This is a genomic window from Streptomyces sp. NPDC059443, assembly GCF_042750105.1.
Lineage (GTDB): Bacteria > Actinomycetota > Actinomycetes > Streptomycetales > Streptomycetaceae > Streptomyces.
Map to the genome: position 1 here is coordinate 13,041 of NZ_JBHYVM010000018.1, position 57,671 is coordinate 70,711.

Genomic DNA, 57,671 nt, shown 5'->3' on the forward strand with positions numbered 1-57,671 from the left:
CAGTATTACTCGCGCGGTTACCGCGTATGGTTGCCGTCGGGGTATACCGGCAACCCCGACCATTAAACCCGGGGGGCGCCGGCCGCCCCCCCCCCGCGCCCCCCGCTGGTCTGCAGGGTCAGCGCCAGGGAGCTCAGGGCGGCGGCCCCCATCGCCGTCAGCATCACGGGGGAGTTCATCTTCATCAATTCGGCATGGAAGGACAGCCGCATGTCCACCGGCACCTTCCAGAAGGTCGGTCCCAGATTGACGGCGCCGTAGCCGAATGCACCGGCGAGCAGTCCGGTGGCGGTGACTGCAATGGCCTTCGTTATGCGAACACGCATCAGTCTTTCCTTAGTTGAGTAATCCGGCTCTTGCTGTACAAGTCGCCATGAGGACGAGGAAGTCCAACGGTAGCGGGGGCCACGACCTGGAGGTCCCATGTCATCCGTAGTACAGACCGACACGAGCCCCGGGACGGCGGACCCGGCCGGGTTCAGCCGCCGTCCGGTCCTCGCCCTGCTGGTCATCGCCGCGGCGGAGCTGATGGTAGTGCTCGACGCCACCATCGTGAACATCGCCCTGCCGAGCATCCAGGACGCGCTGGGCATGTCCGACGGCACCCTGGCCTGGGTGGTCAACGCGTATGCGGTCACCTTCGGCGGACTGATGCTCCTCGGCGGCCGGGCCGGCGACCTCTTCGGCCGCCGCCGCATGTTCCGGCTCGGCATCGTGACCTTCGTGCTGGCCTCGGTGCTCGGTGGCCTGGCCCCCAACGAGGCACTGCTCATCTGTGCCCGCGTGCTCCAGGGCGTGGGCGCGGCCATCGCGGCGCCCACCGCGCTCGCGCTGATCGCGACGAACTTCCCCGAGGGCAAGCAGCGCAACCGGGCCATGGGCACGTACGCCGCCATGGCCGGCGTCGGTTCGGTCCTGGGCCTGATCCTCGGCGGACTCCTCACCGAGTACCTCGACTGGCGCTGGGTACTGCTGGTGAACATCCCCATCGGCATCGCCGTGTTGGCCGGAACATCGGTCCTCGAGGAGGCCGATCGCGACCAGGGCAAGCTCGATCTCGTGGGCGCGGTAGCGGGCACCGCCGGTCTGCTCTGCCTGATCTACGGGGTCACCCGCGGCGGCCAGACCCACTTCACCGGCGGCCTCACGGCGACCTACTTCGCGGCCGCAGCGGTGCTGCTCGTGCTGTTCATGGAGCGGCAGGCCCGCATGGAACATCCCATGCTGCCCCTGCACATCCTGAAGGACCGCAGCCGTGCCGGCACGTACGCGACGCTGTTCCTCACCGGCTTCGGCATGTTCTCGACCTTCTACTTCCTGACCCTCTACATGCAGCACGTTCTGGACTACGGAGCGGTCAAGACCGGCCTGGCCTACCTGCCGTTCAGCGCCGGCATCGGCATGACGGCCCCCATCGCCTCGAAGCTCGTGGCCAAGCTACCGCCCCGGCTGGTGGCAGGGCCCGGCCTGCTCGTCGCCGCCACCGGGCTGTTCTGGCTGAGCCGGCTCACCCCGCACTCCTCCTACGCGGGCACCCTGATGCCGGCCATGTTCATCACCGCCGCCGGACTCGGCCTCTCCTTCGTGCCCCTGACGCTCGGCGCGGTACGGGGTGTCGACGAGGCCGACTCGGGCAGCGCGTCGGGCCTGCTCAACACCGCGCAGCAGATCGGTGGCGCCCTCGGCGTCGCCAGCCTCGCCATGCTGGCGCACAACTTCGCCGACACCCGCCTGCCGAAAGCCGGCAAGGTGTACGCCGACGCTGTGGACCGGGGGGACACCGCCCTCGTCGTGAAGGCCCAGGCGGCCATGACGTACGGTTTCACGCACGCCTTGGCCGCCGGGGCCCTGGTGTTCGTCACGGGCGCGCTGATCATGACCTTCGTCGTCACGGCCGGCAAGCAGGACGCGGCCCCGCGCGCCCAGGCCTGACTGGAGTGATGCCCGTGACGCTAGTTTGGGCAACCCCTTCGGTCCCCCCAGTGCTCACGGGGCGGGCAGGCGCAGCGGTTCGAGGAACGGGCTCGGACGACCGTGCCAGAAGATGGCGAGGCTGTCCCGGGACCGCGTGGCTGCGACGAAGAGCAGAGATCGGGCCCGTTGGAGCTCACGCCGATAACGGACGGCATCGGTGCTCCGCAGGCGGGTGACCGCCTCCCGGGGCACGAGCCCGTCCCTAACCCCCGCGATGACCATGCGCTGGTACTCGAGCCCCTTGAAGCGGAACATCGTGCCGATGTGGACGCCTTCGTCTCCACGGGGGCCCTCTGGGCCGATCTCGACGGCCTTGATCCCCTTGTGGGCGAGCAGGGTGTAAGCCAGTTCGCTCGCCATGGCGTTGGTCGGAACACAGATGGCGATCTGCCCGGGCGGTGTCGGCAGGGCGATCCAGTCGGCGAGGAGAGCGGCGATCGATTCCTGCTCGGACTCCCAGTCCTCGCACCCGTGCAGCTCGGGCATGCCTCCGGTCAGGACGGAGCGGTACCCCGCCAGGTCCTCGGTGCTGCCGTCCAGGTCGTCGAAGCTCTCGCCGCTGAGCACGCCGAGAGCGGAACCGAGGATCTGGCGCGTTGTGCGGTAGCTCAAAGTCAGTTTCGCCGAGCGCCCGCGGATGTGGATGCCCAGGCTTCCGAGCGTGACCTGGTTGCCGTAGATGCGCTGGTGCGTGTCACCCACCAGGAAGATGTCGTTTCCGGTACGCGGTGCCATGGCTCGCAGCAGCTTCCAGTGAGCGGCCCGCAGGTCTTGTGCCTCGTCGACCACGATGTGCTGGAAGCGGTGGCGCAGCCAGCCGGCGGAGCCGGCCTGGAGATGAATGTTGTCGAGCCCGCCTGCCTCCTCCCGTTGACGCTCGATGGTGTGGATCCGCCGCTCGCGGTCCATTTCGAGCCGGGCGGCGCGCTCGGCGACCTGCTCCCAGGTCTGCCGGCCGAGGCGGTCGAGCCGCTGGGTGAACCGTTCCGCGAGCTGCCAGATCTCGGCGCGCTCGGCCCGCCCGATGTTCTTGCCCCTTCCGGCGCGGCGTGCGCGGAAGTACTCGGTGCGGGAGACGACGGCCTGTCCCAGGATGACCTGCGTCCACTCGTCGTGCAGAAACTGGGCGTCCCACCCGGTCTCACCCAGCTCGTCGAGCATGGCACGCCATTCGCGGAGCGTCTGACTCTCATCGAGGGTCTGCTTGGAGCTACCGGGTTCGGCTTCGCGCACGACGCGCAGGGCGAGCTGGTCGACGTGGCTGATCTCCACCCGCGCCAACAGCTCCTCACCGCCCAGCTGTAGAAGTCGGGACTTCAGGTCGGCGGCGAGGTTCTTGTTGTACGTGGTGAGGAGGACGGGTTTGTTGCGGCCTGGAGGCAGCCGGTCGACCAAGTGCTTGACCCGGTGGAGGGCCACGATGGTCTTGCCGGTACCCGGCCCGCCCCCGACGCGGGCGGGGCCCGAGTACTCGCGTTCGACGAGCTTGGCCTGGGTCGGGTGGAGGAAGACCTTCCAGCGGCCGAAGTCGCCGCCCTCCAGCGCTTCGCGCAGTGCCTCGTCCGTCGTGGTGACCATGGTGGCCGGCCGCTCGGCAGCGGCCCGGAAGTCGTCGGTGTCGACGTCCGGAGTGGACACCGGTTTGGTGATCTGTTCCAGCACCGCGTCGTACGACGCACCGTCGTGGAGTGCGAGGAGCACTTCCGCGGTGAGCTGGGGGGCGTACTCGGCCAGGCCGAGGAGCTGATCCTCCGTGGTGAGCGTGCGGACGACCGGTACGAGCGGTCCTGCCACGCCGAGGTCGGTGAGCTGCTCGTCGGAGAACGCGGCGAACAGCAGGACGGGGGCGGGAACGGGTTCCGGTGCCGGGGAGGGCACGGCCAGGGGGGCGGTGGGCAGAGGAGCGGCCGCCCGACGAAGGACGCTCTCCTCGACGATCTCGAGGTCGACGTACTCGATGCCGCCGGTGACCCGGTTGATGCCGTACGAGAGCCGGTCGAGCTTCTCGTACGCTTCCTTGCGGTGCTTGACGGAGACGATGAGCCAGTCGGTGTCCGCCAGGCGCAGCAGCAGCACCCTGTACTCGTCATTGATGCGTGCCGACCAGAGCCGGTCGTGGCCCTCCAGCTGCTTCAGCCGCAGGCCCCGCAGCTGAGGGTTCTCCTTGAACTTGTGCTGGAAGTCGTAGATCGCGCCCTTGACCGCACGGGGCAGTCGCAGGATCTCCTTGTCCGCCTTGTCGAGCAGACGCAGGGTCACGCCTGTGGTCGTCATCGCTTCTGGTCTCCGTGGTTCGTGTCCGTGTCCGTGTCCGTGTCTTCGTCCTCGGCCGAGGCGAGGAGGTCCGCGATGTCCCGGGCGGTACAGGCGGTGGCGGTACGGATCCACCAGCCTGCCGAGGCGAACGCCTGGTCCCGGTCCTCGGCGTCGTGGTCCCGCTCTCCGTCGACCGGGCGGTGGGCCGTCACCACGGCGATCCGGGCGGTGGGCCAGGCGAGTTCGGCCATCCATCCGTGCTCGTCCAGTTCGTAGCCGGCCTCCGGAGCTGCCACGCCGAGCGTCGCGAGTCCCTGGGTGAGGGGGAGCAGCCCGGGTTCCTCGGGGTCGAGGAATTCCAGTACCCGTTCCCAAGCGGAGTCGTGGGCCGCATCGGAGGCGCGGGCCGGTGCGGGCGCTGCCGGCTCGGCGGGAACCTCGGCGGGCTGCGGGGCGGGCCCGTCCGACTCCGGGGCAGGCTTCTCGGCACCTTGGGACGCGAGCCAGCCCGGCCCACCGGTGACCATGAGGCCGTCGGTGGCGAAACCCTCCAGCAGGCTGGTTGTCAACTGGACGCCGTCACCGCCGCCGTGGTCCAGGAACTGGATCACGTTGCTCCAGTAGAGCCAGGCATGCCAGCGCTTCTTGTGCCCGGCTTCGTCCGACAGCACGTGGTCGCTGTCGTCGAGCACGGTCAGCGCGGTCCACGCCGGCGGACGGTGGCGACCGTCCGCCACGGCCGTCACGGCGCAGCCGGAGATGTCGACTGCCGAGAGCAGCTGGACCGGCCCTCGGGGCCCCTGGGGGGCAGCGCCTCTCAGTACGGAGACGAGTTGCGAACCGACTGCCTGCGGCAGCAGTGCGGCGATTCGGGCTCCGGCTCCCAGCAGCCCCGCGACGGCGGCTTCGGCTCGGCGTTGCCACAGGGAAGCGTCCGGCGCGCGCAGGTGGGCGAGCAGAAGGTCCGCCGGATTCACCCACAGGGTCGCGGACAGCTCGCCCGGCAGGCCCCCGTGCACACCCGCGTAGTAGTCACGCGCACGCTTCTGGCCCTGCTCCCCGTACGGCACCCAGACCGGCTGTTCGGGTCCCGCGCTCGCATAGCCCGTATCGCGGACCCGGGTCCGCCAGTCCTTCACGTCGTAGTACGTGAGCTGGAAGACCCTTATTCCGTCGGCGCGCAGCCGGGTCCGCTTCACGGCGTCGTCGGCCAGCCTGTCCTTGTGCTTCGGGCCGGCATGGAACTCGTATCCGTCGAGGTAGAGCGCGATCCGCGGACCGGGTGCGTCGGTTCGTTCGAAGAGGACGTCCGGTCGGCTGCCGTCGAGTACCCGTTGCTGGGAGACCCGCCAGCTGACGGTGGCGCCGTCGGCGCCGGTCAGCCGCAGGTCCATGGAATACGTCCCGGCCGTGGTCGTGTACGCGTCCGCGCTGGCCTTGGCCGAGAGCTGCTGGGCCCATTCGCCCAAGGTCTCCAGGAACATGACCTCCAGATCGCTTTCGGCCTGCTGCTCCAGCGGGATCTGGTGGGTGGCCTGAATCGGTGAGGTGGCCCAGTCGTTGCCGTCGGCTCCCAGCAGCTCGTCGAGCATCTGCCGGACCTCGTTGCGGCTGACCTTGTCGTAGTCGGAGGCCGGGACGCGGCGCAGCAGGCAGCGGTGGCAGCCGTCGAGGCCCTTCTCGATGCACGGGCAGCTCTCGATCACCTCCCGGGCTTTGAGCAGTACTTCGCGGAAGCCGTCGGATGTGGCGAGGCGGTGCAGGTAGCCGGTGCCGCCCGGCAGCCGGTCGTAGGCGACGAGGAAGCGGCGGGGCCATTCGGGGTCGGTGCCGTCGGGCATGGACGCCGCCGTGATGTCGATGTGGTCCGGGTCACCGCCGTAGCGGGCGGCGATACCGACGAACAGGGCGGCGGTGAAGGAGGCGAGTCGTTCCTTGACGCGGGCGACCGATGCGGGAAGCAGGATCCTGACGGCCTCGGTGGTCAGTTCGTGGGCAAGGAGCAGAGGTACGTCCTCACCCTTCCCCTGGCCCTCCGGAGTGCTCGTACGGACCTTGCGGCGCGGGCACCAGAGCTGGTGGTGAGCGCTGGCCTTGGTCGAGGCGGCGAGGGATTCGGTGAGCGCGTCCTGGTGGTGGTCCACGACGGGGCGGCCATCGGAGGTGGCTCCGCCACAACTCGTGCACACGTAGAACGGGTTGATCCTCACATCCGCCCCGGCGACGGGCACGGTACTGCTGCCGTCCTGCCGGTCGAGGCCCAGGTTGAGCGTGCGCACCACTGCCTGGCGGGTGAAGTCGACACCGAATACGGCCGTGTCGTGGCGCCAGGAACCCGGTGCCAGGTGCACGGGGTCGATGTCCACGGTCGTGAGCACCGCGTACCGGCGGCTGTCCCGCTCGTCCTTGTCGTCGCGGACCCGGGCGTCGTCCCGCTTGTCGCGCGACATGACCCGCTTCGGCTGGAGCACGCGCTGGACACAGCCGGCATCGGCGATTTCCCGACCGCCGCAGCGCGGGCAGGGGGAGGCGTCGGCCTCGGCGTTCTCGGTGCGGGCGTAGCCGCACGCCGGACAAAGTCGCCACACCGACCAGGCACGGCGCTCGGGGCTGCCGATGTCCAGGGCACGGACCACGTGCTTGTAGCCGTTGACGTAGAAGCTGTTTCCGGGCGCCAGTTCGGAAAGCGCGGACCGGCGCGAACGCTCGTAGTCCCGTACCTCGCTGCGGTAGGTCTTCTTGGCCCCTTCGGTCTCCGGCTCCTCGGTCCAGTAGAGCGTGGCCTCCAGCTGGGTGGTGGTGTCCGAGAGGGTGTAGTTGGGCAGGAGCCCGAGCTCGACGAGGGCCCCGTGTGCACTGGTCTGGTTGAGGTCGCGCAGCAGGTTGCCCGTGGCGTAGCGCTCGGCGCGCAGTTCGCGCCATTCGCGTTCCTGTTCGGGATCGCTGCGGACGAGCTGGTCCATCGCCGTGTCGATGGCCCGGATGCGGCGCCGGAGCTCCTCACCGCGGCCGGTCCACTCCTCCTCGGCTTCCTGGAGCGCCCGTACGATGCCGCCGCACGCGTACTTCCGCAGTTCCGCGGCGGCCTGGTCGGAGATCCCGGTGTCCGCCCGGCCCGGCAACGAGGGGAAGAGATCCAGGAACGACTCGACGAGTACGGTGCCATGGGCGAGGGCGGCGTCCGCGAGCTCCTGGCACCATGCGGTGCTGCCGAACAGCGCGGACACCAGGCGCGGCGCCGGCTGGAGCAGCTCGCCGTCGCTCGTGGAGAGCTGGCCTCGGGCCGCGAGGTCCAGGAGGTGGGCCGTGTACTGGCGGCGCAGGATCTCCACGGCGGAGAGGTAGCAGCCGGGCGGCACGATGTCCCCGGCGATCATCTCCCGGGGCTCGTCGAGGTAGTACAGGTCACGAGCCCGGCGGCCGCCGAAGGCCACCACCAGGGCGTTGCCCGTTTTACGGCCCGCACGGCCCGCGCGCTGAACGTAGTTGGCCGGCCCCTTGGGAAGCGATCCCAGCAGTACGGCGGACAGGTCGCCGATGTCGATGCCGAGTTCCAGCGTGGGTGTGCACGACAGCACGTTCGGATCGGTGTAGTGGGTGCCGTCGCGGAAGGTCCGCTCCACCCGCTCACGCTGAGCTCGGGTCAGCATGCCGGTGTGCTCGGCCGTGACGACCCGGAAGGTGCCGCCCGTCCGGTAGAGATGCCGGTAGTAGTCGTCGCGGTAGTCCCGCGGCCGGGGGCCGCCGAAGCTCGTGGAACCGGACGGGGCAACGGTGGACAGGCCCGGTTGGGGTGCGGTGATCTGGCCGCGGCAGCGGTACCGGGGGCAGGGATGCCCGTACCAGCGCGTTCTCCGGGAGGGATGCACCACCTGCTGCCATCCGCATGCCTCGCAGGTCACGAATGCCTTGTTGACGATGTCGTCCTCAAGGAGCCGCACCTCGACGTGGCCGGGCTGCAGGCCGTAGACCTTTGTGGTCCGGTCCTGCGCCGTACGTACTGCGAGGAGTCCCTCGTCGACGAGTACGGGCAGCATCCGGCGGAGGTACTCGGCTGCCCCGGCGGCGTCGAGCCCCAGACAGCGGCGCGCCCAGTCCTGGTACCAGCCGGCGCGAGCCGTCATCGAGTCGAAGTCGGACCTTCCCTTCTCGCCGTCGAGCACGAAGCGCGGAGCGGCCACGCCGTCGGGGAAGGCGGGCATGCCGTCGGGACGGCCGCCCCAGATCTTGAACCGGGTCACTCCGGCGTCCTTCATCCAGGGCTCCAGCCACCGGTGCCGGACTCCGCCGCGCAGCCGGACCCGCTCCAGCAGCCCGCGCACGAAGGCCAGATAGCGCTCGGCCGTCGGCAGACCGGTGCCGAGGAGCTGGCCCGGCAGGGTCATGTGTATGTCGCGCGCGAGCATGGTGATGCGGTGCTGGTCCTCGATGACGACCTCGGCGGCCGCCGTCCGGGTCAGCTCCAGGGTGCGGCCCTGCCGGGAACGGAGCCCGAACTCCATCACGGTGGCGAAGGCGAGCCGTTCTCCGATGAGCTTCCAGGTCCGCAGGTCACCCGTGCCGCGCCCGGAGAGCAGCCGGTCCACGCCGGGCTCGTCGTACAGGTCGGGAGGGACGACGGCGGCAAGGGCCTGCGGGTCCTCGACGGAGTCGAGCACATTGCCGATCAGGTCGTTGAGAGCCAGCGGCTTGCCGGACTCGTCCAGGTTGCGCGCGAGGAGCGATCGCAGCGAGAAGGTGAACGACCGGTTCGCCACGTATCCCGCACGGTGGGCGGCGTCCTGGGTCGAGTCGTTGAACAGGAGGGTCTTGCGTTCCTCCGCTTCCAGTGCGACTTCCTGGCCGGTGAACAGCTGAGTCACCGTCGCGGCCGCAAGGGCGGCGAGCCGGGTACCGAGGAAGCGCATCGAGTTGTCGGTGTCGCATGCGGGGCAGCGCTGGTCGACAGAGGCTTTGTCGGCGGTCTTCTTGTCGGTGATCGCGAAGACGAAGCCGGCGTCCTGGAGGTTGCCGTCGTCCTGGGCCACAGGCAGGCGGTACGTACCCTGCGCACCATCCAGGATCAGCGCCGGAAGCTGTCCGCTTCCCGAAGCGGGCCGGGACTGTCCCACCACGGCGAGCGCATCCTGCTGCTCCGAAGGCGTGGCGGCGATGAAGTAGCGGACCCGCCGCTTCTCCCGGCCCACGCTCGCGCGCCAGATCTTGTCGTGAGCCATCACCAGCTGCTGCGGATCGGCTTCCGGGGAGATGGCTGCCCAGCCGGAGCGGCCGCAGTTCCGGCAGTACACGGCAGGCAGCCGTACGCTCGACTGCCGGACCGTGGTGTCGGCGCCGATCGCGGACTGTGCCCGGCGAGAGCGGGACACCATGCCGATCCGAGCGCTCTCGGGCTCCTCGTCTGCCTCCGGGGGTACCGCCCGCAGGGCGGAGCGCCGGCTGCGATCGTCCTCGTACCAGTGGAACTCGGGCTTACCGGGGCCGACTCCGCGCAGGATCCGTCCCACCGGTCGTACCCAGAGGTGGGTCTCCACGTGGAGCAGCGGCCGCGGGCGGCGTTCGTCCGATTCCGGATCGCGGGCGGCGGACAGCAGGGCCACGAACCGTGCGAGGGCGGCGAGGGCGAGGCGGGGGTTCTCCCGGGCGGTACGCCCCCAGGCGTAGCCGAACCGGCCGAGGCGGTCCCGCAACTCCCATTCGCTGAGCGGATCCCCGTCCAGGAGGGAGAGCACTCCCTGGGTGAAGTCGTGCTGCTTGAGCAGTCGCCCGATCTCGAACGCGGACAGGCCGTCCTGTCCCAGCATCCGTGCTGCCAGGGCATTGAGATCGAGCTTGTCCGGACGTGACACCACGTCCGGACCGCCGGAGCAGGCGATGACCTCCTCGGGCGAGGGCGGCTCGGGCAGGCCGTAGTTCACCGGGCCGGTGAACTGCTCGGGCGTCATGCGTTCCTCGCCCACCAGGGCGTCCGCGGGGAACGGCATCCCGAAGACCTGCGCCGCCACCTCCAGGATGCCGCCGGGTCCGGCTCCCGGCCCGGCCTCACCTAGGGTCGCCGAAGTCGCCACCGGGCAGATCGAACCGAGAGGCCGTCCCGGCTCGCTCTGGCCCGTGGTCATCGCCAGGCGGCGCAGCAGCATGGCGACGTCCGTGCCCTGTGCACCGTCGTACGTGTGGAACTCGTCCAGTACCACGTACTGGATCCGGGAGTCCTGCCACAGCGCGCGGTCCTCGCTCCGCTGGAGCAGCAGGTCGAGCATCTTGTAGTTCGTGATGAGCAGGTCGGGCGGTGACTGCCGCATCTCCTCGCGCCGCGTCATCACCCGGCGGAAGTCGGTGTCCGGCCGGTCGCCGATGTAGAGCCCCGCCGTCACCTGGGCGAGCTCGGGCTGCGCCAGATAGTCGCCGATCCGGCTCGCCTGGTCGGAGGCGAGCGCATTCATCGGGTACAGCAGTACGGCCTTGACCCCGCGCCGGCCGAGGGCTTTCTCGCGGCGGCAATGGTCGAGCGCGGGGATGAGGAACGACTCGGTCTTCCCGGAACCCGTCCCCGTCGTGACGAGGGTCGGCCGGGCCGGCCCGTGCAGCGTGCTCAGCCGTTCGTACGCTTTGGCCTGGTGCCGGTACGGGGTGAACCCGGGATTCCATTCCAGGTGTTTCTCCCACCCGGCGTCCGCCTTGTGGAAGGGAGTCCTGATCCGCAGGTAGGGGCCGCGGAACATTCCGGTCTCCGGATGCTCCAGGAACCGCTCCAAAGCCCGCCGGGTGTCCTCGTCGGTCAGCGCGTACGTCGTCGTGAGGTACTGGGTGAGACTGCCCCGCAACTGAGCGGCGGCAAGCGTGGGCCTCACGACGTTCTCCCTTGCTTCGTACCAGGTCGGTGAGCTGCGTCAACGGTATATGCCGCCTCGGACATGCGGGTCAGAAGTCCGGGTGACGGAAGCCGGGGCATGGCCGAAATAGGAACGGATCCAGTCTCGAACCTTTCCTTTCCCCCTGCGAAGGCCGCCGCTTTCACGCAATGCCTGGTGCGGGCACCCCTTCAAGATCTACCATTCGCGAGCCGAAAGGGGGAGCTTTGGGCTGGCGCGAGGAGATCACCACAGCGGTCGACGAATGGATCGGGGTGGAAGGGGGAGCGGGTCAGCGTCCGAGATGGCGCAGGATCGGCAGGGCGACCCGTGCCGGCGATCCGGGCGGCTACGCCGTGGATCTGCGTGGAACCGAGCTCAATCCCGACCAGCTCGAAAGCCTCCGCCTTGCGGGGCCGGAGGAATCCGGTGTGGAGGCCGGATTCGCCGTTACCGAGACCGTGCAGACCGGTTCGTCCCTGACCGTCAGGATTGCCGAGTTCGCGGACCCGGCCGACCCCTTCCTGTGGGTCCTGCAACAGCCCCCGACCTTCCTGCTGGAGGCCCTCAGAGACGGCTTCGCCGGATTGGGAGACACCCCGCTCGGCAGCCTGCTCGCCTCCGGCCGCCCTGCCGGTGAGCCTGCCCGGACCGAGGCGCCAGCCGGTCTGTTTCCCGAGCAGGTGGAGGCGTACCGGGCCTGCCTGGGGACGGGCGTCCGGCTCGTATGGGGGCCTCCCGGTACGGGGAAGACCATGGTCCTCACGCTGGCCATCGGTGACCTGATCGCCGCGGGCAAGCGGGTTCTGCTGGTCTCCGCGACCAATATCGCCGTGGACAACGCCCTGAAGGGCGTCCTCAGGGGACGCCGCCACAACCCCGGCGACATCGTCCGGGTGGGCCCGCCCCAGCTGAAGGAGATAGCCGACGACCCGGAGGTGTCCCTGCCCCTCATGGTCCGGGCCCGGCTGGCCGACGTAGAGCAGAGGCGTGCCCGGACGTCGGCGGAGCTGCTGGGCATCCGCAGACGCGCGGAGGATCTCGCGGAGCTGGACGCGGGCCTCGTACGGTTCGACGCCGTGGCCTACGCGAAGGCCAGGGCCCTGGTGGCGGAGCCGTTCGGTGATGCCGCCTCCCGTGACGTACGGGTGACGGAACTGGAGAAGGCCGCGAGGGAAGTCGCCCAGTCATTGGCAGCGGCCGACCGTGCTGTGGCCCGGGCCCTGAAGGACCGCGACGATGCCGCGGACTCGCGTCACCTCTGGAAGCAGGTCGACGCACTCCTCGACGAAGCCGACCGGGTGGAGCGGGTGGCCACGGCAGCCGAGTCTGCCGCCCTTCAGACGGAGGACCGGCTGCGCGAAACCCGGCGCGCCCTACGAGAGATCGAGAACCGGAGCGGGCTCGCCAAGCTGCGTTCACGCAGCGAGCACGCCAAGGCCAAAGCCGCGTGCGACGAGGCAGGCCTCCACTACGAAGACGCGTACGAGCATGCCCGCAAGGCCCGCGGCATCACCGATCGGCGCCGCGCTCAGATCGCCGCGCAGACGGGGGAGATGGCCCGCATGATCCCCTTCTCCAGTACCGAGATCGAACGACGTGACACGGCTGCGCGCGACACCGCAGCCGGTCACCGGGCCCTCACCCGGTCCGCGGCCGAGCTGCGGGCGGCCCTCGCCGCGGCCGAAAGCGAAGCCGGGCGCGCACGCACTGCCGAGGCGCTCATCGCCACTGCCGAGCAACACGGATGGCCGACCCGGCAAGGGAAGGCCGAGGCTCTGCGCCCTGCCGTCACCGCGGAAGCGGTTCGCAAGGGTGCGCTGGAACAGCAGTACAAGGACATCCAGGACGAGTACGAGCGACTCGCCCGAGACGCCCAGGGTGAGATCATCAAGAACGCTCGTCTCGTCGCCACGACCCTGGCCCGCTTCCGCACCAACCGCCACGTCTTCTCCGGCCACTACGACGTGGTGCTGATCGATGAGGTCGGCGCGGCCTCCCTGCCGGAGGTGCTGCTCGCTGTCGCCCACGCCCAGCAGGCGGCCGTACTCCTCGGGGACTTCATGCAGCTGGGTCCGGTCGTCCCCCGGGCGCTGAAGGAGAAAGAGCGCCCCGACATCCAGCGCTGGCTGGTCCCGGATGTCTTCCAGCACTGCGGCATATCCGACCCGGCGGCGGCACGGATGCACCCCGCCTGCACGACCTTGGTGACCCAGAACCGGTTCGGCCGTGCGGTGATGGGCCTGGTGAACGGCCTGGCCTACGGCGGCGTGCTACAGGCAGGCCCAGTCGTACGGGACTCCAGGAGCCCCGATGATCCCGAGATCGTGCTGATCGACACCGACGGGCTCCATGAACTCGCCCATGTCCACCTCACCGGCCCCAGCAAGGGGTGGTGGCCCGCGGGACCGCTCATCTCCCGGGCCCTGATCGATCTGCACGGCGGGGACGGCGAAACCACCGGCGTGGTCACCCCGTACGGAGATCAGGCCGAGGCCACCCTGGAGGCGCTGCGCGACGTCGAACGCGACGGCAGCCCGAGCGCCGAGGTGGGCACCGCGCACCGGTTCCAGGGCCGGGAGTTCCCCATCGTCGTCTTCGACACGGTCGAAGGCGAACACGGCCGGCCGCTGTGGATGGCGAAAGCATCGCGCGAGCCGGAGGCGAACGACTGGATGCGGAACGGGGTCAGGCTGTTCAACGTGGCCATGACCCGCGTACAGACCCGTGTGTACGTCATCGCGAGCGGCACGCGCATCCGGGAGGTGGCGCGGAAGGCGCCGGACTCCCCGTTCGGACAGCTGGACGCCCTGGTCGGTACGCCGGGGGTACGGGTCCTCCCGGCCAAGTCGTTGATCACACCCCCCGAGCTGAACGTGTCACGAGGAGAGTTCGGCGACCGCCTGGCGGAGGTCCTCTCGCGGCACGTGGAAGTCAGCGACGTCGACGACGAGACGACGTTCTACGCGTCCTTCGTCGCGGCCATCAGGAGTGCGAAGACATCCCTGTGGCTGTGGACCCCCTGGGTGGCTCGGCGCGTCCGGATGATCCTCCCCGAGCTCCGCGCCGCCGTCGACCGGGGCGTACGAGTGACCGTATTCGTCCGCGACCCCAGCGACCAGCTTCAGAAGAAGCCGGCGAACGCGTCTCTAGTCGAGGATCTGCGCGCGGTCGTCCACACGGTGGTTCCGATGCACGTCATGCACCAGAAGATCGTCGTCGTGGACGAGAAGACCGTGATGCTCGGCAGCCTCAACGCCCTGTCCCAGAGCTGGACCCGCGAGGTCATGGTGACGATGCGCGGAGCATACTTCGCCCGCAAGATCCTCACCCATGAGCACGCCGAAATCTTCGCCCGTCCGCCGAAGTGCCCGAAGTGCGGGCAGGACGACATCGAGATCAGACGCGGCGCGAAGGAGAACTGGTATTGGCGCTGCTACAACACGCAGTGCCCGACGGGCGGTGGAAACAAGGCCTGGAAGAAGGACATCGACCTCTGGCGCCGTCCGGGCAGCACGAAGCCGTAACTCACCGCGAGTTGCGGGGGACGTCCTCCGTCAGGCGCTTCCGGCCGATGTAGCCGATACGGACGCGACCCTCGTCGGTAACCACCCTCAGGTGGATGCGACCGGGCCTCGGCCGGAACCGTGTGTGAAGGCTGAACAACTGCTTGGTCCCGTCGATATCGGTGAAGTTGCACAGCCCGAGATTCATCCGGGTCTCGCTCTCGGGGACCACTTTGATGGGCCAGGCCGGTTCCGAATCCCCGGGCTTCCAGGCCTCGGCCGCCGTATTGAGCGCAAGGAGCGCTGCCCGGACCGAGGGCACGGAAACAACCGGTAGGTCCTTCAGGTTGCTCTCCACCCCCGGAGCGAAATCGAGGGACGCGAAGAGGGTCTCCCGTTCCTCCCACAGCTGCGCACCGGAGGTCACGGAGTTCGCCGCACTGTCGCGGATCCACTCGGCATGCTCGGCGACGTGCTCGGGCGTCGAAGCGTGCCGGACCTCTGCGCTGTCCTCCTGGACTTCGTCCTCGTCGACGAGTACGTACTCGACACTCAGCCAGGAGGCGTTCCAGGGCGGAGCGGTGGGAAGGCTGACGGCCAGCGTGTCCATGAGATGGGCGGCAGCGAGCCCGAGGACCGGGTCGCCGTCGTGGCGGTATTCGACTTCCTGGTCCTCGGGAGGGGCCGGCAGCACCTCGGAGTGCGGGGCCTTGCGGCGCAGCCGCTGCATGAACGCCCAGTGGTCCCGGTTCCGGACATCGTTGCGCCATCGAGCGATGGGGTAGCCCGGGGATATCTCCACCGTCTCCATCGCCACCTCGCTCACGAGAGCCACCCCGTTGTCCACGCGCCGGACGGCCTGGCAGACCTTCACGAAATCGCGCATGGCCTGCCCTGCCTCCTCCTGCGAGCAGTCGGATTCGCACGATTTCTCGTTGAAGAACATGAGCACCATGAAGCGCCCCCCTGTGGCTTCTGGAACTGACGGATGGGCTGGTCAGCCCAGCAGCTGGTCGAGCGTGTTCTCAGCCTCGTCGAAGAAGCCCTCGGGCCACTCGGAGAGCGATCCGTCCGAAGAGACGGTCGGGGTGATGATCTGCACGCCGGCCCCGTTGCCCCGGAAGAAGTGCACGGCGGTGTCCGCGGCCGCCAGCCGCCCCTGCTTGACGGCGAGCCGGGTTCCGTCGAGCACGTGGTCGCTGTGGGTCTCGACGATGAGCTGGGCACCGGCGGATGCCGCGGCGGCGATGAGGGAGGCCATACGGGACTGGCCGCGCGGATGCAGGTGGGCCTCGGGGTTCTCCAGCAGGATGAGGCTGCCCGGCCCGGCGGTGAGACACGCCACGACGATGGGGAGGGCGTAGGTGAGCCCGAATCCGACGTTCGTCGGCCGCCTCCGGCGGGTGGAGTCGAGACCTGCCGTGCCGCGGAATCCGAAGCTGAGACGCACGGAGTCGATCCCCGGAATCTCAGTGGCTTCGAGGTTCACCCCGGGGCACAGCTCCTGCATCCACGCGGTGACCTGGTCGAGCAGCGTGTGTCCGGAGGCTTGCGGATGACGCAGCGGGTGGCCTTCTGGTACGACGTCCGGCGCGTGATGCCGCAGGAAGTTGACGGCATGCTCGCCGCGTGACCCGAGGAAGCCGCGGCCGATCGCCTGGTGGTGAGACCGGGGATAAGTGGTGGCCGGCACGATCCGGTCGGCCTTGAGGTACTGGAAACGCCGGGAGAAGAGGGGCACGTCACCCCAGTCCGCCGGCCGGGTGGAAAGTTCGAGCGGCAGTACATCCTGCTCGGGCGCGTAACGCGCGGACCAGGTGTACGTCTCTTTGTCGGAGGTCAGGAACGCGACGGAGATCAGCGGATCCATGCCCGCCCGCTCGGTGGTGGGGTCCTCGTGCAGCAGGTCCCGGCCCGTACCCAGCTCCACCAGGTCACCGTCGAGGAGGAAGCCGCCGTGGCTGTCGGCGTCGCCGTCGGTGGACATGAGGGTGCCCGAGTCGTACGACTGGCGCAGCAGCGCCAGGGACTGTAGAACCGTGCTCTTGCCGGAGGAGTTCAGGCCGGTGAGGAGCGTGACAGGGGCGAGCCGGATGTCGGCAGACCGGAAAGCCTTGAAGTTGGTCAGTGACAACTGTTCGATCACTGGGTGCTGCCCCCGTTGTTCTCCAGGACGGTACGGAAGAGTCCTCGGACCTTGGCGAAGCGGTTGACCACCTTGACCCGGTCACCGGTGCCCACGGACACGGCGCGCTCGAAGTCGGGGTCGGCCATGAGCTGCTGGAAACCCTCGGTCACCTGTTCGCGGGAGGCTACCAGCGCTGATCGCTCGTGGTCCGAGAGGACGGCCAGGTTCACGGAAACTGTCTCAAAGATGGCCTTGTTGACCGGCGAGCGCCGGGTCTGTCCCGGGAACTGCTTACGGAAGGTGTGGCCTCCGAAGATTTCCTCGGCTGTGACCATGGCTCGCTTGAAGTCGCGGGCGTGTGTCGCCCGCTCCTCGTCCGTCAGCCGGTTGACCTGGCGCATGGTTTGGGCAAGGAACTGGTCGAAGTCCTGGCTCCTGAACAAGTCGGGATCGGTCAGCCGGAAGGCGAGGTGGCGGAGCACCATCTCGCGGTCGGCCATACGTTCGCCGGAGACGCGGTAGCCCGTGGCCGACGCGAACTCCGGCGAGAAGGCGAGCGAGGACAGAAGCTCTCGCGCCGGGCCGGGAATCAGCGCGTGCCGGATCTCCTGCCGTGTCAGGGGCAGACCGCCGGTGTTGATACGCGCGAAGATGTTGAACTTGACCTCTTCCGGCGTACCGGGGCGGATGAGGTGGACGACGACCTGTGTTTCGTTGAGGCGGATCTGCATGCGCCCCGACAGATCGCCGTAGCCCTTGCCCTCGAAGTCCTCCCGGAGATACTCCAGCCCGCGCAACTTGAGCGGTCCGGCATGGATGCCCGCCACCTCCGCCAGCGCGTCAGGGGCGATGAACCGCGCGATGGCCGTGAGCCGCTGGATGCCGTCGACGATGGCCCACGAACTGTCCTCGACCCATGTGCTGTCCTCGTTCTCCGCTGCGTAGAAGGAGGGGAGCGGGATGCGCAGGAGAAGCGACTCGATCAGCCGACTCTGCTGTTCATCCGACCAGATGCCCGCTTTGCGCTGGAAATCGGGGGCGAGATCGATCATCCCGTGGCTCAGCCGGGAGATCAGCAGGTTGATGGTCGGATTGAGGGTCTGGATCTCCATCTTGGACGGGTCGTAGGGCGCCGTGACGCGGTCCTCGGAACCGTACGCCTCGTCGTCGGGCTGCTCCAGCTCGACATCGGTGCTCTGACCACCCGCCCCGATCTCCACCAGGAAGCCCACGCTGTCCTCGGCGGAGGAATCCTCCAGATAGCGGCCGTAGCGAGACAGCTGATCCTTCGAGTGGGGTGCGCGGTTGCTGCCGCTGTCCTCCGGTGACATGTTTCGCGTCCGTTCCCTCGTAGGCGTGGCTTCCTGTCAACCCGTACCGATTCTGCCTCACTCCTGTGCGGTCAGATCGATTGCTCTCAGTCGCGCATGCAGGGACCCGGCCAGAGCTACGAGCAAGCACACTCCGAGGGTTCCGAGCAGCGTCCCTTCGGGGCGGAGCTCCCAAGGCGAGCCGATGGCAGCGGGTGCCGGAGCCGCGTACAGGGCCATGCATCCCAGGCCGGCAATCGCCAGGAACCAGCGCGCTCGTACCGGGTACCCGGCGGCCGAGGCGCAGGCGACGAGCAGCAGCCCGACCCCCATGGGCATGAGAAACGGGTAGCCCTGCCAGACGTGGACATCCCCGTACTCGCGAGCGGCCAGGAAGAACCGGATCGTGCCGTAGACGGCGAGCAGTCCACCGGCCGCCGCGGCAGCCGTCGGCAGGAGGCGGGGCCCGGGCGGCACGATCCGCACCCGCCACTGCGTGCGCGGCGAAGGCGCGGCTCCTGACAGGGAAGCAGTGAAGCGACGGGCCGCCCTGCCAGCCGACCGGTGGGCCAGCAGGCTGAAGAGAACAGTGAGACCGAGCAGCAGGAGGGAGAGCGGCAGCCATGCACGCAGGTATGCGAGGAGTACGGACGGTCTGTCAAAGAGCCTTGGTGCCGCGAGCAAGGTGGCGAAAGTGCCGATCAACAGCCCGTGCAGGGCACGCCGGCGTGTTCCCTGCCGACGCCGGACCTCATCGAGCCGGGTGACGGCCTGGTCCCAGTCTGCCGCCTCACGCTGTAGACCGAGATCCGCCAGCAGATCGGCCGCCAGACGGCGGGGGAGGACGCCCGTGCGGTGGAAGTACAGCGTGTGGTCTCTGACGGGCTGGCCGACGGGTGCGATCCATGGCTGTTCGACCTCGTCGGGAAGAGTGGGACCCAGCATCCGCCCGACCATGTCGTGGGGGCTGCTGTACTCGCGCCACGCGATGCCGCGGCGGTGGTGGTCGAGGCCGAGGGGGTACGGGGGCCGGGCCTGCAAGGCCGCATGGATCAACCGCCCGAGCAGGGAGGCCGTGGCGATGGATACGGCGATGGCGGCCCCGTGAGCGAGGTCGAGATGGAGACTGGGCATGGTCGTGAGAGCCCGATGCAGTTCTGCGGCAGTAGCCTCGCGCTGAAGTTCCGCGAGGCGCGCATCACCGAGGAAGGCCGACGGCATCACCGTGATCTGCAGGGCCAGGTACAACTGCCGCAGGATGGTCTGAAGCAGCCACCCCAAGGGCTGCCACGTCCAAGGGCCGAGCCCCCATAGCCACCCCGGTACAAGGCCCACGAGGCCCCACAGGCCGGGCCCGATGCCGCTGTTGTCGAAGGTCTTGAGAAGGCTGATCGGTTTGAGTCCCGAGCCGACTCCGATGAACCTCCGGACCTTCGGATGTCGCTGGTCGGCCGTGGGAGACAGCACACGGTGCATGAGATAGCCGCCCTGCGAGTGGGCGACGACGACCACCTCGTCGCAGTGGCGTTCCATCCACTCCACCTTCCGGTGGAGGTGCGCGAGAAGCTGCTGCGTACGCTCCTCGTCGACGGCGGCGACCCGGACGTGCCACAGGAGGTTGCGGCGGGAACGGACGAACAAGGCCAGCAGGCCGAGGAGGAGCGCCGAAGCCAGCAGGCTTCGTGCCGCCAGCATGATGCCGTAGGCGAGCGCGGTCGAGACGACCGCCAAGGTGAGGAGCCGCCACAACAGCCTCATCTGCGCGAGCCAGGTTTCCCCACGGGCCCGCAGGCTGCGTGAGGGAGAGGTGAGAACCCGCAGATCGCGCCGGTCCGGACCGACCACCCAGAATAGGAGGGGAAGGCTCGCCAGAAGGAACGTCAGAGTCCGCCGGAGGGAGGGCCGACCCAGCTCGGCGAACTTGTCGGCCCAGAGGGCCTCGGCGAACAGTGCGCGGTGGCGCGTGCCGCCGAGGGAGACGACGACTTCGGCGTGCCGGGTCGAGGTGTCCTCGGGCGAGTCGGCCAGGGGCTGATCCTTCCAGGAGAGGACTTGCTCACCGTGTACGTCGCGGAGTGCGCTGAAGGTGCTCCTGCCCCACTCCAGGGTGGTACCCGGCTTCTGGTTGCCGATGCCGTGGACGAACAGGTACCCGACGCGCCAGTGGGCCTTGCGCTGCTTGCTCTTGGCCAATGAAGACAACCTCTCGGTCAGTTGGCAGCTACTGGACCAGTCTGTACCCGACCACTGACAACGAGTTGCGCCCAGACGGTCTTGCCGGGGGCGGAGGGGCGGAGTGTCGTACCCCAGCGGGTGGCGAGGGCTGCTACGAGGACCAGGCCGCGGCCGGCTTCGGAGTCCGGGGCGGGGGTGGTGAGGACGGGTGCGCGCTCGGTTCGGGTGTCGGTGACTTCGACGCGGATGGTCGTCGCGTCAGGGTTGACGGTGAGGCGGAGGTGGAAGTCCCGGCCGGGGACGTGGCCGTGGCGTACGGCGTTCGCGGTGAGCTCGGCGGCGATGAGGGTGGCATCGTCGTTGGCGGTCGTGTTGTAGGGGTGGCCCCACTCGTGGAGGCGGTGCGAGACGAGGCGGCGGGCGAGTCGTGCGCCGCGTGGGGTGGATGTGAAGCGCATGTCGAACTCGTGGGCGGGACCGTTGAGTTCAGGTGCGGATTGAGTGGGGGGAGTTGTGGGCTTCATGCGGCCAACGGTGGCGTTGCGTGAGTAACGTTGACCAGGAGTGACGCACTGACGGGCGCGGGCTGTACGCGTCGGTGCGGAGGGTGTCGGCGGTACGGGGCGTGACCGGCGGGACGGCCGGCGCGTTGGGGCGCGGGAGGCGCGGATCATGGACGATCAGCAGTCGGAGGCGGCTGGGTACGAGGCCGAGTCCGGGGCGGGCATCCTGCACGTCTTCGGGCGGCAGTTGAAGCGGTTCCGGGAGTGGGCGGAGTTGGAGCGGCCGGAGTTCGGGTCGAGGACGGGGTACTCGGCGTCGACCATCGCGGCGTTTGAACAGGGGAGGCGGATCCCGCCGCCGAAGTTCATCGACCAGGCGGATGAGCTGTTGGGTGCGCGCGGGATCTTGAAGGAGATGAAGGAGGAGGTCGCCCGGGCGCAGTACCCGGCGTTCTTCCGGGATGCGGCGAGGCTGGAGGCGGGGGCGGTAGAGCTGCACGTGTATGCGACGCAGGCGGTGCCGGGGCTGTTGCAGACGGAGGAGTATGCGCGGGCGGTCTTCGGGGTGATGCGTCCGCCGTTCGACGAGGATGTTGTAGAGCATCGAGTAGCGGCGCGACTGGCCCGGCAGGAGATCTTCAGTCGGCGTCCGTCACCTTTGGTTAGCTTCGTCATCGACGAGTCGATTCTGCGGCGCCCCATTGGTGGAAAGCATGTGCTGTGGGGCCAGTTGGAGCAGATGCTCCTCGTTGGTCAGCGGCCATCCGTTGAGATCCAGGTCATGCCCCTGGGCAAGGAGGAGAATGCTGGCCTTGCCGGTCCGTTCACCTTGATCGAGACGACAGAAGGGCGCAGGATCGCGTACGTGGAGGTACAGAACCTGAGCCGCCTGTATACGGAGCGTCCCCGGGTGCGGGCCCTTGAGGTGAAGTACGGCATCCTCCGCGCGCAGGCGCTCGCGCCGCAGGAGTCACTGGCGTACATCGAGAAGGTGCTGGGAGAACGATGAGCGTGCACGAAGCCTCGCAGGAACCGCTTCGGCTGGTGTGGAAGAAGAGCAGCTACAGCAGCGAAGAGGGCGGCGAGTGCGTGGAGGTGGCAACCGTCGTTGGTTCGGTTCACGTCCGCGACTCGAAGAACAAGGCAGGGTCGATGCTGAGCTTCGCTGCGGAACAGTGGACGTCGTTCGTCGCCTCCACGTCCCGCTGACCCGCACAACAACGCGGGCCGCACCAACCTCGGTTGGCGCGGCCCGTTCGTGCTCCTACGTGTCACCCTTCACGGGCGGCGTCCACCGGCCGGCGGCGATCTCCGCGTCGAGCCGAGCGGAGAAGTACGCGTGCGCGGCCCGCATCTCGGTCTCCCGGTCGGCCTTGTAGAAGGGAGCGGTGTACCTCTCGGGCGGCGGAGTAGTGGCCGGGTTGTCCAGGTGATCGAGGAGCGCCGGGTAGGTCTCCTTGGTCTGGCCATAGCCGTAGGTGTGGTGACTAGCTGCGATCTTGCGGCCATGGGCGTCGAAGTACATCTCCGACTCGCGTTGGGCCAGGATGTAGAAGCGGGACCTGTAGATCGTGGTCAATTGGTCGGCAGTGATGCCGAGCCAAACTGAGACGAGGGCGTCCAATTCGACGAGTGCTGCGCGCCGCTCGTACTCGGTGCGAAGCGGGGTTACGTACTCCCAAGTTGGCGCCAAGTGCTCCGCGAGCGACGAGAGGTTCGGCCAAGAGTGCGCCCATCCCTCGTAATGCGGCCAAGTGGGGTGGAATAGCTCCTCCCAGAGCGGAGCGTAAGAATCGGTCAGACAGTTTAGGCGCAGTGTGCGGAGGAGGAGGGGGTTGGATAGAGGGTGATTTGGGGTGGGCGCAGGCATCTTGACTGCATCAGAAACCACTAGATCGGAACGGCTCGTGATACGGAGTAGGTAGTCGAGCGGAAGGGAAGCCCAGAAGCCGGCATTCAAAGCGGTCGTGCGATTGTCTGTGAGTGCCATTGTGCGCACGGTGTCGAGGTGTGCAGGGCCTGGCGGGATAAGGGCCGCAAATAGACTGCGCTCAGTGTCGAAGGGAATCATGCGGCGCCAGGCGAGGCGGAAGTATGCCGTGTACGGGAGGTTGTTCCATTGATCCTGAACGGCGAGATAGCGATCCGGGTCACATGCGCGGACGTAGTTGGTGCGAGGGACTACCTCCGTTGAGAGTCGCGTGAGGTCCCAGGTCTCGTAATCGTTTCGATTTCGCAGAGGGATGTTTGGCTGCTTCTCGAATGGGGTGGCGATGCCAAAATGAGGTCCTTGGAGGATCGCCTCTGAGAGTGTGGAAGGGGTCCCCGTGGCGTGGCGGTACAGTCCGAGCTTCTTTGTGGCCAGATTCTCGAACATTCCGACAGTGATTCGAGGGTTCTGCGACCCTAGGCGATCCTCAAACGAAGATAGCGCCGTGACGGCGCCCTGCTCGTCGTCGGTCACTGGATAGAGCATGGTCGCTTGACGGGTAGGGGTAGCGGTTTCTCCGGAGAGTTCTTGCCATTGAGCGAGGAGATCATCGTCAACGATTACGAGGCGGGCCTGATGGGGGCGTAGGTCCCAGTTACCCTCGTGTTTGATGCCAGGGAAGGCTCCTGTCCCATTGTGGGATAGTGAGTCCGAGATGGTCTCGGGGGCGAAAAGCCAACTCATGTGCTGGAAATTCACGGCGCCTGAGCGGCCGTACACGTTCGTTGAGAATTGCCGGGTTTCTTTAATGTCGGCAAAAATGTGACGCTGATTCCAGTAATGAGCATGGAAGCGTAGGTGTGTGTACGTTGATGCCCGGAGCCTACCCTCTTTAGTCCCGGTGAAGTGGGTGTCGGGGTGGATGAGCCCAGTCATTCCGGGTAGGCTCGAATGCTTCCAGACCTGACACATGAATGCCCGGTAGAGATTGGCGCGTGTGCCGGCGATGAGCGGGTATGTGGATTCGCTTCCCAGCATCGCCACCGTGCCAGAATTAGTCGCGAGTTCGCCGAGGAGGAATGCTGGCCCTGGGCTTTCTTCGAGTAGCTCTTCCTTCCGTTCGCGCCACTTTGTCATGTCTGGCTTGTCTTCGAGAGAGAACCATGGATCAAGCTCAGCCAGAACGGTGCGCTCATCCCAATCGGGACGAACCCACGGCGGGTTCCCTACCTGGAGATCGTAGCCGCCCTGCTCGAAGACTTGGGCGTACTCCAGCTCCCAGTGGAAGAAGCCCTGTTGGGTCGCGATGTCCTTCGAGTGGGCCGCCCAGGGGAAGCGGGATTCCAGCCAGTAGGAGCGGTCCATGCCCATGAGGTCCGGGAGGGCGTCTTCGTAGGGAGTCAGCTCTGTCAGGGACTCGAACGCTGCGACCAGGGACTCCGACGGGACGTCCTGCGTGCCCAAGAGGGACTCCGCGAAGTCGAGCCAGTCGTCCAGGTTTGACAGGGGGATCACCGCGCGGCGCTGCTCCGTGATGGCCTCCTTGCGGCGGCCCGTGCGGCGCTTGTCCAGCGACTCCTGGGTGAGGGAGAGCTGCTTGGCTTCCGTGTCGAAGCCGGGGAGGGCTTCTTCCTCCCAGGACATCAGGACGCCGGCGTCCTCGTCCTCCGGGTCCGAGACGGCCACCTCGTAGGCCGCCGACTGCTCCGCCAGTTCCGCCGCGTGGCGGTAGCGGGGGTTCGTGCCGTCGAGGAGGGACGCCTCCTGGACCGGCCAGAACCACAGGGCGCACCAGGCGTCCATCAGGGTCTTCAGGCGCCAGTATGGGGTGTCCACCGCCTCAAGGTCGGCCAGGACATCCTCGCGCTGGACGGCTTCGACCGGCTGGCGGAGCCAGTTCGGGTCAGCGCCCCAGACGTCGATCTTGCGGCTGATGTCGCGCTCGGAGATCTCCAGGCGGCGGACCACCAGCTGCCACAGGTACTCCGCCCGTCGAGCAAGACCCTGGAGGCGGGTCGTCTGCTTGGCGGACGGGGACTTCGTGATCGCCTTGCGCCAGGCGGCCAGGGCCTTCGCCTCATCCGGGGCGAGGGCCTTCGCCTCCTTCTCGGCGGCTACCGCGCCCCACTCCTTTGCCGGGAGGAGGAAGTGGTGGACCGAGCCCGAGGGGAGGCCTGAGGTGGCTTCCGTGAGGGGGAAGCGTTCCGGGGTGGTGCCCAGCCAGCCGCCCTTCTTCAGGCGGTCCGGGCCGTAGATCTCGCGGCGGCCGCCGATCAGGGAGTTGCCCCGGCGCAGGTGCAGGCCGAACCAGGGGGCCTCCATGCCCGGATGCATCGTGTTCAGCCACAGCGAGACCTCCGCCAGCTCGACCGCCGTCGAGTTGAGGTCCACTCCGTACGAGTTGTGCAGCGCGATGTACGCCTTGGCCTTCTGGAGCTCGATCGGGTACTGCTCGGTGTCGATCGCCTGGCCGGTCTCGTCCTGGCGTCGGCGGAGGTACTCCACCGCGACCTGGTTGATGGCCTCGTTCAAGAACGCGCCCGAGCCCAGGGCCGGCTCGCAGATCTTCCAGTCCAGGAGTTCCCGGGCTTCCGTGACCGTGTCGTCCTGGTCCAGGCGGTGTTGAAGGGCGAGTTGGACCGTGACCTTCGTCAAGGATTCCGGGGTGTAGTACGACGCCGAGGTCTGGCGGTCGCGGCCCGAGAGGCGGTAGACGAACGAACCCGGGCGGTAGCGGACCCGGACGTCGGCGCCCGTCTCCTCGTCGCGGCGGCGGACGAAGACGGCATCCGCGTATTCGTCGGCCTTCGAGGCCGGGACCAGCCACGAGCCGTCCTTCGGGTCGCCGTTCTTCGCGACCTCGTACAGCTCCTCGCCCGCGATGAAGCCCGCGTACGACATCAGGCCTTCGTACACCGCGCCCAGCTGGTTGATGCCGAGCTGCGCGTACGAGATGAAGCCGCCGCGCTCGCCCTTCTTGCCCCGGGTCAGCATCAGCTTCCGCAGAACCTTGTACAGGGTGGCGTTGCGCAGGCGCGTGTCCAGGTAGCGGGGCTCGCCGTCCGCATCGTCGTCGTGGCGGGGGTCGCGTACCGACGCCGCGCCGATGAGGCGGATCGACTCCGGTTCGAAGAGCTTCGAGTGGAGGGGCTCGAAGCGGAGGCCGATGTCTTCGGACTGCTTCTCCACCACCCCGTGCGTGCGCCGCGGGCGGTAGCCCTCCTGGACCTTGCTGAAGAGCAGGTCCAGGGACTCGTACAGGTACACGCCCTCGCGGGCCTTCTCGCCGACGAGGTCCCGCTCCGCGACCAGTTCGCCGAGGCGGCTCAGGCCGTACCCCTGGTGGTACTCCGGGTAGTCCGACGGCAGGATGCCCAGCTCCGGGCGGGCCTCCGCGTACAGGAGGAACAGGATGCGGTACAGGTAGCGGAGGGACTCGCGGGTCAGCTGCTGGGAGAGCTCCGGGAGCTCCTTCACGTCCTCCAGGCGGACGCCCTCGTGGCCGGTGATCCGTTCCAGGACCTCGTTCGCGATGAGTTCCACCGATTCGCGCAGGCCGTCCCGGAGTTCCGACGAGACGCCCACAGCGTGCTTCGTCGACTTGTCGACGAGGCCGGCAAGAGGGTTCTCGCCGCCCTCCTCCGGCGTGCGCAGCGAGTCCGCGCCGAACAGGGCCGCCAGGGTGTCGAGTTCCTGGCCGTCCTTGGTGTTGTTGCGGTCCAGAGCCGTGTCGAGCGAGGCCGCCAGGTAGCGGCCCTCGCCCCACGCCGCCCGGTCCGCCAGGACGATCACGCCGCCGGCCAGCAGCAGGACGTACCGCGGCGCGTCCTCGCTCGCGAAGAGGAACGAGGCCAGCTTGGAGCCCGTACGGAGGGAGGCGGAGGCGTCCAGAGAGATGGGGACGAGGAGGCGGCCGGGGCCCTCAGGGTCCAGGGCCGCGTCCGGTTCGGACGCCCAGCCGCAGTCGACGGCCACCAGGCCCGTTTCCGCGTGCGCGACCGGGATCTCGTACGTGTGGTCCGCCCGCGAAACCGTCAGGGTCTGCGGCTTGGCGTCGTAGCCCAGGGAACGGAGGACCGAGGCGTTGAGCGAGGCCGCGCGCTCGCGCCACTCGGGCGCGTCGTACGTCGTCGCGTCGTCGGCAGAGCCGGCCGCCTCCGCGAAGAAGGCGCGCGTACGGAAGTACGGGCGGCGCAGGGTGCGCAGGCCCAGGCGGGGAGTGACCGGGAGGGCCTCGGGGTCCGGTTCCTCCTCCTTCTCGGAGGCGGCCGAGGACTTCGCCTCCTCCTCGCGGGTCTTCCAGGCGGCCAGCAGCCCGGACTTGAGGTCCTTCGGGAAGACCTCGGCCAGGTAGTGCGCGGAGAAGTACTCGCCGCGGTTGACCAGGGAGTCGTACGTCATGGGGCTTCTCCTAGGCCTGTGCGGCGGAGCCGTGGGCGGAATCGAGGACGGCCAGTACGCGCAGCATCGGGCGGCCCGTCGTCAGCAGGGAGTCGGCGAGGCGGGAGAGGTCGTCCTTGGTCTCCTCGCCCGCGAGGGTGGGCTGTTCCCACTTGCCCAGCCGCTGCCGGTACTCCTCGATCGGGGCGAGCAGGGCCTTGTCCCATTCGGAGCTGTGGCGGGAGAGGAAGGCCTCGGCCGCCTCCAGGGCCGCCGGGATGCCGGACCGCAGACGGTCCACGTCGTGGCGCTGCAACGGGTTGGCCATCGTCGGGCCGATGCCCGCCTCGCGCAGTATCCCCACCATGTCGTCCGTGACATCCTCGCCCGTGACGGCCATCCACTTCACGACCGTGGGGCGGCCCAGCGCATTGGAGTAGATGCCCTGTACGAGGTACACGGGCGCCTCGACATCGGCCGTGATGACCGGGGCCTCCTGGCGGCCCAGCTTCACGAGGACCTTGTCCGTCAGCCACTCCACCACCGGGTGGAGGTCGGTGAGCAGGGAGATCTCGGGCCAGCTGGAGGTGCCGGACTCACGGGCCCGTACGAGGGATCGGTCGGCCAGCTTCCGGTTGAGGGTGACCAGCAGGCGCTCGCTCAGGCGCTGCTCGCGGCGGTAGTCGGGCGGCAGCGCCTTCAGCCGGTGCACCAGGTCCACGGGGGGCTTGAACGAGATCAGGCCGTTCTCGGGGTCGCGGTCCATGCCGAGGGACTGCTGGGCGTCCGGGAAGACCTCCCGTACCGCCTCGTCGACGAACTCGCGGGTCGTCGTGAAGAGGCGGGGTACGTCCGCCTTGGGCGGGGCCGAGGACTCGTCCGGGGCGGACGCATCGGAGACGGGAGGCGCGGTGTCGTCTACCTGGGCGAAGAAGTCGGCCAGGAAGTCGTCCGCCCCGGCCGCCTCCTCGGCGGTGTGCTGGAGGGACTCGTCGACCGTGCGGCCCTTGAGGAGGTCCTGGATCAGCGACTTCTCCTCGGCTTCCGCGCGGTACAGACCGGAGACGGCCTCCGCCGTGCCGAGCGAGCGGTGTGCCTCGTCCTCGCGCTCCAGGAGCCGCTCGGCCACCGTACGGTCGTCCTTCGCGCCGTCCACCTCGCTGGTCAGGATCAGGGCGCGGAACTGCGGTTTGTGGGTCTGGCCGTAACGGTCGATGCGGCCGTTGCGCTGCTCGATGCGGATCAGCGACCAGGGGACGTCGTAGTGGATGAGCTGGTGGCACTGCCGGTGCAGGTTGACGCCCTCGGAGGCCACATCGCCGGTGAAGAGGATGCGTACGGGCGCGTCTGCGAGGCCGAAGTCCTCCACGCACTGCATCTGCTGCTCGTCGGAGAGGCCGCCGTGCATGACCCGGGCCGCTTCCTCCAGGGCCTTGCCCTTGAAGCCGAGGGCCGCCGGTACGGCGGACCGCAGCCACTCCAGGGTCTGGACTCGCTCGGAGAAGACCACGACGCGCGTCTCGCTGCGGGGCCCGACCCCGATCTCCTTCAACTGTTCGACGAGAGCGGTGAACTTGGCCGAATCCTGTTCGGTCAGGCCCTCCGTGAGCTCACGGAGACGTTGCAGGGCGGCCAGTTCGGCGCCGGTCGCGTCCGGGTCGTCCTTCTTCTCCAGCGTCTTCACGCGGGCCTCGACGGTCGAGCTCAGCGCGGCGTGCGAGGAGAGGAAGGACTTGAGCAGGGTGTACGGGAAGAGCGGGACCTCGCTCACCGAGCGGCTCTCGGCGGGCAGCCATACCCGGGCGAGTTCCTCGAAGATCTTCTCCTCGGCCGGGGTCGCAGCGCAGTGCACCGACTCGGAGGGCCCCCGGTCGGCCCACTGGCCGGACATCTTCTCCCGCACCTCGGCGCTGACCTTGGTGCGCCGGATGAACAGGTGCTTGATGTCGTCGGCCGAGTAGCGCTCCGGGTCGCGGATCGCCGCCGGGTCCAGAAGCGCGATCAGCTCGGCGAAGGAGCGGGCGTTGCCGTTGTGCGGGGTGGCGCTGGCGAGGATGAGGGCGTCGGTCTGCGGGGCGAGGAGCTGCGCGAGCTGGTTGCGCAGCGAACCGCGGTTGATCAGGTTGTGCGACTCGTCGATGACGACGGCGTCCCACCGGATGTGTTCCAGGTGGTGCTTGTACTGATCGGTGTTCTTGAGGGTGTCGATGGAGACGATCACGCGCTTGAAGAACGTGAAGGGGTTGCGGCCCGCCGGGATCTCGCGCTGGATCCGCTCGATCCCGGCGGAGTCGAGCCGGATGAGCGGAATCGCGAATCGCGTCCACAGCTCGTGCTGGAACTGCTCCAGGACGTGCTGCGGGGTCACGACGAGGATGCGCTCGCCCCGGCCGCGCCGGATCAGCTCCGCGAGGGTGAGGCCGATCTCCAGGGTCTTGCCGAGGCCGACGACATCGGCGATGAGCATGCGGGGGCGCAGGTTCCGTCCGGAGAGCGCAAGCTGGGCCGGCCGCTGCTGGTACGGGAGCGGGTCGAGCAGGAAGCTGTCGGCGAGAGCCAGGCCGCGCTCGGACTGGGGCAGCGGGGTCTTGCGGAGGATCGCTTCGAGGAAGAGCCGGCTGCGGCGGAAATTCGGGGAGTCGTCGCCGATCAGGGAGGTCTTGGCGGGGTCCATCAGCTCGATGCCCGGCTCGCCGTCGCGTGTGCGCTCCAGGCCGGTGAAGAACACGGCCTCCTGGTCACGGACGAATTCGGAGATCCCGACGGCCTCGATGCGGTCCCCGTCGTGGTCGGTCCGGGTGACGTTTTTGACCAGCCATTCCTCGTCGCGTACGACGATCTGGGCGCCGGGCGGGAGACTCGTGCCGGTGTCGCCCTGGTCGGGTTGCGGGCTGGACTGCTGGGCGGTCACCCGCGGTACCTCCTGGTAGCTGCTGAACTGTGTAGATCTTTGTGTGACCTGGGGCCCGGGACAAGGGGCGATGGTCACCTGTCCGTTCCGACGCGCGGGTCTGGGCCGTGTCCGCTCAGAACGGCGAGTTCGAGGCGTACGTCTCGCGCAACTGGGTCGCGATCCGGCGCGCGGCGGCGGAGCGGCGCGGGCCGGCAGGCGGCACGGTCACGGGGGTCGGCTGCGGTGCGTGTACCGCCGCGGGCTCGGCGTCCGGGGTGGTCACCGCGACCGTGGGGGTGTAGCCCGGCGCGTGACTCGGGCCGGCCTGCTGGGGCAGCGGGACGGTCGGAGCCGTGGTCACCGGGTTCGGGCCCGGGGCCGGGAGGGTCTTGGCCTCGGCGAAGGCCTGGGTCTCTGCCGTCGGCGGGACGGGGGCCGGTACCGGGGCGGGCTCCGGCGGTTCGTACGGGACCGCGGTGAGGGAGGTCAGCCGCCGCCGGGCCTGGGCCACGGTCACCCCGTGCGCCTTGATGACCGCCACGCACTGGGCGACCACCTCGTCCATCGTCGGACGGTCCTGCTGCGCGAACTGGAGCATGGACGACAGGAGGCCGGCCAGTTCCTCGGGGGCACCTGACAGGTCAGGGGCTTTGTCGGGGTTGATGATCTGGCTGAACAGCACCTGCACGTGGTCGGCCTGGTACGGATAGTGGCCGGTGGTCATGAAGAGCAGCACTGCGCCGAGTGCGTACACGTCCACCGGAGCCGTCAGCGGCTTCTCCCCGTTCGCCTGCTCCGGGGACATGCAGGCCGGTGTGCCCATCACCATGTTCGGGGCGGTGAGGGAGGCGCTGGACTCCGCGAAGACGGCGAGGCCGAAGTCGATGATCTTGGGGCCGTTGGGGCCGAGCAGGATGTTCGCCGGCTTGAGGTCCCTGTGCAGCAGCCCCTGGCCGTGGACCCCGGCCAATGCCTCGGCCAGGGTGGCTCCGAGAGAAGCGGCCGCCAGAGGGGGGAGGAGACCCCGGGTCTCAAGGAGCCGACGCAGGTCGGGGCCCTCCACGTACTCGGTCGCGAGCCACGGCTGCTCCGACTCCGTGTCGGCCTTCACGAACGCGGCGACGCGCGGTCCCCAGACCGTCTTGAGGACCTCGATCTCCTGGGCGAAGCGCTGACGGGTCTCCGAATCGACGACCGTGGGTTTGATGACCTTCACCGCGACGGCCTCGCCCGCCGCGGACTCGCCAAGATAGACCTGACCCATGCCGCCGTGGCCGATCCGTCCCAGCAGCGTGAACCCGCCCAGCTCGGCCGGATCGTCCGGGCTCAGCGGCGTTGTGCTCACTCTGGTCCTCACCTTGAATTTCTGCCGATGGTTGCGCGCGTACGCGCCAAGGGTATCGGCGGTGTCCGACGTATGGCCCGGTGTGTTGCGATTCAGCCAAGTACCTTCGTCCCTATCGGCGGCTTTGTCTGCTGCGGGACAATGGCCGCGATGAGCGTCACGACCACCGCCCCGGAACCACGTCCAACCGGTTACAGCCCCTTCGCCCACCTCACTGTGCAGAACACGGGTCTCTACCGGCAGATGATGCGGGCGTTCGTCGTCGCCAAGGAGCGGTTCGCAGTACATCTGCGTCCCGAGGACGTGCACGCCGCCCTGCCGGCCGAGGCCCGGCCCGCTGAGCTGGACGCCGTGGTGAAGGCGCTGGACAGCCTCGTCGGCTGGGGCAATCTGCGAGCCGATCCGGATACCGCCCGGGTCACGGCGGTCGAGGACTTCTATCGCAAGCGGTTCATCTACCAGCTCACCCGGGCCGGAGAAGCGGCCGAGGAAGCCCTGGGCGTCTACGACGAGGCGCTCGGGCGGCGGGGTGCGCTGCAGGCCGTCGCCCTGCACGACATCGTGACCCAGTTGCGGGCCCTTCTCGTGCTGGCAGCCGAGGAGCAGCCGGATCAGGCCAAAACGCACCTGACGCTTGACGCGCTGGCGAGTCGGTTCGCCGCTCTCGCCGACAATGCCCGCGCCTTCATGGGGTCTCTGCAGCGGACCATCGACCTCCACGACGTCGAAGAGGAAGTCTTCCTCGCCTACAAGGACCGGCTCATCCAGTACCTGGAGCGGTTCATCCAGGACCTCATCACCCTCGGCGGCCGCATCGCCCGGCTGATCCTGGAACTGGAGGAGGCCGGGAGCATCGGGCCCTTGCTCCGGGCCGCCGCGGCCCGAGAGGCGGTCGATGCCTCGCCCGAGGAGGTCGAACACGCGGAGAAGGAGGCGTACGACCGCTGGGAGGGGCGCTGGACCGGCCTCGCAGCGTGGTTCATCAGCCGGGACGGGCGCGAGTCCCAGGCCCGGCTGCTGCGCGGACGGGCCCTCGGCGCGATTCCCCAGCTCCTGGCCGTCGTACGGTCGCTGAACGAGCGCAGGTCCGGGCGCTCCGACCGGTCCGCCGACTTCCGTACCCTCGCCCGCTGGTTCGCCGAAGCCCCTGACGACGACGCCAGACACCGGCTGTGGCGCACCGCCTTCGGGCTGTACCCCGCCCGGCATCTGACCGTCGACGCCGAGACGTTGGCCGCCCGTGCGGCACTGCCCGTGCCCGCGTCCACCCCGTGGGCCGAGGCCGAGCCGCTGCGGATCAGCCCCCAGCTGCGCCGTACCGGCAGCTATGAGCGGCGCGGCAAGCCCCGCAAGGTCGAGGACCGCGAGGAGCCGCGCCGCAGACTCGCAGAGGTTGCCGCCAAGCAGGCCGCCGAGACCGCGGCGGCACGCGCCCGGCTCGTCACCGACGGAATCACCCGGCTCTCCGGACTCGGTGAACTGGACCCCGCGTCCTTCGGGCTCTTCCTGCAGCTGCTCGGCGACGCGCTGGCCACCTGGCGGCCCGGTATGCGGCACACCGTGGCCACCAGCAACGACGGCTCCATGGAGATCCGGCTCAGCGCGCTCGCCGATGGCGGCACCGCGGAGATCCGGACGGCCGGCGGCGTCTTCCGCGGTCCCGACCACCTCATCGAGATCATCGACCTGACGGACGGAACCGGTGACCGATGAACGGCACTCCGACGAACAGCACTCCGCTCGCCGAGGTGCTGGACGGCCAGCACGCGGCCGACCTCCGCAAGGCGGCGCGCGCCCTGCTCAAGCAGCCGCTCCTGCTCGCCCGCGGCCGGCACGCCGACGAGTTCCGCCTCGTCCGCCGGCACGCCTCCGAACTGCGTGAATGGTTCGACCGCAATACCGGCTGGTCCCTCCAGACGGATGCCGAGGCCGCTCGACTCCGCAAGATCCCCGGTGTCCTCGCCGACCCCACCCACCCCGCGCGCGAGGCGACCCGCGCAGCCGCCCCCTTCACGCGGCGCCGCTACGTCCTGCTCTGCCTCGCCCTCGCCGCTCTCGAACGCGGCGAGGCCCAGATCGCGCTCGGCCGCCTCGCGGAGCAGGTCGTCCTCGACGCCGCCGACCCGCAGCTCGCCCGGGCGGGCATCCAGTTCACCCTGGACCGCCGCGACGAGCGCCTAGACCTCGCCGCCGTCGTACGGCTCCTGCTCAGCCTCGGCGTGCTGCGCCGCGTCGCCGGCGACGAGGAGGCGTACGTCAGCGGAGCCGGCGATGTCCTGTACGACGTGGAACGGCGCGTGCTGGCCGGGCTGCTCGCCGCACGCCGCGGCCCCTCCACCGTGCACGCCGAAGCCCTTGCGGACCGCCTGGCCGAACTCGTCGCCGAGACCGCCCTGGACAGCGACGAACTGCGCTTCCGCGCGATGCGGCGCTCGCTGACCCGCAGGCTCCTGGACGATCCGGTCCTCTACTACGACGAGCTGACCGACACCGAGCTCGGCTACCTCACGCGGCAGCGGGGCTTCCTCACCGCCCGCATCACCGAGCTGACCGGACTGGTCCCGGAGGTACGCGCCGAAGGCATCGCGATGGTCGACCCGGACGACGACCTCACCGACGTCCGGATGCCCGAGCAGGGAACCCGCGGTCACGTCACGCTGCTGCTCGCCGAGTATCTGGCCACCGCCGACGGCCCTGTCGCCACCGACCGGCTGGCACTCCGAGTCCGGGAACTCGCCGCCGAGCACGGCGGATTCTGGGCCAAGTCCGCGCGGGATCCCGGCATGGAAGCCGAACTCGTAGAACAGGCCGTCGCCCGGCTCGCCGCCCTCGGGCTCGTCTCCCGTACAGCCCGAGGCGTGGCCCCGCGCCCCGCCCTCGCCCGGTACGCGGTCGGCGAGACCGTCGTGCTGGAACCAGGCACCGTACGCATGCCCGCGCAGCGAAAGGCCGGCAAGCCGTGACCCGTCTCCCCGATCCCCTGCGCTCCCGTTGGCAGCCCCTGCGCATCGGACTCGTCGACCTCTTCCACTACGACGTGGAGGAATTCCACTTCCGGGACGGGCGCCTGCTCCTCCGCGGGAACAACGGCACCGGCAAGTCCAAGGTGCTCGCCCTGACCCTGCCCTTCCTGCTCGACGGCGACCTCGGCTCACGCCGCGTCGAACCCGACGGCGACCCGGGCAAACGGATGGAGTGGAACCTGCTCCTCGGCGGCGAGCACCCGCACTCCGAGCGGCTCGGCTACACGTGGATCGAGTTCGGCAGGCTGGACGAGACCAGCGGCGAGCGGCACTTCCGCACGTTGGCCTGCGGGCTCAAGGCCGTCAGCGGACGGGGCATCGCACGTCATTGGTACGCGCTCACCAGCCAGCGCGTCGACCACGGCCCGGGGGCCGCCGAAGAGACGTCCCTGAGCCTGCTCGATGCCACCGGCACGGCCCTGTCCAGGGACCGGCTCGCCGAGGCCGTCGCCGGGCACGGCATGGTGTACGACCAGGCCAAGACCTACCGCAGGGCCGTCGACGAGGCGCTCTTCGGACTCGGCGAGCAGCGGTACGGCGCCCTGGTCGACCTGCTCATCCAGCTGCGCCAGCCGCAGCTGTCCAAGCGGCCCAACGAGGCAGCGCTGTCCCGAGCCCTGACCGAGGCGCTGCCGCCCATGGACCAGGCGGTCATCGCGGACGTGGCCGAGGCCTTCCGCTCCCTGGACGAGGAGAAGGAGGAACTGGCGGCCGCCTCCGCGGCCGAGCGGGCCGCCACTGCCTTCCTGGACCACTACCGGCGCTACGCCCGGATCGCCACCCGCCGGCGCGCCCGTCTCCCGCGCGGGGAGCACTCCCGTTACGAGCAACTTCAGCGGGACCTTGCCGAGGCGCAGGCCGAGCAGACCCGGGCGCAGGAGGCGCGGGCGGCGGCGGAGGAACGCATCGCCGCCCTGGAAGAGACCCAGGCGCGCCTTCGGGCCCAGGACGCAGCTCTTCGCGAGGGCCCCGAGATGCGCAGTGCCCGGGAGCTGGAGCATGCAGCCAAGGAGGCGGAACGAACCGACCGCGCCCGAAACCGGGCCCGGGACGACCGGGACCAGGCAGCCGGCCTGCACACACGGGCGCTCGGACGGCTCGGCGCAGCCGAGAACCGGCTGCGCGCCGCTGACCGGTTGGCCGAGGACACCTTCCGCAAGGCAGGGGAGGCGGCTGCGGCCGCACGGATCGACCTGCCCGGGGACCACGGACTGCCGGAGCCCGAACTACGGCGCGCGGCGGAGCAATCGATGGACCGCGGGCGTCGTGGGCTCGCCCACACGGAGGACCTCGCCGAGAGGGCCGAGCAGGCGGCCCAGGGGCAGCGGCGGGCATCCGTCCGCCTAGACGAGGCGGATACCGACCTCGCCCAGACCACCGCGGAGCAGAGCCAGGCCGAGGAAGCCGCCGCGCGGGCGGGGCAGGCCCTGCTGGACGGCGTACGAGAACATGCGCGGGCCTGGACCCAGCTGGCCTGCCCCGACCTTGCCGGCCTGCTCGATGAACTCCAGGAATGGACGAGGCACCTCGCCGGGCCCTACCCGGCCCGCCTGCACGCGGCACGAGCCCACAGCGCGGCCTCGGCGCAACTGGCCGACGAGGCGGCCGATGCAGCGCGCCGGACGACGGAGCTGGCCATACGCACGGGCCGGGTCCGCGAGGAGATCACCGCGCTGGAGGCAGGCGGCCGACGAGGTCCCCAACCCCCGCCCACCCGCACACCGGGCCTGCGCGAGCGGCTTTCCGGAGCACCACTGTGGCGGCTGGTGGACTTCCACGACGGCCTCCCGGAACAGGAGCGCGCCGGACTGGAGGCGGCATTGGAAGCCTCTGGACTGCTCGACGCGTGGGTGCTTCCCGACGGCTCCGCCCTGGCCGCGGACGGGCACGACGTGCTCCTCTCTCCGATGGCCGGGCCGGTGGCCGGTCCCACGCTCGGGGGGCTGCTGCGCCCGGCGGTGGACGGCGGCGACGCGCAGGCCGCGGCGGTGGGCGAGGAGACGGTGGCACGACTGCTCACCGCCATCGGCGCGGGCGGCGACGCAGGAGCGGGCACCTGGGCGGGGTCGGACGGAAGCTTCCGCGTCGGCACACTGACCGGCCGCTGGGCCAAGCCGGCCGCCGAGTACATCGGCGAGGGGGCGCGGGAGGCGGCGCGGCGGACTCTTCTGGCCGCCCTGCGTGCTGAGATCGAGCGGCTCGAGCAGGAGTCCGACACGGTCGCGGCGCTGTCCGAAGAAGTGGCCGCGAGCCGGCGCACCCTCGACGCCGAGTTGGCCGGCGTACCTGACGAGAGCCCGCTCACCCGGGCCCACGCCCAGGTGATCGCTGCCGTCGAGTCGGTGCGCCGGACTCGCTTGCGGCGCGAGGAGCGGGCCGCCGACCTCCTGGAGGCGGCCGGTCGGGCCGAACGGGCCGCCACCGAACTCGCCCAGACCGCCCACGAGCTGGGCCTACCCGCCGACCGAGCAGGCCTCGCCGAGGTACGCCAGGCCCATGGTTCTCTCGCCGTGGCCTTGGCCGCGCTGTGGCCGACCCTGCGTGAAGGCGACGAGGCGGCCCGCCAGACGGAGGAGGAACGGGCCGAGGCCGGGCATGCGGGGGAGCGGACCGCCGAACTCACGCTGCGCGCCGAAGAGGCGGGGCACGAAGCTGCGGCAGCGGACGAGCGCCACACCACACTGCGCTCCACCGTCGGGGCGGCCGTCGCCGAACTCGAACGACGGCTCGCCGAGACGGCTGAAGCCCTGCGCGCCTGCGACGCGGACCAGCGGCTCACCCGCAAGCGCCATGCCGAGTCCGACCGCGAGGCGAGCAAGGCCGAGGGCCGCATCGAGCAGCTGGAGAAGGGCCTCGCGGACGCGGCCGAGGCGCGTGCGGAAGCCATCGCGGCGCTTCAGCGGTTCACCGCAACCGGCTTGATCACCGTCGCTCTGCCGGACCTCGCGGTACCGGCAGCAGGTGACGGCCCCTGGGCGGCCACCCCGGCGATCGTGCTCGCCCGCGCCATCGAATCCGCGCTGGCCTCGGCCGACGACTCGGACGGCGCCTGGGAACGCGTGCAACGCCGCCTGAGCGAGGAACTCAAGACCCTGCAGGACACCCTGTCCCGGCATGGTCACACCGCCTCCGCCCGGATGCTGGAGGACGGCATGGTCGTCGACATCGTCTACCAGGGCCGCGAGCGCGCCGTACCCGAACTCGCCGTGGCACTCGCCGCCGAGGTCGGCGAACTCACCCGCATCCTGTCCGCCCGTGAACGGGAGATCCTCGAAACCCACCTGATCACCGAGGTCGCCGGCACCCTCCAGGAACTCATCGGGGCCGCCGAGCGACAGGTGCGCGACATGAACGCCGAGCTGGAGGACCGCCCCACCTCCACCGGCATGAAACTGAGGCTGGTCTGGCGGGCCTCCCGCAAGGCCCCCTCCGGCCTTGCCCCGGCTCGCGAGCGGCTGCGCCAGTCCGCCGACGCCTGGACCCCGGAAGACCGGACGGCGGTGGGCGAGTTCCTCCAGATGCAGATCGCCCGGCAGCAGACGGACGACACCTCCGGCAGCTGGCTCGAACACCTCACGGCCGCGCTCGACTACCGGGCCTGGCACGAATTCGCGGTCGAGCGGCGCCAGCACGGCCGCTGGGTCCCGGCCTCGGGCCCGGCCTCGGGCGGCGAGCGGGTCCTCGCGGTATCCGTACCGCTCTTCGCCGCCGCCTCCTCGCACTACGCGAGCGCGGGCAGCCCGTACGCACCGCGCCTGGTCACCCTCGACGAGGCCTTCGCGGGCGTGGACGACGACTCGCGCGCCAAGTGCCTGGGCCTGCTGCACGCCTTCGACCTGGACGTGGTGATGACCAGCGAACGCGAGTGGGCCTGCTACCCGCAGGTACCCGGCATCGCCATCGCCCAGCTTTCGCGGATCGACGAGGTGGCCGCGGTACTCGTCACCCGCTGGGAATGGGACGGCACGCGGCGGCTGCGCCGCGAGGACCCGGTGCGGTCGCAGGACGCGCCTTCGGGCATGCAGGTGGTGGCGGGCGCGGCCGGACCGGAGGCGCTGTGGACCTGACGCCCGCCAGGGTGCCCGTCACCACGCCCGTCGACGATGTCCGCCTGCGTCGCCTGCTGGGCGACCCCGCTCTGGCATGGCTGGTCGACCGGGTACGCCAACGCCTTGAGCGCGGCAGGCCTCTCACGGGCCCCGCCTCGCTCAGTGCCCCGACCGAGGCCCAACGGGCGGCGACCGAACGGCTGATGGGCCGCTCACCGGGCAGCGGCAGGTCTCTGACCGTCCGGCTCGACGACGTGGATGTCGTGCTGCGTCGCTCCGGTGTGAGCCCGGACGGGCTGGCCGCTGCCGTGACGGCCCTCAGCGGACCGGTCGTTCCGCTTGCCATGGCCAAGGAGGCCCAGGCGCACGCCTGGCAGGAGGCGTACACCCCGCTGGACGCCCTCGCCGAGGAGATCCCGGCCCTGGTCCCATGGGTCGTTCGCATGCGCGGCGATGGTCTGATACGGCGCCTGGCGGGCACCCCTGCCGCCGCTCACACCCTCCTCGGCGCGGTCACCACCGTCCTCCGCGCCCTCCCAGCCGACCCACCCGTCTCGCTTCCCGCTTTCGCGGCCCGTGTCCTCGGCAGTGCCCACGCCCTCGACGCCGGCACCCCGCAGGCCACCGTCACCCTGGCCGCCATCCGAGCGCTGACCGGTTTCCCCGACGGTACCGGCGCCGAATGGCGCCGGGAGGCCTGGGCATCAGTGGGACTGCTGAGAGACGAGCTGTCCTCGACCGTCCTCACCCTGAACCTGCGCGGCACTCCCGCTCTGGACTGGGCGGCCGACGCGGGTGAACCATGCGTCCTGACCCTGCGGCAGCTCATCCGCAACCCTCTCGCCATCCCCGCCTCGGTGGTCCGGATCTGCGAGAACCCGACGGTGCTCGCGGCGGCGGCCGACACCCACGGCGGCGACTCCGTCCCGCTGGTCTGCCTCCAGGGCCAGCCGTCGGCAGCCGCCCTCACCCTCCTGCGCCACCTGCATCAGGGCGGCACCACGCTCCACTATCACGGCGACTTCGACTGGGGCGGCTTGCGCATCGCCTCCGCACTGCTGCGCCGCGTCCCCTGGCTGCCCTGGCGCTACACGACGGCCGACTACCGCGCCGCGGCACTCACCCACCCGGGCGGCCCGCCACTCACCGGAAGACGGGCCGAAGCAACCTGGGACCCGGGGCTGCCCGACGCACTTGATGAACTGGGCGTCCGCATCGAGGAGGAGGCAGTCCTGGACGTACTGCTCTCCGACCTGGCGCGATGACGGGGGCAGATCATGCCCGCCGACCTCTCGTCGGCCCGCGTCAGGACAGGTAGTAGGGGTGGTTGTGGGCGGCGACGGGGGGTGACTGGAAGGTCCAGGCGCCGGCTGCGGGGGTGGAGTGGATGAGGCGCAGGAGGTCTTGGCCGACGGGGGTGACCGGGTCGTGCACGGTGAGTCGGGAGCAGTCGGAGGCCGGGCCGCTGAGGTCGTACCAGCGGTAGGGCTGGTAGACGTTCATCGGACCGGCGAGTGCGGTGCCCGCGGCATCGGTGCCGTAGCCGGTGATCGGGGTGTTGTTCGCGGGGACGGACGTGAGCCGGCCCAGGTGGGCGCTGAAGGAGAACAGTTCCGTGTCGCGGCGGTCGATGCCTCCGTCGGCCGTGGCCTCGGCGGCGTGGCAGTGGATGTTCCAGGTGTCGCCGGCGGGGCCGTTGAGCGAGGGCATCTCCACCGTGAACCAGCCCGGGTACTTGGGTTCCGCGTACAGGGTGCGCCCGGCGTCGATGGCCAGCGCGTTGTCGCACAGCACGTGGATGCGGGCGATGCCGAGCAGTTTGGTCTGGTCGTAGCCCTGGGCGTACTGCTGGTAGCTCACCTGCGGGATCCGCCGCGCCGCCGCCGTGGGGTGGGCGACGATGTTGACTTCGATCTCCTGGGTGATGCCCCCGCCGGACGGGTACTGGGCGAAGTAGAGCTGGTAGTTCAGTGAGACCAGGCACCGGCCGTCGAAGTCCGCCGCGGTCAGGGCCGGATGGTGCTTCGCCAGTACCTGGCGCACAGGATCGGGGTCGACGAGGTAGTCCAGGCCGATGTTGTGGAGCGCCCCGTAGTGGAAGGGGAGCTGGTAGGGCGCGGCGACGGGCGGCAGGGGCACGGGGGTCACGGGGCGGCTCCGAAGAAGGGTCAGGTGGCTGGGGTGGCTCGGGTGGCTGGGGTGGTGGCTTGGCCGGCTGCCGTGGTGACGGGGCGGTCGCGGTCGGCCAGGTCGGCTTCGATCCGTTCGGCGCTGCGCAGGGCGAGGGCGGCCATGGTCAGGGTGGGGTTGGAGGTCGCCACCGACGGCATGCTGCCGCAGCCCACCGCGTACAGGCCGGGGTGGTCCCAGCAGCGCTGCCACTGGTCGACGACCGACGTGGTCGGGTCGGCGCCCATGATGTGCGTGCCGGCGGCGTGGCCCGCGCCGCGATAGCCGTAGGTCCGGCCCCGGTGTTCGAACCGTCCGGGCCAGGAGACGGCCTCGAAGGCGGTGTGGTCCTCCGCGCCCAGCAGCGCGAAGATCTGGTCGGACACCGCCTTGGCCGCCGCGATGCCGTCCTTGACGTGCGTGGACAGGCCGTAGGTCACCACCGGGCGGGGCAGGCCGAGCCGGTCGCGGTGGCGGGGGTCGAGAGTGACCCGGTTGGCAGGGTCCGCGCTCTGCTCCATCTCGAACTGGAGCGTGAACCGCCGTCCGATGCGGTCGGCCACCGCCTCCCTCAGCGCGCGGCCCCGCAGCCCGGGCCGGTCAGGTCCCGCCGCACGTGTCAGCTCGGCGATGTCCGTGTCTACGGGGCCTTTGGCCCAGACCCAGCCCCAGTTGCCGATCTCGATCCGGAACGGCGCGCGCAGGCGACGGGCCGGGCCGGCCCGGAACCCCTCGAACCCCGAGGTGGAGCCCGGCCCCCGGTACGGGCCCACCTGCTCGGGCAGCAGGCCCCAGGTCAGCAGCACCGGATGGTCCATCAGGTTGCGTCCCACCTGCCCGCTGCCGTTGGCGAGGCCGGACAGGAGCAGCAGCTTCGCGTTCTCGATCGCGTGGGCGGCCAGGACCACCACGTCCGCGTGCACCGTGTGGCGGCCGGTACCTCCGCCAGCCTGACCTCCGTCCGCCTGCGGATACGTCAGGTGTTCCACTCCGGTGGCCCGGCCCGCCGCGTCGACGAGGATGCGGCTGACCACGGCCCGGTCCCGGAGCGTGACCGAAGGACCCCAGCCCGCCTGGGTCTTGAGCGGGGTGTACTTGGCGTGCGAGGGGCAGTGGGGGATACAGGTCGCGCTGCCCACGCAGCGACTGCCCGGATCGGCGCGCCCGTGCGCACCTACCGGCTGGAAGCCGGCCCCGCCCCCGTAGCGGGGGTTCGGGATGCCGTTCCGGCCCTGTGGTGTGCCCACCACGCGCAGTTCCACCGGCTCTCCGGTGCGGGGTTCCCGGACCCGGCGGCCGTCCAGACGCCCGGCGATCACCGTGTCGACACGGGTCGGGGGCAGGGCCCGCATGGGGAAGACGTAGTCGTCGGGGAAGGGCAGGCCCAGCGCGTCGCGCTGCTCGTCGACGTCGGCCGACACCCCGATCGCGAACTCCGCCGCGCGGTAGTACGGTTCGAGGTCCTCGTAGGTGAGGGGCCAGCTGCGGCCGTAGCCGAACGCCTCGGTGTCGAAGTCCTCGGGCAGCATGCGCGGGGTGAGCCCGGTCCAGATGTTGCCGGTGCCGCCGTTGACCCGTACGTACCCGCTGGCATAGGGGAGTGCGCCGCGCTGGACGAGGTACCCGTCGGAGCGGTAGCCGCCGTCGTCGGTGCCGGTGAGGTCGGTGACCTCCGGCCACGGGGTCGCCTCGTGCATGCGGTAGGGCGAGCCGGGCACCTTCGCCGACGCCGTCAGGAACCGTTCTAGGGCGTCGTGATGCCCCTGCTCCGGGTCGGCCGCGCGGGCACCTGCCTCCAGTACGAGTACGCGGCGGCCGCGATCGCCCAGCTGCCGGGCGACGAGCGAGCCGGCGATGCCGGCGCCGACGACGATCACGTCGTACCTGTCGGCTTCGGGTTCGGTCATCGTTGCCGGCCCGGACGTGCGTCGCGGACGTCCGCCGGCGCGGCCCAGCTTCCGAAGCCCGGCGCGGAGGTGCCCGGGGCGTGTCCGCCGATGGCCCGCCAGACCAGAGCGCCGGCATAGGTCCGGGGCGACACCACGAACGGGCCGCCACCGCCGGCCGGTCCCGGACGGTTTCCGGTGTACCAGAGGAGGGTCAATGCCTCGGCCGCCGCCACGAGTTCCTCGTCGGGTGCGTCGGGAGCCGCCGCCAGCCGCCGGTAGGTCTCCGTGCCGATCTGGTCCAGGACCACGGCCAGGAGTTCGGACGCCAGGCCGCCCTCGCGCAGTTCGTCGGGGCCGAAGCCGGTCAGATGGCTGGAGAGCGCGAGGAATTCCTCCACTTCGCAGCCCTCACTTCCGGCATGCCGCCGTACGCTCTCGCCTGCGTTCACTGCGATCCCCTCCTCGACGCCGCTCCGGCGACGACGGCCATCGGCTTTCACGGCGATCAGCTCTGCCCTGGCGGTGATCACCCCATGCGCCCCGTCGGCCGGGCGGCCGGAACTCTCCGGCCATTGACCGGAACCACGATTTCTCCGACGAACGGGGGCCGGGCATGTCAGGTGGCGGTCACCCGGGAGGTTTCGTGATGGGCCGCCCGCGCTTCGAGGAGGGTGGGGAGTACGCGCACGGCGTGTTCCGCGTAGCCCTGCGGCGAGGGGTGGACGCCGTCCGCGCTGAGGAGTTCGGTGGCCCGGACCCGGAAGTCGTCGACCGCGGACGCCGCGGTCAGGGCGCCGAGCCGCTCGGCGGCGCGGCACTGCATCCGGCCCAGCCTGCGCGCCCGGAGCGAAGCCACCCAGCGGACCGGAGCGCGGAAGCCCGGGGCGTTTCCGGGGTCGGGGCAGGGCATGACGACGACCTGCCGGCCGGCCGACCGCAGCTGTTCGACCGCGGTCTCGAAGTGGCGGGCGGCCCGCCCGAGCGGAGCCGGGAGCAGGGTGTCGTTGCTTCCGATGATCAACACGGCGATGCCGCGGTCGCCGTGGTCGTCACCGTGGATGCGGTCGAGCTGGCGGTGCAGGCCGGCGCTGGTGCTTCCGGACCGGGCCAGCACGCGCAGGTTGACCGGGGTGCCGGTGGCCTCGGCGAGGGCGTGGGCCAGCCGGGCTCCGAGGGTGTCCTCGGCGGTACGCACCCCTACGCCGCGGGCGAGGGAGTCGCCGAGCAGCAGCAGGGGGAGCGGCTCGCCCTCGCCCGTTCCGTACCGTCCGTCCGGCGAGGAGACGAGGTGGCGCTCGGGCGGACGCTTCATCAGCAGCCGGGTGTAGAGGCGGGCGACAGCGGCGGCGACGAGCCGCCGCCCGCGCGGTCCGGGGCTGGAGGTGGTGGCAGAAGACATGGAGGGGGACGTCCTGGTCGGTGAGGGCGTGTCTGTGGATGTCGAGATGTTGAGATGTCGAGACGTCGAGATCTCGGGATGTCGGGCAGGGGGTGGCGTGCCGGGAGGTTCAGCCGTCCGGTTGCCGCGCGCCGTGGCCCTGGAGGGCGAGCGCCGGAAGCGGCTCGGCGTCCGGTGCCGGCCGGGCCGGCGCCGTGTCGGGGCCCGGCAGGCGGAGCCAGGCGAGGACCGCGCCCGCCAGGGTGACCGCCGCCGCGGTCCAGGCGGCGGCGGCCATGCCCCGGACGAAGGCGTCGGCATCGGCCGCGCCGTCCCCGGCCGAGACCGTGGCCAGTACGGAGCCGAGCACGGCCACGCCCAGGGTGGAACCGACCTGCCGCGACGCGTCGTTGAGGGCGGAGCCGAGGCCCGAGGACTCTTCCGGAACCATGGCCATCAGACACTCCGTGGCCACCGGTGCCACCAGTCCCGCTCCGAAGCCGGCTAGCCCCTCGAAGGCCAGTACCCGGGTGTCGCCCGCGAGGACGGCGCAGCCCGCGGCGATCAGGAGGAGCCCCGCCGACACCGCCGCCCGCGCGCCGTACCGCTTCGAGACGACCGCCGCCGCTCCCGCGCCGAGGGCCAGGCCGAGGGAGAGCGGGGTGATGCGGATCCCCGCTTCCCAGGGGCTCAGCCCGCGCACCTGCTGGAGGTACAGCGTCAGGATGAACATCGCGCCGAACACCGCGAAGGACATCAGCGCCAGTGCGAGCGAGGCCACCGCCGCCCGCCCGTTCCGGGCCACCGCGAGCGGCAGCATCGGCGCCGGGCAGCGCGTCTGCCAGCGGGCGAAGAACACCAGCAGCGCCGCCGCGACGGCGAAGGCGGCCAGTACCGGTCCGCTGGTCCAGCCCCGCCCGGGCGCCTCGATGATGCCCCAGACCAGCGCGAGGAGTCCGCCCGAGGACAGCAGGGCCCCGCGGCGGTCCAGCGGCCGCGGGCTGGGGCCGGTGGATTCGGGTACGAGCACCACGGCCGCCGCGAACACGCCGAGGGCCACCGGCACGTTGAGCCAGAAGGCCGCCCGCCACGAGGCGTGCTCCACCAGCCAGCCGCCCGCGACCGGCCCGGTGAGCGTGCCGATCCCGGCGACGGCGGCCCACAGGGACATCGCCCGGCGCCGGTCGGCGGCCGCCCCGCGGAAGACGTGGGCGATCGTGGACAGCGTCGCGGGCATGAAGAGCGCCGCACCCAGTCCCATCCCGCACCGGGCCGCCACCACCTGCGCGGGGCCGCCGGCCAGCGCGCCGCCCACGGAGGCGAGGGCGCAGACGGCCAGCCCGGCGAGGAACGCCCGCCGCCTGCCGTACGTGTCGCTGAGCGTGCCGGCGGCCAGAACGCAGGCGCCGAGCGTGAGGGCGTACCCGTCCACGATCCACTGGGTCTCGGCCATCGACGGGCCCAGGTCCCGCCGGAGCCCGGGGATCGCCACGTTCAGCACGGTGAAGTCCAGGCCGATCAGGAACAGTGCCGAGCAGACGACCGCCGTCGCCGCCCACGCCTGGCGCCGCGTCACGACGCGTGCCCCGTTCCGCCGTCGCGCACCGTCCAGCTGCCGCGCACGGTTCCGCCGTCGCGGACCGTCCGCAGCTGCTCGTCGCGCCGCCGGAATCCGATCCGGTACAGCGTGGCCGCCCGCCGCCGGAACGTGGCCTCGGAGGCCCGCAGGTACAGCCGGTAGCGCCGGAATCCGTCGGCCCCCACCAGCTCCTCCGCCTCGCGGCGGGCCCGCACCAGCCGGGCCGACCAGCCTTGCAGGGTGCGCGCGTAGTCGTCGGGGGCGGCGGTCAGCACGGTCACCGAGAAGTACGGGTCGCACGCCGCCGTGATCTCGGCGAGCCGGGGCAGGGCGGCACCGGGGAAGACGCTGCTGAACACGAACCGGCCGACCGGCCCGTCGGGTCCGGTCTGGTCGTCGTACGCGATGGTCTGCAGGGACATCCGTCCGCCGGGGCGCAGCCAGCCGTGGCACTTCTCGAAGTACGCGCCGTAGACGGCGAGTCGCTCCTCGGTGCTCATGGCGCCGGTGACGAAGTGCTCGAAGGCTCCGACCGAGACGATTCCGTCGTACGGCAGCGCGGCGGTGTGCGCGTCCCAGCTCTCCAGCAGCGGAAACACCCCGGGCTGGGCCCGGGCGGTGATGTGGGCGTGCTGGGCCGGGGAGATGGTGAGCCCGGTGGCCTCCTGGACCCGTCCCGTGGTGACCGCGTGGGCCGGCATCCCGCCCCAGCCACAGCCGACGTCGAGGAGCCGGAAACCCTCGGTACCGGACGCGCCCGCCAGGTCCAGGTGGTGGTCGAGCTTGGCGCGCTGGGCCCGGGTGAGGGCTTCGGTGTCGGCCGGATCGCCGTCGACGCCGTCCCACAGGCCCGCCGAGTAGCTGAGCGTCTCGTCGAGCCAGAGCGCGTAGAAGTCGTTGCCGACGTCGTAGTGGAAGGCGATCTCGGCGGCGCTCGTGCCGGACCGGACGCTGGTGGCGGCAGGCGTGGTCGTGGTCATGCTTCTCCTGAACGGTCGGAGGGGGCCGGGGCGCGGGCACCCGACGCCCGTGCCCGTCGTGCGGCGAATCCGCGGGCACGGCTGTCGGGCCGGGCGTCCCGTTCGACCGGGGGAGGACAGGCCGGGTAACCGCACCGGCAAGCGGATGCGGCCCGAAGGGGAAGCGGTCTTCACGGACCGTGATCATCGCCTGACGTATGGTGATCACGCAAACCTCGGCCACCCGAAAGGGTGGGACGGCTCGCCCCGCTGGACGTCGCCGCGTGCCCCCGCCCATGAGCAACGGCCGGTGTGCGCCCCTTCGCAGGTTGGGGCGCACACCGGCCGTCAGGTCATCACGCTCCGGTCAGTCGTTACGGCCTCCCAGGCGCCGTACGTCGAAGGACCAGATGCCGCGCCCGTGCGTGGCGGCGTACAGGTCGCCGTCCGGGCCGAGCTTCAGCTGCATGACGGCCGTGGTGGGCAGGTTCTTGCCGAGGACCTGCCACTGGTCGGAGCCGGCGGGCCGGTAGAAGGCGGCCAGGTCGGTGCCGAGGGCGAGGCCGCCGTTCGGCAGGATCCGCACGGTGTCGGCGGGGACGTCCGGGAGGTTCGCCGAGATGTCGGTCCAGGCGGCGCCGCCGTTCTTCGATTCGAAGACGTGGCCCACGCCCGCGCCGGGGCCCTCGGTCCACTTGCGGGAGAAGCCGTTGACGGCCACGTACACGTGCTGGGCGTCGGCCGGGTCGATGTCGAAGCCGGAGATGTAGCGGTTGGGGACGTTGCCGTCGACCGGGAGGTCGAGCTGGTGCCAGCCGGTGCCGTCCGCCTTGCCGACGGCGATGCCGCGGGTGAAGCCCTGGTTGTTGCAGGGGCCGCACCAGCCGACGTAGACGGTGCCGCCGGAGGAGGCGACGGCGGTGGCGACGTGGCCCTCGCCGAGGTCGAAGGCGTTCTTCCACTCCGCGCCGGAGCGGATCGCGAAGCCCTTGTTCTGGACCCACACGTGCCGTCCGCCGGCCACCCAGGTGTTGACGTCCTTGGCGTCGGAGGTGATCGGCGCGATGAAGCGGGCGCCCGCGCCGCCGAGGGCCTTGTCGGGCGGGGCGACCTCGTACTCGGTGGCCTTGGCCGGGTCGGTGGTCCAGGAGCCGTCGTTCGCCCCGCAGTTCTGGGTGACCCACATGTCGAGGTAGACGTACTCCTCGGCGATGTTGCAGCCGTTGCCGGGGTCGACGATGGTGTCCGCTCCGTCGCCGCCGAAGTTGGATCCCATGACCTTGTCGCGGCCGCGCAGGATCGACTGGCCGTTGTCCTGGAGCCCGCCGCTGACCGAGAACCCGCCGTAGGTGCGGTCCTTGCCGACGCCCACCGAGTAGTACTGGAGGGTGTCGATGGTGCCGTCGTTCAGCGACTGCCAGTCCTTGGCGTGGCCGCCGGCGTCGAGCGCGCCGTTCAGCGGGCGGCGGTAGACGCCGCCGTCGTTGCCGACGAACGCATAGGTCTTGCCCTGGTAGCTGCCGACCGCGACCGCGTGCTGGTCCGAATGCGTGGTCGCGGAGCAGTCGCCGGTCTGCTTGGCCGGGTCGATGCTCCAGCAGGGGAATCCGAAGTTCCAGTACGGTCCCGGGGTGGTCCAGTCCGCCCCGCCGTTCTTGGTCTCGAACACCTCCTCCAGGCCCAGGTAGACGTGGTCGGCGTTGTCCGGGTCGATCTGGAGGAACTGGTTGTACCAGGACTGGATGCCCGGCTCGTAGCCCTCGTCCTGGAGCGCCGAGCCGGATGCCCTCAGCTTGGGGTAGTCGGCGATCTGCGTCCACGGCCCGAACGGCGAGCCGCTCCTGGACACGTAGACGCCCTTGAGCCCGCTGTTCGGGTCGGAGGCCGTCTGCGCCGGGGACTGGTCGACGGCGTACATGCGCGAACCGTCCGCGGCGGACGCGAACGTCATGTTGCCGACGTCCTCGCTGTTCACCGGCAGGTCGCCGAGCCCGCCGACCTGCTTCCAGCTGCCGTCGCCCTGCTTGCCGTACAGGCCGTTGTACGTGTCCCCGCCGCGCCAGCCGACGGCGAGGAGCACCTTGGACGGGTCCTTCGGGTCCACCGCGATGTCGTTGGCGATGTTCTTGTACGGTGCGCTGGGTTCGGAGGCCTTGGAACCACCCGGCAGATAATCGGGGTTGGGCGCGAACTCCAGCTTCCACGGCCCCGAGAGGGTGGTGGCCGAGTGCGACCACACGCCCCGGCTGGTGGCCGCCCACACGGTGGTGCCGGCGAAGCGCAGGGCGTGGATGGTGGTGCTCTCCAGCTCCGCGCCGCCCACCCGGCCGCCGGGCTGGAACTGCCCGTGCCGCGGATCGGCGAGCACGTACACGCCGGTCCCGACGTACGAGGTGGCGCCGGTGTTGGACTCTCCGGTGGCGTACCAGAGCCGCTTGGAGCCGTCCAGGGCCAGGGTCCCGGTGGAGAGCGAGGGCAGCTTGTCGGCGATCGGCTCCCAGTGTCCGCCGCCGGTCTTCGACCGGAAGACGCCGCCGTTGGCGCCGCCCGCGTACACGTAGCCCTGGTCGTCGGCGGCGACTCCGGTGATGCGCCCGGTGACGTTGCCCGAGCCGCCGCTGGAGTTGGAGTTCAGATCCCGGTAGCGGGGGTCGTCGGAGTTGTACGCCTTGCCGGTGACGTGGTCCCAGTCGCCGCGCGTGTGCTGCATGGACTGCAACTGGGCCCAGGCGGCCCCGTAGGCCCCGGGGGCGACCACTCCGGGCGCCGTGCGGGCCTCGGTGTACTGGGCGGTGCCCTCGGCGGAGTTCTCCGCCTCGTCCGAACCGCCGTCCCCGCTCTCCGACGCCGCGAAGGCGGACGCGCCGTGCCCGCTGGTCACCGCCTTGGTGTGCTGGCGGCCGATGTCGGCTTGGTGGCGCGCGTTCCAGGGCCGGGGACTGGTGTCACCGGGTGCCGCGAAAGCCTGGCTGCTCACCAGACCGAACGCGGCCGCCACGACGGTGCAGGTCATGAACCGCCGCCGATGCCGTTGGGGCATCATGCGCTCTCCTCCCTCGGACGGGCACCGGATGTGGCCCGTCCACTCAGGGGAGAGCTTGGCGTGCACGCGACAGGAGGGGAAGGAGGAGTCTGATCAAGTGGTAGTCAATTAAAGGTATTTGACGGTCAACCGAGATCGAATGAGGAGTACGGGCAGCAGAGGGCCCGGACCCGAGGACGGGTCCGGGCCGGTGTGCGTGGATGCGTGTCAGCGCAGCGTGAACGGGGCCACGTGGGTCGTGGTGTCCGCTCCGCTGATGGTGAATTCGAGGTTGTAGTCGCCGTTCGGCAGCCCCCGCGTGCTGACGGGGAGGCTGTAGTTTGAGAACAGCGCGCTGTAGACGAACCGGCCGGTGACCGGCCTCGTGACGGGGCCGGTGACCCGCACGGAGGTCAGGGTGATGTTCGAGCTGGAGAGGTTGTTGCCGTTCGCGTCGCAGATCCGCAGGCTGAGCACGACCTGGCCCAGCAGGCGGACCGGCCGCGTCGGGTCGTAGAGCAGGCAGATCCGGTACGCCACGTTGTAGGTGACGCTCTTCGTCGACGGGTTGGTGGCGATGTCCTTGGCGTTCACGGTGAACGTGTGCGCGCCGAGGGTCGAGGTGTTGACCGGGTTGCCGTTGGGAACCGTACCGACGCAGCTCGCCAGTCCGGAGGTGGCGTCCGTGCACGAGTAGGACGCGCTGACCGGCTGGCGGTAGAGGTAGGTGCCGGCCGCCGGCCGGACGATGGTGATCGACGGCGCCGCGGTGTCGAGCCGCACGGTGACCGTCTGCGGTGCGGAGGTGTTGCCGGCGTTGTCGGTGGCGGTGTACGTCACCGTGGTCACGCCGTCCGCCGTGATCGGCACGGCGGCGCCGGCGCCCGTCACGTCGGTGGACGCGATCGGCTGGGCGCCGCTCGCGCTGTAGGTGATCTTCTGGACACCGGAGCCGCAGGACCCGTCACCGGCGCTGATGTTGACCGTCGCCGGGCTGGTGGTGTTCCACCCGGCGCCGTTCGCCGACGGTGAGACGCTCGCGGAGGCGGTCGGCGCGGAGGTGTCCGCGTCGTACGTGTACTGGTCGGCGCCACTGGTCGGGCTGGTGCCGTTGGGGGTGGTCACGGTGACGTCCACGGTGCCCCGCGCTTGCGGCGGTGCCTCCGCGGTCAGCTCTTCGGGCCCGGTGACGCTCACGTTCGAGGCGGCTACGGAGCCGAACTTGACGGTGGTGCCGCTCGTCGGGAACTCCGTACCGCGCACCGTCACGGTGTTCACGCACGAGGTCCGTTCGGGCCCGTGGTTCGGGGTGACGCCGGTGACCGTGGGCGGGGACAGCGTGACGCGGTCCATCGCGGTGCCCCAGTCGCCGCCGGCCAGGCCGCCGATCTGCTGGACCGTCCAGGCGTCCTTGGGGTGGCTCGGGTCACGGGCGATGCCCGAGTAGTCGCCCCAGCGGAATCCGGCGGAGTAGGCCTGCGTGCCCGCGGCGTAGAAGTCGCCGACCGTCGTCCCCGGGAAGTTGCCGCCCGGGACTCCGATCGCGACCGCGGTGGGGAACATGCTGGTCGAGGAGGCGGTGAAGCCGGAGAACAGGTCGTCCTCGTCGTTCATCACCACCGACCCGTAGTAGATGTGTCCGCCCACGAGACCGAGGTTGAAGTTGGTCGCCAGGCTCTGCCCCGCACTGGTCGAGATCTGGATGTAGCGCTGGCAGGCACGGGCGGCCGTGTCGCCGGGGGGAGTGCACGAAACGTTGAAGACACCCCAGAGGTGGTCGTTCTGCCAGGCGACCGACAGCATCCGGCTGTCGTTGGTGTCGATGTTGGCGTCGCCGCCGGACGGCTGGGTGGCCACGGGCGGCGGGGCGGCGGCTCCGATGGCGATGGTGTTGTCGCTCTGGCCGACCGGCTGCATCGGATCGCCGGGCACACCGGTGATCGTGACCACGTGCACGTCCGTGCTGCTCTCGCCGTGCCACATCGCGAGCTGGTCGTCGATCCCCGACAGCGAAACGGCGGGGACCACCTGGAACTTGCCCGTGTCGGGCGCGAAGGTCGTGAAGGTGATCGACCCGGCGGCCACCAGCTCCGCCTTGTTGACGACCACGGTCACCACGCCCCGGAACCCGAAGTCGGGATCGCCGGTGTGGGCCCTGTCGTAGTTGTTCCAGCTCAGCGTCACCTTGTTGTTGCTGTAGCCGAGCTTCGGCTGGTCGTGCTGGATGTTCGAGGTGTTGCTGCCGACGTTGTAGCGGGTCCAGGTGCCGTTCGGGTCGTTGTCGTCGCTGACGGCGAGCTGGATCTCGTCACCGCCGGCCGCGTCCGACTCGTAGGAGGCGTAGAAGCGGCCGACCGCCGCGTCGTAGTGCACCCGCGGGTCGGTACCCGTGTTCGTCCCGAAGCCGAAGAAGGCTCCCAGGTCGAAGGGGCTGCCCACGGTGTTGCCGGCCTTGTCGTAGATCTGGGCGCTGCGGTTGATCATCTGGATGATGTACGTGGGCCCCACCGCGAGCTGGGTGTCGGAGGGGATGCGGCTGTTCACGTTCCCGAGCGTCGAGAAGGTCTTCAGCCGTTCCAGCACGGCCGTGTTCGGAACCGCCTTCGGGGACGCGCCGCCCGGGGCCGCCTTCGGGACCAGGCGCGAGGTGGAGACGGGCCTGCTGGGCACCCGCTGCGAAGAACGCGCGAGCTTCGGGGCGGGCAGGAAGGGCTGCGCCTCCTCCCCGGTGGCGCGCTGCGGCTTGGGCAGGGTCCGGGTGTCGACCTGGCCGTCCGGCTGTACCCGCCTCTCCTCCTGGCCCCCGTCGGCCGGCCGCGAGGAACTGCTCGCCCTGGGCGGTACGTTGGGCTGCGGCTCGGCGGTCGCCCCGGCGGCCGTGGCGGCGATGGTCAGCGTCACGGTCAGCGCGACGACCGCCGTGCGCGACCACTCTCGCGCCGCGCGAAGCGCCCGTCGGTTCACTCGGAGACGCGGTCTCGACGACATGGACGCCCCCCTTCCGGTCGCGATGGACGTCCTGCCCCGCGCAGAGACCGACGGCGGGCCGCCGATCTCCTGTAGTTGTCAATGATCACGGGGTGGTGTCTATCGGAAGGGCGCGCCCACCTGCCCCTGTCCACGTCGCCGGGCGCCGTCTACGCCCCTCAATTCCCCCTGCCGGTCTAGCGACTCGCGCGGTGGAGCAGACCCTCAGGCGCCCCACTGCCAGTACAACTCGGGCTGAGCCGGTCCGTCGCAGCTCGCCAGACCCAGCCGGGGGCTGTTGCGTTCGTTCTCGTTCCACCGGGGCAGCAACCGGTCGTTCTGGTAGAGGCACATGTTCCCGGCCCCGGCGAACTTCCAGGCGGTACGCTTCCACGTCGCGCTGTCCCACGGCACGCGCCGCCAATTCTGCGCCGCCCGTGCTGCCCCGCACGCCTCGACCTTGACGTCACGGCCCACCGCGGTCAGACAGTGTTCGCCGTTCAAGCGGGTCCTGATGGTCCCGTCGCTCCTCACATCCCACTTCTGGGCGTCCGAACCATCGCAGTGGGCGATTCGGACGAGACCGGCCGCCCATGAAGCGCCCCGCACGTCGAGGCACTGTTCCGGCACCCTGCCGCCGAACATCGTCGTCCGGCCGATGTCCCCCATGATCTCCCCCGGCCGCGGGGGTCTGTGGCCCTGTGCGTACTGCCTCTGCACCCAACGGCGGTCATCGGCCGGGAAACGCCCCTTGTAGATTTCCCTGGACACGCACACGATTTCACGCGGGCATCTACTGTGCGCGATGTACCACCGGGCGATGTTTTCCTTCTCGGCCTCCTGCGCGTGCGTGAGGTTCCTCTTCAAATGGGCCATGTTGTACCCGAGGAAGGACGTCAGCGGAATTCCGGTGCGGTATGCGACCTGTCTGAAATAGCGCGCCGTGATTCCGTGGTCGCTGTGGTCCACCCGCCCGCTCGTTCCCGCCGAGAACGAAGCGTTGTCATGGTCGAGGGTGAGGATTCTCCCCGCGCGGGCCAGCCGGGCCAGGGAGGAAAGCGTCGCCAGGAGCTGATCCTCGCTGTAGCTCCGGCCGCCCTGGGCCGGGGTGATCGCCTTCTTTTCTCCGTCGAACAGGTGGAGAAGGCTGTCGGGCTCCAGCCCGCGAGGCCCGCCGTCGTACAGCCCCACGAAAGTGAGCCGTACGTCCGGCCCCCTTCCTCGATCCGCAAGCCGGAACGAGCGGATGGTGCGGCCGTCCACCCGTACCTCGTCCAGTTTCCATTGATCGGCTACGCCCGCCATTTCCGCGTACGCCTTGAGGACCCCGTACTCCCTGTTGGCCACATAATTCCGCAGTTCCTGCGGGACCTCCTCATCACCGTCCCCATCGGTGAGGTACACCGTGGTGACGAAGCATCCGGCGCGGATGGTGTCCATGATTTCCGGGTTGATGAAGAAGAGATCGTCATCGGGGTGGGCCACGCCCACGAGGGTGCGCGTACACGGCGTTCGATCTGCGTCGGCCCGGGCGGCGGTGCGGGCGTTGGGGGAACCCGGGGCGATGCAGCTGGTCAGGAGCGTGGCGGCCGCGAGCGAGAGGCCCGCCCGGCCGGCCAGGCCTCCCTTGATCCGTTTGCCCACGGGGCTCTCCTCGTCCTCGCCCTTCTTCGCCACCCGGCCCGCCCTCCGGGTCCACTACTACGCGAGCGGTCCCGTGAGCGCACTCCGGCGCACGCATCCGAGACGAGCGGGAGGGGCGGTCCGGTCCGTCAGGCGCCGCCCAGCAGCTCCAGGAAGGCCGTGGCCGCCGGGGAGGGGCTCTCCCGGCCCCAGATCACGTACTCGGCGCGGGCCGGGGCGTCCGTGACCTCGATCGAGGTCAATGCGGCCAGGCCGGCGGCGTACCCGGGCGGCAGCAGGGCCACGCCCAGGCCCGCGCCGACCAGCCGGGCCAGGTAGTCCGCGTTGGTCACCTCGAAGGCGCCCCCCGGCCCGGATCGTGGATCCGGTCCGAGGGGCGGCCTTCCGGTTCGGGTCAGTTCACCGAGTCGAGCTTCTCGCGCTGCTCCGCCGTCAGTTCGAGTTCCACCGCGCCGAGGTTCTCCTCCAGCTGGGCCACCGAGGAGGCGCCGACCAGCGGGAGCACCGGGATGTCGCCGCCCATCAGCCAGGACAGCACCACCTGGTTGACGGTGGCGCCGGTCTCGGCGGCGACCTCGCGGACCGCCTTCAGACGGGGCTCGGTGCCCGCGTGCTCGAAGCCGGGACCGAGCGGCTTGTCGTCGCGGACGTAGGCGCCGGAGATCAGCGGGGAGTACGAGACCTGCGTGAGCGAGGGGTTGTCCCGCAGGTAGCTGAGCAGGTCACCGCTGACCAGGCCCTGGTTGCCGTCGGGCGAGCGCAGGCTGGGGATGTCGGTGCGCTGGCGGAGGTAGCTGTGGTGGTGCTGGAGCACCTCGTAGCCCGGTACGCCCGCGGCGGCGGCCAGGGTACGGGCCTTCTCCACGCGCCACGCCCAGTGGTTGCTGGCGCCGAGCAGGCCGGCCGTGCCGTCCGCGACGACCTCGGCGAAGCCCCGTACGGTCTCCTCCAGCGGGGTGTTCTCGTCCATGATGTGCGCGTACAGCAGGTGGATGCGCTCGATGCCCAGGCGCTCGCGGCTGCGCTCCGCCGATTCGCGGATGACCTTGGCGGACAGGCCCTCCACGTCACGGCTGAAGCCGCTGGTGGGCTGGTTGGGGCGGGCGCCGAGCTTGGTGGCCACGGTGACCTCGTCGCCGATGCCGCGGCTGCGCAGCCAGCGGCCGACGAGGTCCTCGCTCTCGCCGCCCTGGGTGCCGTTCACCCAGAAGGCGTAGTTGTTGGAGGTGTCGATGAAGTTGCCGCCCGCTTCGACGAAGCGGTCGAGGATCGCGTACGAGGTGGCCTCGTCGACGGTGGTGCCGAAGGTCATCGTGCCGAGGCTCAGCACGCTCACTTCGCGGCGCGTTTCGGGGGCGGTGCCGATGACGCGGTATTTCACTGTGGTGCCTTTCGGTTCAGGGGTGGAGAACTAGGCCGTGGCGGCGGTGGGCCGCGGGAGGTTGGCCAGCAGCTCCGCGATCACGGAGTCCAGGTGGGGTACCAGGTAGAAGTGGCCGCCGGGGAAGGAGCACAGCCGGAAGGGGCCCGTGGTGTGGTCGCGCCAGGCCAGGGCCATGGGCGCGTCCACCCGGGGGTCGATGTCGCCGATCAGGGCGGTGACCGGGCAGTCCAGGGGGTCGGCGCCGGCGAACCGGTAGGTCTCGGTGGCCACGTAGTCGCTGCGCACGGCGGGCAGGATCGCGGCCAGCAGCTCCGGGTGGTCGAGCATCCGGGTGTCGGTGCCGCCCAGCAGCTTCATGTCGGCGATGAGCGTCTCGTCGTCGGCGAGGTGGACGGAGCCCGGCGCGGGCACCGAGGGGGCGCGGCGGCCGGAGACGGCGAGCGCGGCGGGCGGGTGGCCCGCGTCGCGCAGCCGGCAGGCCACCTCGAAGGCGAGCGAGGACCCCATGCTGTGCCCGAAGACCGTGAACGGGCGGTCGAGGAAGGAGCCTTGGAGCAGTTCGGCCGCGATCAGGTCGGCGAGCTCGTGCAGGGACTCGACGCACGGTTCGTCGAAGCGCTCCTGACGGCCCGGGTACTGGACCACCAGGACATCGGCGTGCGGCGCGAGGGCCGCCGAGAACGGGAAGAAGTACGAGGCGTTGCCGCCGGCGTGCGGGAAGCACAGCACCCGCGGCGCGCCGGGCGGCGCGGTGTGGAACCGGCGCAGCCACGGAGTGCCGGTCGGCGCGACCGGGCTCACCGGGCTCACCCGGCTGCCCCGGTTCATCCGGCCCGCCGGACGCGTCCGTTGCCGCCGCGCGCGGGGCGGGCGGTGATGGGGACGTGCTTGTAGCCGGAGACGAAGTTCGAGCGCAGCCGCTCGGGGCGGCCGGCCGGCTGGAAGTCCTCGAAGCGGGTGAACAGTTCGTGGAAGAGGGTCTTCAGGCTGACGCGGGCGACGCTGTGCCCGATGCAGTAGTGCGGGCCGATGCCGAAGGCGAGGTGCTTGTTGGGCTTGCGGCGGATGTCGAACTCGGAGCCGCGCTTGAAGACGCGGTCGTCGCGGTTGGCGGAGCCCAGCCAGACCACGACCGCGTCGCCCGCCTTGATCAGCGTGTTGCGGATCTCGATGTCGCGGGTGGCGTACCGCAGGAAGTGGTTGACGGGGGAGGCCCAGCGGAGGGCCTCCTCCAGGCCGGTGGAGTCGAGTTCGGGATGGGCGGCCCAGTCCTGGAGCACCCCGCCGCCGATGAACTCGGCCATGACGAAGTTGGGTGCGTGCGGGGTGGTGACGTTGGCGCCGAGCAGCAGGCTGTAGCAGTTCGCGACGATCTCGTCGGCGGCCATGTGGCGGCCCTCGAACTCGGTGGAGATCAGCACGCTCAGCAGGTCGTCGCCCAGGTTGTTGCGGCGGAAGCGCACCAGGTCCTGGAAGTAGGCGAACAGTTCGCGGTGGGCGTTCTCCAGGGTGGCCTCGCGGCCGCCCGGATCCTGGTACTCCGGGTCGTCGGCGGCGATGCACACGGTGGTGAGCCGGTTGAGCCAGGCCCAGTCCGCGGTGGGCAGCCCCATCATGGTGCCGGTGACCGACATGGGCATCGCCAGCATGGCCTGGGCGAAGTCGAAGGTGCCGCCGTCGCCGAGCGGTTCGATGAGCGGGACGACCAGGTCGCGGATCATCTCCCGCTGCTGGTCGACCGACTTGATGGCCAGGGCCTTCTTCAGACGGGCCTGCATCGCGGTGTGGCGGGGCGGGTCGGTGGCCGCGAGCTGCTTGCCGCTGGCCGGGTCGTCCAGACCCAGCAGGTCGAGCATGGTGCCGCGCTCGGAGGTGAAGGTGGCGGTGTCGCGCAGGACCTGGTCGGAGTCGTCGAAGCGGACGACGTTCCAGAACCAGCGCTCGTCGTCGACCTGGTGGCGGGTGAGTGTGTCCAGGCTCCGCAGCCGGCGCCACGTGGGATGCGGGTCGCCGTTGCTGTAGAGGTCGGGGTCGACCAGGTCGAGGGTGTCGGCGGGACCGGTGGCCGCCGCGTGCATCGGGCACCCCGGAGGCGGTGTGGCGGACAGTACTGCGGAACGGGACGTGGCGTGGACGGTCAAGGCCCGTCCTCCTTTCGCCGGGGTGGGCGTGGGAGCGGCGCCGGGTCCGCGGCCCTGCCCGCCGGCTCCTGCCCCGGGCCGGCGGGCACGGCCCGCGACGGAGCGCGGGCGGCCGGGGCCACGGGGCGGGGAGAGGCGGAGGGGGCGGGGCGAACGGGGTGACGGGGCCCGCGAGCATCCGGTGAGGTGAACCGGGGCGCGGCCCATCGCGGCGCATGA

At 70.2% G+C, this 57,671-nt stretch carries 31 protein-coding genes and 1 pseudogene; 8 read left to right on the forward strand and 24 right to left on the reverse strand.

Annotation, left to right across the window (positions count from 1 at the left end; all coding sequences use genetic code 11):
• Positions 1-62 precede the first annotated feature (62 nt).
• Positions 63-326: a hypothetical protein gene (locus ACFXDJ_RS18945; protein WP_384849707.1), complete on the reverse strand. Its 264-nt coding sequence runs from the start codon at positions 324-326 to the stop codon at positions 63-65.
• 97 nt (positions 327-423) lie between these two features.
• On the opposite strand from ACFXDJ_RS18945, the gene ACFXDJ_RS18950 reads away from it, so the two are divergent.
• Positions 424-1,932: an MFS transporter gene (locus ACFXDJ_RS18950; RefSeq protein ID WP_384649569.1), complete on the forward strand. Its 1,509-nt coding sequence runs from the start codon at positions 424-426 to the stop codon at positions 1,930-1,932.
• 54 nt (positions 1,933-1,986) lie between these two features.
• On the opposite strand, the gene ACFXDJ_RS18955 is transcribed toward ACFXDJ_RS18950, so the two are convergent.
• Positions 1,987-4,248, reverse strand: coding sequence for a UvrD-helicase domain-containing protein (locus ACFXDJ_RS18955; RefSeq protein WP_384849710.1), 2,262 nt, complete (start codon positions 4,246-4,248; stop codon positions 1,987-1,989).
• Positions 4,245-11,078, reverse strand: a complete 6,834-nt coding sequence (locus tag ACFXDJ_RS18960; protein WP_384849714.1) for a DEAD/DEAH box helicase — start codon at positions 11,076-11,078, stop codon at positions 4,245-4,247. Before ACFXDJ_RS18960 ends, ACFXDJ_RS18955 begins: the two co-directional genes overlap by 4 nt.
• A gap of 356 nt (positions 11,079-11,434) precedes the next feature.
• Between ACFXDJ_RS18960 and ACFXDJ_RS18965 the strand changes: the two genes are divergently transcribed.
• Positions 11,435-14,605, forward strand: coding sequence for an AAA domain-containing protein (locus tag ACFXDJ_RS18965; protein ID WP_384849717.1), 3,171 nt, complete (start codon positions 11,435-11,437; stop codon positions 14,603-14,605).
• A gap of 1 nt (position 14,606) precedes the next feature.
• Here ACFXDJ_RS18965 and ACFXDJ_RS18970 read toward each other — a convergent pair whose 3' ends face one another.
• Genes ACFXDJ_RS18970 through ACFXDJ_RS18990 form a run of 5 tightly spaced genes read right to left on the reverse strand, consistent with a single transcriptional unit; the run spans position 14,607 to position 20,655 of the window.
• Positions 14,607-15,539, reverse strand: coding sequence for a hypothetical protein (locus ACFXDJ_RS18970; RefSeq protein WP_384649561.1), 933 nt, complete (start codon positions 15,537-15,539; stop codon positions 14,607-14,609).
• A 42-nt stretch (positions 15,540-15,581) separates the two neighbouring features.
• Complete coding sequence (locus ACFXDJ_RS18975) at positions 15,582-16,730, reverse strand: DUF3696 domain-containing protein (RefSeq protein WP_384649559.1); 1,149 nt, start codon at positions 16,728-16,730, stop codon at positions 15,582-15,584.
• Positions 16,727-18,043: a DUF262 domain-containing protein gene (locus ACFXDJ_RS18980; protein ID WP_384849720.1), complete on the reverse strand. Its 1,317-nt coding sequence runs from the start codon at positions 18,041-18,043 to the stop codon at positions 16,727-16,729. Before ACFXDJ_RS18980 ends, ACFXDJ_RS18975 begins: the two co-directional genes overlap by 4 nt.
• Before the next feature lie 57 nt (positions 18,044-18,100).
• Positions 18,101-20,215 carry a hypothetical protein gene (locus tag ACFXDJ_RS18985; RefSeq protein WP_384849723.1) on the reverse strand — a complete coding sequence of 705 codons (2,115 nt, stop codon included), beginning with the start codon at positions 20,213-20,215 and terminating at the stop codon, positions 18,101-18,103.
• A gap of 17 nt (positions 20,216-20,232) precedes the next feature.
• On the reverse strand, positions 20,233-20,655 hold the full coding sequence (locus tag ACFXDJ_RS18990; protein WP_384849726.1) for an ATP-binding protein: 423 nt from the start codon (positions 20,653-20,655) through the stop codon (positions 20,233-20,235).
• A gap of 214 nt (positions 20,656-20,869) precedes the next feature.
• Between ACFXDJ_RS18990 and ACFXDJ_RS18995 the strand changes: the two genes are divergently transcribed.
• Positions 20,870-21,709 (forward strand): helix-turn-helix domain-containing protein, encoded by an 840-nt coding sequence (locus tag ACFXDJ_RS18995; protein ID WP_384849729.1) that lies wholly within the window; start codon positions 20,870-20,872, stop codon positions 21,707-21,709.
• The gene (locus ACFXDJ_RS19000) at positions 21,706-21,909 is read left to right on the forward strand and encodes a DUF397 domain-containing protein (protein WP_384849732.1); all 204 of its coding nucleotides are present in this window, start codon (positions 21,706-21,708) and stop codon (positions 21,907-21,909) included. The genes ACFXDJ_RS18995 and ACFXDJ_RS19000 overlap by 4 nt, the downstream gene beginning before the upstream one ends.
• 55 nt (positions 21,910-21,964) lie before the next feature.
• On the opposite strand, the gene ACFXDJ_RS19005 is transcribed toward ACFXDJ_RS19000, so the two are convergent.
• The 3 genes from ACFXDJ_RS19005 to ACFXDJ_RS19015 all read right to left on the reverse strand — a co-directional run bounded on the left by ACFXDJ_RS19005 (position 21,965) and on the right by ACFXDJ_RS19015 (position 31,248).
• On the reverse strand, positions 21,965-27,031 hold the full coding sequence (locus tag ACFXDJ_RS19005) for a class I SAM-dependent DNA methyltransferase (protein WP_384849735.1): 5,067 nt from the start codon (positions 27,029-27,031) through the stop codon (positions 21,965-21,967).
• 10 nt (positions 27,032-27,041) lie between these two features.
• The gene (locus tag ACFXDJ_RS19010) at positions 27,042-29,921 is read right to left on the reverse strand and encodes a DEAD/DEAH box helicase (protein WP_384849738.1); all 2,880 of its coding nucleotides are present in this window, start codon (positions 29,919-29,921) and stop codon (positions 27,042-27,044) included.
• Positions 29,922-30,036: 115 nt separating this feature from the next.
• Positions 30,037-31,248: a serine/threonine-protein kinase gene (locus tag ACFXDJ_RS19015; RefSeq protein ID WP_384649545.1), complete on the reverse strand. Its 1,212-nt coding sequence runs from the start codon at positions 31,246-31,248 to the stop codon at positions 30,037-30,039.
• Between the two features lie 150 nt (positions 31,249-31,398).
• On the opposite strand from ACFXDJ_RS19015, the gene ACFXDJ_RS19020 reads away from it, so the two are divergent.
• Genes ACFXDJ_RS19020 through ACFXDJ_RS19035 form a run of 4 tightly spaced genes read left to right on the forward strand, consistent with a single transcriptional unit; the run spans position 31,399 to position 39,585 of the window.
• Positions 31,399-32,961 (forward strand): TIGR02677 family protein, encoded by a 1,563-nt coding sequence (locus ACFXDJ_RS19020; RefSeq protein WP_384649543.1) that lies wholly within the window; start codon positions 31,399-31,401, stop codon positions 32,959-32,961.
• Positions 32,958-34,211, forward strand: a complete 1,254-nt coding sequence (locus ACFXDJ_RS19025) for a TIGR02678 family protein (RefSeq protein ID WP_384649541.1) — start codon at positions 32,958-32,960, stop codon at positions 34,209-34,211. Before ACFXDJ_RS19020 ends, ACFXDJ_RS19025 begins: the two co-directional genes overlap by 4 nt.
• A complete protein-coding gene (locus tag ACFXDJ_RS19030; protein WP_384649539.1) occupies positions 34,208-38,338 on the forward strand; it encodes a TIGR02680 family protein in 4,131 nt (1,376 codons plus the stop codon). The genes ACFXDJ_RS19025 and ACFXDJ_RS19030 overlap by 4 nt, the downstream gene beginning before the upstream one ends.
• Positions 38,329-39,585: a TIGR02679 family protein gene (locus ACFXDJ_RS19035; protein WP_384849741.1), complete on the forward strand. Its 1,257-nt coding sequence runs from the start codon at positions 38,329-38,331 to the stop codon at positions 39,583-39,585. Before ACFXDJ_RS19030 ends, ACFXDJ_RS19035 begins: the two co-directional genes overlap by 10 nt.
• A 40-nt stretch (positions 39,586-39,625) precedes the next feature.
• Here ACFXDJ_RS19035 and ACFXDJ_RS19040 read toward each other — a convergent pair whose 3' ends face one another.
• The 13 genes and pseudogenes from ACFXDJ_RS19040 to ACFXDJ_RS19100 all read right to left on the reverse strand — a co-directional run bounded on the left by ACFXDJ_RS19040 (position 39,626) and on the right by ACFXDJ_RS19100 (position 57,389).
• Positions 39,626-40,468, reverse strand: a complete 843-nt coding sequence (locus ACFXDJ_RS19040) for a hypothetical protein (RefSeq protein ID WP_384849744.1) — start codon at positions 40,466-40,468, stop codon at positions 39,626-39,628.
• Positions 40,469-40,488: 20 nt separating this feature from the next.
• Positions 40,489-42,396: a GMC family oxidoreductase gene (locus tag ACFXDJ_RS19045; protein WP_384849747.1), complete on the reverse strand. Its 1,908-nt coding sequence runs from the start codon at positions 42,394-42,396 to the stop codon at positions 40,489-40,491.
• Positions 42,393-42,827 carry a hypothetical protein gene (locus tag ACFXDJ_RS19050; protein ID WP_384649530.1) on the reverse strand — a complete coding sequence of 145 codons (435 nt, stop codon included), beginning with the start codon at positions 42,825-42,827 and terminating at the stop codon, positions 42,393-42,395. Before ACFXDJ_RS19050 ends, ACFXDJ_RS19045 begins: the two co-directional genes overlap by 4 nt.
• Before the next feature lie 167 nt (positions 42,828-42,994).
• Positions 42,995-43,777 carry an SGNH/GDSL hydrolase family protein gene (locus ACFXDJ_RS19055; RefSeq protein WP_384649528.1) on the reverse strand — a complete coding sequence of 261 codons (783 nt, stop codon included), beginning with the start codon at positions 43,775-43,777 and terminating at the stop codon, positions 42,995-42,997.
• A gap of 109 nt (positions 43,778-43,886) precedes the next feature.
• Positions 43,887-45,332: an MFS transporter gene (locus tag ACFXDJ_RS19060; RefSeq protein WP_384649526.1), complete on the reverse strand. Its 1,446-nt coding sequence runs from the start codon at positions 45,330-45,332 to the stop codon at positions 43,887-43,889.
• Positions 45,329-46,315, reverse strand: a complete 987-nt coding sequence (locus ACFXDJ_RS19065) for a class I SAM-dependent methyltransferase (protein ID WP_384649524.1) — start codon at positions 46,313-46,315, stop codon at positions 45,329-45,331. Before ACFXDJ_RS19065 ends, ACFXDJ_RS19060 begins: the two co-directional genes overlap by 4 nt.
• 346 nt (positions 46,316-46,661) lie before the next feature.
• Entirely contained in the window at positions 46,662-49,337 is a 2,676-nt protein-coding gene (locus tag ACFXDJ_RS19070; protein ID WP_384849751.1) for a WD40/YVTN/BNR-like repeat-containing protein, read from the reverse strand.
• 207 nt (positions 49,338-49,544) lie between these two features.
• Entirely contained in the window at positions 49,545-52,280 is a 2,736-nt protein-coding gene (locus tag ACFXDJ_RS19075; protein ID WP_384849754.1) for an OmpL47-type beta-barrel domain-containing protein, read from the reverse strand.
• A 228-nt stretch (positions 52,281-52,508) separates the two neighbouring features.
• Positions 52,509-53,768 carry a ricin-type beta-trefoil lectin domain protein gene (locus ACFXDJ_RS19080; protein ID WP_384655805.1) on the reverse strand — a complete coding sequence of 420 codons (1,260 nt, stop codon included), beginning with the start codon at positions 53,766-53,768 and terminating at the stop codon, positions 52,509-52,511.
• Positions 53,769-54,055: 287 nt separating this feature from the next.
• Positions 54,056-54,268, reverse strand: a pseudogene (locus ACFXDJ_RS19085) (LysR substrate-binding domain-containing protein); the annotation flags it as partial.
• Positions 54,269-54,321: 53 nt separating this feature from the next.
• The gene (locus ACFXDJ_RS19090; protein ID WP_384655802.1) at positions 54,322-55,308 is read right to left on the reverse strand and encodes an aldo/keto reductase; all 987 of its coding nucleotides are present in this window, start codon (positions 55,306-55,308) and stop codon (positions 54,322-54,324) included.
• A gap of 30 nt (positions 55,309-55,338) precedes the next feature.
• Complete coding sequence (locus ACFXDJ_RS19095; RefSeq protein ID WP_384655799.1) at positions 55,339-56,112, reverse strand: thioesterase II family protein; 774 nt, start codon at positions 56,110-56,112, stop codon at positions 55,339-55,341.
• Positions 56,113-56,135: 23 nt separating this feature from the next.
• The gene (locus ACFXDJ_RS19100; protein ID WP_384655797.1) at positions 56,136-57,389 is read right to left on the reverse strand and encodes a cytochrome P450; all 1,254 of its coding nucleotides are present in this window, start codon (positions 57,387-57,389) and stop codon (positions 56,136-56,138) included.
• Between the last annotated feature and the right edge of the window lie 282 nt (positions 57,390-57,671).

What these genes read in the sequence shown, in the direction of transcription:
- ACFXDJ_RS18945 (WP_384849707.1), bottom strand. Translation starts at nt 326, where the DNA reads ATGCGTGTTCGCATAACGAAGGCCATTGCAGTCACCGCCACCGGACTG.
- ACFXDJ_RS18950 (WP_384649569.1), top strand. Translation starts at nt 424, where the DNA reads ATGTCATCCGTAGTACAGACCGACACGAGCCCCGGGACGGCGGACCCG.
- ACFXDJ_RS18955 (WP_384849710.1), bottom strand. Translation starts at nt 4,248, where the DNA reads ATGACGACCACAGGCGTGACCCTGCGTCTGCTCGACAAGGCGGACAAG.
- ACFXDJ_RS18970 (WP_384649561.1), bottom strand. Translation starts at nt 15,539, where the DNA reads ATGGTGCTCATGTTCTTCAACGAGAAATCGTGCGAATCCGACTGCTCG.
- ACFXDJ_RS18980 (WP_384849720.1), bottom strand. Translation starts at nt 18,043, where the DNA reads ATGTCACCGGAGGACAGCGGCAGCAACCGCGCACCCCACTCGAAGGAT.
- ACFXDJ_RS18990 (WP_384849726.1), bottom strand. Translation starts at nt 20,655, where the DNA reads ATGCGCTTCACATCCACCCCACGCGGCGCACGACTCGCCCGCCGCCTC.
- ACFXDJ_RS18995 (WP_384849729.1), top strand. Translation starts at nt 20,870, where the DNA reads ATGGACGATCAGCAGTCGGAGGCGGCTGGGTACGAGGCCGAGTCCGGG.
- ACFXDJ_RS19000 (WP_384849732.1), top strand. Translation starts at nt 21,706, where the DNA reads ATGAGCGTGCACGAAGCCTCGCAGGAACCGCTTCGGCTGGTGTGGAAG.
- ACFXDJ_RS19005 (WP_384849735.1), bottom strand. Translation starts at nt 27,031, where the DNA reads ATGACGTACGACTCCCTGGTCAACCGCGGCGAGTACTTCTCCGCGCAC.
- ACFXDJ_RS19020 (WP_384649543.1), top strand. Translation starts at nt 31,399, where the DNA reads ATGAGCGTCACGACCACCGCCCCGGAACCACGTCCAACCGGTTACAGC.
- ACFXDJ_RS19025 (WP_384649541.1), top strand. Translation starts at nt 32,958, where the DNA reads ATGAACGGCACTCCGACGAACAGCACTCCGCTCGCCGAGGTGCTGGAC.
- ACFXDJ_RS19045 (WP_384849747.1), bottom strand. Translation starts at nt 42,396, where the DNA reads ATGACCGAACCCGAAGCCGACAGGTACGACGTGATCGTCGTCGGCGCC.
- ACFXDJ_RS19055 (WP_384649528.1), bottom strand. Translation starts at nt 43,777, where the DNA reads ATGTCTTCTGCCACCACCTCCAGCCCCGGACCGCGCGGGCGGCGGCTC.
- ACFXDJ_RS19065 (WP_384649524.1), bottom strand. Translation starts at nt 46,315, where the DNA reads ATGACCACGACCACGCCTGCCGCCACCAGCGTCCGGTCCGGCACGAGC.
- ACFXDJ_RS19070 (WP_384849751.1), bottom strand. Translation starts at nt 49,337, where the DNA reads ATGATGCCCCAACGGCATCGGCGGCGGTTCATGACCTGCACCGTCGTG.
- ACFXDJ_RS19100 (WP_384655797.1), bottom strand. Translation starts at nt 57,389, where the DNA reads ATGCACGCGGCGGCCACCGGTCCCGCCGACACCCTCGACCTGGTCGAC.